Source organism: Glaciecola punicea, assembly GCF_001756615.1.
Classification (GTDB): domain Bacteria; phylum Pseudomonadota; class Gammaproteobacteria; order Enterobacterales; family Alteromonadaceae; genus Glaciecola; species Glaciecola punicea.
In genome coordinates this window covers 57,672-115,342 of record NZ_LZXY01000010.1, presented here as the reverse complement: position 1 = coordinate 115,342, position 57,671 = coordinate 57,672, and the positions used below count along the sequence as shown (strand labels likewise).

The 57,671-nt window shown below is 44.6% G+C and carries 43 protein-coding genes and 1 pseudogene (2 of these 44 cut by a window edge); 25 read left to right on the top strand and 19 right to left on the bottom strand.

Annotated features, from left to right (window positions below; all coding sequences use genetic code 11):
• Positions 1–3,400, bottom strand: part of the annotated coding region (locus BAE46_RS11905) for a beta strand repeat-containing protein (protein WP_070112952.1) (this coding region is incomplete at its 3' end). The annotated region extends 265 nt beyond the left edge of the window; 3,400 of its 3,665 annotated nt are in view.
• Positions 3,401–4,275: 875 nt separating this feature from the next.
• On the opposite strand from BAE46_RS11905, the pseudogene relB reads away from it, so the two are divergent.
• Together relB and BAE46_RS11900 are read left to right on the top strand one after the other, a co-directional pair.
• A pseudogene (gene relB / locus BAE46_RS15230) lies at positions 4,276–4,464 on the top strand (type II toxin-antitoxin system RelB family antitoxin); the annotation flags it as partial.
• A gap of 115 nt (positions 4,465–4,579) precedes the next feature.
• Entirely contained in the window at positions 4,580–4,912 is a 333-nt protein-coding gene (locus BAE46_RS11900) for an aldose epimerase family protein (protein WP_040521123.1), read from the top strand.
• A 141-nt stretch (positions 4,913–5,053) separates the two neighbouring features.
• On the opposite strand, the gene BAE46_RS11895 is transcribed toward BAE46_RS11900, so the two are convergent.
• Positions 5,054–6,250 (bottom strand): MFS transporter, encoded by a 1,197-nt coding sequence (locus BAE46_RS11895; RefSeq protein WP_342341490.1) that lies wholly within the window; start codon positions 6,248–6,250, stop codon positions 5,054–5,056.
• 470 nt (positions 6,251–6,720) lie between these two features.
• Here BAE46_RS11895 and BAE46_RS11890 point away from each other — a divergent pair, with 470 nt between their 5' ends.
• Both BAE46_RS11890 and BAE46_RS11885 read left to right on the top strand, forming a co-directional pair.
• A complete protein-coding gene (locus BAE46_RS11890) occupies positions 6,721–7,869 on the top strand; it encodes a mandelate racemase/muconate lactonizing enzyme family protein (RefSeq protein ID WP_070112948.1) in 1,149 nt (382 codons plus the stop codon).
• Positions 7,870–8,215: 346 nt separating this feature from the next.
• On the top strand, positions 8,216–8,440 hold the full coding sequence (locus BAE46_RS11885; RefSeq protein WP_006006070.1) for a type II toxin-antitoxin system CcdA family antitoxin: 225 nt from the start codon (positions 8,216–8,218) through the stop codon (positions 8,438–8,440).
• A 130-nt stretch (positions 8,441–8,570) separates the two neighbouring features.
• Here BAE46_RS11885 and BAE46_RS11880 read toward each other — a convergent pair whose 3' ends face one another.
• From BAE46_RS11880 to BAE46_RS11870, 3 genes are all read right to left on the bottom strand, one after another.
• Positions 8,571–9,968, bottom strand: coding sequence for an ATP-binding protein (locus tag BAE46_RS11880; RefSeq protein WP_244885016.1), 1,398 nt, complete (start codon positions 9,966–9,968; stop codon positions 8,571–8,573).
• Positions 9,969–10,093: 125 nt separating this feature from the next.
• Positions 10,094–10,432 carry a BrnT family toxin gene (locus BAE46_RS11875; protein ID WP_244885015.1) on the bottom strand — a complete coding sequence of 113 codons (339 nt, stop codon included), beginning with the start codon at positions 10,430–10,432 and terminating at the stop codon, positions 10,094–10,096.
• Positions 10,433–11,081: 649 nt separating this feature from the next.
• On the bottom strand, positions 11,082–11,930 hold the full coding sequence (locus tag BAE46_RS11870) for an SIS domain-containing protein (RefSeq protein ID WP_070112944.1): 849 nt from the start codon (positions 11,928–11,930) through the stop codon (positions 11,082–11,084).
• Positions 11,931–12,052: 122 nt separating this feature from the next.
• Here BAE46_RS11870 and BAE46_RS11865 point away from each other — a divergent pair, with 122 nt between their 5' ends.
• From BAE46_RS11865 to BAE46_RS11855, 3 genes are all read left to right on the top strand, one after another.
• Complete coding sequence (locus BAE46_RS11865) at positions 12,053–13,381, top strand: M14 family zinc carboxypeptidase (protein WP_070112942.1); 1,329 nt, start codon at positions 12,053–12,055, stop codon at positions 13,379–13,381.
• 359 nt (positions 13,382–13,740) lie between these two features.
• Positions 13,741–16,629: a TonB-dependent receptor plug domain-containing protein gene (locus BAE46_RS11860; RefSeq protein WP_070112940.1), complete on the top strand. Its 2,889-nt coding sequence runs from the start codon at positions 13,741–13,743 to the stop codon at positions 16,627–16,629.
• A 22-nt stretch (positions 16,630–16,651) separates the two neighbouring features.
• Positions 16,652–18,160, top strand: coding sequence for a tryptophan halogenase family protein (locus BAE46_RS11855; protein WP_006006064.1), 1,509 nt, complete (start codon positions 16,652–16,654; stop codon positions 18,158–18,160).
• Between the two features lie 96 nt (positions 18,161–18,256).
• Here the strand turns inward: BAE46_RS11855 and BAE46_RS11850 are convergent, their stop codons facing one another.
• The 3 genes from BAE46_RS11850 to BAE46_RS11840 all read right to left on the bottom strand — a co-directional run bounded on the left by BAE46_RS11850 (position 18,257) and on the right by BAE46_RS11840 (position 22,395).
• Positions 18,257–20,170: an alpha-amylase family glycosyl hydrolase gene (locus BAE46_RS11850; RefSeq protein WP_425307106.1), complete on the bottom strand. Its 1,914-nt coding sequence runs from the start codon at positions 20,168–20,170 to the stop codon at positions 18,257–18,259.
• Between the two features lie 101 nt (positions 20,171–20,271).
• Positions 20,272–21,450 (bottom strand): JmjC domain-containing protein, encoded by a 1,179-nt coding sequence (locus BAE46_RS11845; protein ID WP_006006062.1) that lies wholly within the window; start codon positions 21,448–21,450, stop codon positions 20,272–20,274.
• A 9-nt stretch (positions 21,451–21,459) separates the two neighbouring features.
• A complete protein-coding gene (locus BAE46_RS11840) occupies positions 21,460–22,395 on the bottom strand; it encodes a MipA/OmpV family protein (protein ID WP_006006061.1) in 936 nt (311 codons plus the stop codon).
• Between the two features lie 359 nt (positions 22,396–22,754).
• Here BAE46_RS11840 and BAE46_RS11835 point away from each other — a divergent pair, with 359 nt between their 5' ends.
• The 3 genes from BAE46_RS11835 to BAE46_RS11825 all read left to right on the top strand — a co-directional run bounded on the left by BAE46_RS11835 (position 22,755) and on the right by BAE46_RS11825 (position 25,224).
• Positions 22,755–23,255: a hypothetical protein gene (locus tag BAE46_RS11835; RefSeq protein WP_070112936.1), complete on the top strand. Its 501-nt coding sequence runs from the start codon at positions 22,755–22,757 to the stop codon at positions 23,253–23,255.
• Positions 23,256–23,377: 122 nt separating this feature from the next.
• Entirely contained in the window at positions 23,378–23,908 is a 531-nt protein-coding gene (locus BAE46_RS11830) for a hypothetical protein (protein ID WP_006006059.1), read from the top strand.
• Between the two features lie 317 nt (positions 23,909–24,225).
• Positions 24,226–25,224, top strand: coding sequence for a branched-chain amino acid aminotransferase (locus BAE46_RS11825; RefSeq protein WP_006006058.1), 999 nt, complete (start codon positions 24,226–24,228; stop codon positions 25,222–25,224).
• Between the two features lie 44 nt (positions 25,225–25,268).
• Here the strand turns inward: BAE46_RS11825 and BAE46_RS11820 are convergent, their stop codons facing one another.
• From BAE46_RS11820 to BAE46_RS11810, 3 genes are all read right to left on the bottom strand, one after another.
• Positions 25,269–28,409, bottom strand: a complete 3,141-nt coding sequence (locus BAE46_RS11820) for a PAS domain S-box protein (RefSeq protein WP_070112934.1) — start codon at positions 28,407–28,409, stop codon at positions 25,269–25,271.
• A 276-nt stretch (positions 28,410–28,685) separates the two neighbouring features.
• The gene (locus BAE46_RS11815; RefSeq protein ID WP_070112932.1) at positions 28,686–30,890 is read right to left on the bottom strand and encodes a prolyl oligopeptidase family serine peptidase; all 2,205 of its coding nucleotides are present in this window, start codon (positions 30,888–30,890) and stop codon (positions 28,686–28,688) included.
• A 72-nt stretch (positions 30,891–30,962) separates the two neighbouring features.
• Entirely contained in the window at positions 30,963–31,910 is a 948-nt protein-coding gene (locus BAE46_RS11810) for a hypothetical protein (RefSeq protein WP_070112930.1), read from the bottom strand.
• Between the two features lie 309 nt (positions 31,911–32,219).
• Between BAE46_RS11810 and iadA the strand changes: the two genes are divergently transcribed.
• The 4 genes from iadA to BAE46_RS11790 all read left to right on the top strand — a co-directional run bounded on the left by iadA (position 32,220) and on the right by BAE46_RS11790 (position 38,935).
• Entirely contained in the window at positions 32,220–33,368 is a 1,149-nt protein-coding gene (gene iadA, locus BAE46_RS11805; protein ID WP_070112928.1) for a beta-aspartyl-peptidase, read from the top strand.
• A gap of 5 nt (positions 33,369–33,373) precedes the next feature.
• Complete coding sequence (locus tag BAE46_RS11800; RefSeq protein ID WP_006006053.1) at positions 33,374–34,192, top strand: cyanophycinase; 819 nt, start codon at positions 33,374–33,376, stop codon at positions 34,190–34,192.
• A 167-nt stretch (positions 34,193–34,359) separates the two neighbouring features.
• Complete coding sequence (gene cphA / locus BAE46_RS11795; RefSeq protein ID WP_070112926.1) at positions 34,360–37,179, top strand: cyanophycin synthetase; 2,820 nt, start codon at positions 34,360–34,362, stop codon at positions 37,177–37,179.
• A 31-nt stretch (positions 37,180–37,210) separates the two neighbouring features.
• The gene (locus BAE46_RS11790; RefSeq protein WP_006006051.1) at positions 37,211–38,935 is read left to right on the top strand and encodes a Mur ligase family protein; all 1,725 of its coding nucleotides are present in this window, start codon (positions 37,211–37,213) and stop codon (positions 38,933–38,935) included.
• Here the strand turns inward: BAE46_RS11790 and BAE46_RS11785 are convergent.
• On the bottom strand, positions 38,928–39,776 hold the full coding sequence (locus tag BAE46_RS11785) for an alpha/beta hydrolase (RefSeq protein WP_006006050.1): 849 nt from the start codon (positions 39,774–39,776) through the stop codon (positions 38,928–38,930). The two genes, BAE46_RS11790 and BAE46_RS11785, sit on opposite strands and share 8 nt — an antisense overlap.
• A gap of 498 nt (positions 39,777–40,274) precedes the next feature.
• On the opposite strand from BAE46_RS11785, the gene BAE46_RS15040 reads away from it, so the two are divergent.
• Genes BAE46_RS15040 through BAE46_RS11775 form a run of 3 tightly spaced genes read left to right on the top strand, consistent with a single transcriptional unit; the run spans position 40,275 to position 41,887 of the window.
• Positions 40,275–40,442 (top strand): DJ-1/PfpI family protein, encoded by a 168-nt coding sequence (locus BAE46_RS15040; RefSeq protein ID WP_081483943.1) that lies wholly within the window; start codon positions 40,275–40,277, stop codon positions 40,440–40,442.
• A 20-nt stretch (positions 40,443–40,462) separates the two neighbouring features.
• A complete protein-coding gene (locus BAE46_RS11780; protein ID WP_006006049.1) occupies positions 40,463–41,143 on the top strand; it encodes an SDR family oxidoreductase in 681 nt (226 codons plus the stop codon).
• Positions 41,144–41,176: 33 nt separating this feature from the next.
• Entirely contained in the window at positions 41,177–41,887 is a 711-nt protein-coding gene (locus BAE46_RS11775) for a hypothetical protein (RefSeq protein WP_070112924.1), read from the top strand.
• A 142-nt stretch (positions 41,888–42,029) separates the two neighbouring features.
• On the opposite strand, the gene BAE46_RS11770 is transcribed toward BAE46_RS11775, so the two are convergent.
• Positions 42,030–44,081 (bottom strand): S9 family peptidase, encoded by a 2,052-nt coding sequence (locus BAE46_RS11770; protein ID WP_070112922.1) that lies wholly within the window; start codon positions 44,079–44,081, stop codon positions 42,030–42,032.
• A 212-nt stretch (positions 44,082–44,293) separates the two neighbouring features.
• Between BAE46_RS11770 and BAE46_RS11765 the strand changes: the two genes are divergently transcribed.
• Positions 44,294–45,124 (top strand): LysR family transcriptional regulator, encoded by an 831-nt coding sequence (locus BAE46_RS11765; protein ID WP_006006046.1) that lies wholly within the window; start codon positions 44,294–44,296, stop codon positions 45,122–45,124.
• A 95-nt stretch (positions 45,125–45,219) separates the two neighbouring features.
• On the opposite strand, the gene BAE46_RS11760 is transcribed toward BAE46_RS11765, so the two are convergent.
• From BAE46_RS11760 to BAE46_RS11750, 3 genes are all read right to left on the bottom strand, one after another.
• On the bottom strand, positions 45,220–45,462 hold the full coding sequence (locus BAE46_RS11760) for a hypothetical protein (protein WP_006006045.1): 243 nt from the start codon (positions 45,460–45,462) through the stop codon (positions 45,220–45,222).
• Between the two features lie 104 nt (positions 45,463–45,566).
• Positions 45,567–45,965, bottom strand: a complete 399-nt coding sequence (cdd, locus tag BAE46_RS11755) for a cytidine deaminase (protein WP_006006044.1) — start codon at positions 45,963–45,965, stop codon at positions 45,567–45,569.
• A 37-nt stretch (positions 45,966–46,002) separates the two neighbouring features.
• Complete coding sequence (locus BAE46_RS11750; RefSeq protein ID WP_070112920.1) at positions 46,003–46,929, bottom strand: M14 family metallopeptidase; 927 nt, start codon at positions 46,927–46,929, stop codon at positions 46,003–46,005.
• 312 nt (positions 46,930–47,241) lie between these two features.
• Here BAE46_RS11750 and arfB point away from each other — a divergent pair, with 312 nt between their 5' ends.
• The 6 genes from arfB to dld all read left to right on the top strand — a co-directional run bounded on the left by arfB (position 47,242) and on the right by dld (position 53,463).
• On the top strand, positions 47,242–47,655 hold the full coding sequence (arfB, locus tag BAE46_RS11745) for an alternative ribosome rescue aminoacyl-tRNA hydrolase ArfB (RefSeq protein ID WP_070112960.1): 414 nt from the start codon (positions 47,242–47,244) through the stop codon (positions 47,653–47,655).
• 96 nt (positions 47,656–47,751) lie between these two features.
• Positions 47,752–48,231: a CreA family protein gene (locus BAE46_RS11740; protein ID WP_006006041.1), complete on the top strand. Its 480-nt coding sequence runs from the start codon at positions 47,752–47,754 to the stop codon at positions 48,229–48,231.
• Between the two features lie 293 nt (positions 48,232–48,524).
• Positions 48,525–49,673, top strand: coding sequence for an NAD(P) transhydrogenase subunit alpha (locus BAE46_RS11735; protein ID WP_070112918.1), 1,149 nt, complete (start codon positions 48,525–48,527; stop codon positions 49,671–49,673).
• On the top strand, positions 49,673–49,966 hold the full coding sequence (locus BAE46_RS11730) for an NAD(P) transhydrogenase subunit alpha part 2 (RefSeq protein WP_070112916.1): 294 nt from the start codon (positions 49,673–49,675) through the stop codon (positions 49,964–49,966). Before BAE46_RS11735 ends, BAE46_RS11730 begins: the two co-directional genes overlap by 1 nt.
• Complete coding sequence (locus tag BAE46_RS11725; RefSeq protein WP_006006038.1) at positions 49,956–51,332, top strand: NAD(P)(+) transhydrogenase (Re/Si-specific) subunit beta; 1,377 nt, start codon at positions 49,956–49,958, stop codon at positions 51,330–51,332. The genes BAE46_RS11730 and BAE46_RS11725 overlap by 11 nt, the downstream gene beginning before the upstream one ends.
• A 310-nt stretch (positions 51,333–51,642) precedes the next feature.
• On the top strand, positions 51,643–53,463 hold the full coding sequence (gene dld, locus BAE46_RS11720; protein WP_141729344.1) for a D-lactate dehydrogenase: 1,821 nt from the start codon (positions 51,643–51,645) through the stop codon (positions 53,461–53,463).
• 90 nt (positions 53,464–53,553) lie between these two features.
• Here dld and msrA read toward each other — a convergent pair whose 3' ends face one another.
• From msrA to BAE46_RS11705, 3 genes are all read right to left on the bottom strand, one after another.
• Positions 53,554–54,051, bottom strand: a complete 498-nt coding sequence (gene msrA / locus BAE46_RS11715; RefSeq protein ID WP_006006036.1) for a peptide-methionine (S)-S-oxide reductase MsrA — start codon at positions 54,049–54,051, stop codon at positions 53,554–53,556.
• Positions 54,051–54,500, bottom strand: coding sequence for a peptide-methionine (R)-S-oxide reductase MsrB (gene msrB / locus BAE46_RS11710; RefSeq protein ID WP_006006035.1), 450 nt, complete (start codon positions 54,498–54,500; stop codon positions 54,051–54,053). Before msrB ends, msrA begins: the two co-directional genes overlap by 1 nt.
• Positions 54,501–54,635: 135 nt before the next feature.
• Positions 54,636–54,980, bottom strand: a complete 345-nt coding sequence (locus tag BAE46_RS11705) for a DUF1294 domain-containing protein (RefSeq protein ID WP_006006034.1) — start codon at positions 54,978–54,980, stop codon at positions 54,636–54,638.
• A gap of 334 nt (positions 54,981–55,314) precedes the next feature.
• Here BAE46_RS11705 and BAE46_RS11700 point away from each other — a divergent pair, with 334 nt between their 5' ends.
• Positions 55,315–57,671 carry the 5' portion of a TonB-dependent receptor gene (locus BAE46_RS11700; protein WP_070112956.1) on the top strand. The gene runs 103 nt beyond the window's last position, so the window shows 2,357 of its 2,460 coding nt (coding positions 1–2,357); it begins with the start codon at positions 55,315–55,317; the stop codon falls past the right edge of the window.

Sequence of the window (57,671 nt, the reverse complement as noted above, 5' to 3'; positions counted from 1 at the left end):
GGGTAATGTCTGCGGTGGTTGATGCTTGACCCGTAATAAGGTAGTTGCCGGCGTCAGTCCCGGCGCTTGTGCTGGTTAAGCTCACCGTTTTAGCATCGCCTGCATTTTTATCAGAGAACGCGCCGCTTGCCGATACGGTTACCGTATCGCCTGCAATTAAGCCGGTCAGTGTTTTTCCGCTCACATTTAGCGCGGCGCTCATAAGGCCGTCGTAGACTTTGCTATTGGCGGCGATGCCGCTGACAGTCAATTCTTTAGGCGTAATTGTCACTGCTGCATTAGCGGCATTAAGCGCCGGCAACATGTAATTGCTTACCAATCCAGTGCCATCAGTTAAAGTAATGTTACTGATAAATTTATTAGCGGTTGTTACGTTTTTATCGTTTACCCTTGAATCAGTGTAACTGAGGGTCTCAGTGCCTACTAATCCGCCTATAGTAACCTTATCTGTAAGATTAGTTGTGCCGTCATAAACCTTAGAGGCAAATAGTGTAAGAAGCGCTGGGTTGGTGGTAAGTGTGCCATCAACATAAGTGATCATATAGCCTTGTTGGCTACTAATTAGCCCTTTAGGTATGATGGTATAGCTGCCTGCGTTAACAGAGTTCTGAGCGCTGCCGGTATAGCTCAATGTTCCGCTTGGTGTCGCGCCGGCGACAGAATATGTCATGCCATTGCCACTGAATTCATTGCCATCATAGGTCTTAGTAAAACTGTTTGCCGTTACGGTCAATGCGGTCATGAAAGTACGCAATAAGGGGAAACTACTTCCTTCATCAATAAACCAAATGTTTGTAAAATCCCATCCATTAGGAAAGGTAGCTTGCTTCATCATTTGGTCGGAAGTTAATCCAGTGGTGCCTGCCGGCGTGCTATTGACGACGCCAACCGAATGAGTAGCATTAGCTTTGTTCCAGAAATTGTCAGTAAGCACCCCTGTTGTGGTCCCAAATAAGCCACCCGGTGCAGCACCGCTTACCGTTCCAGCGGCATAAGCATTTGTGACTGCAGCGGTACTGTTGCCAAGTAGGCCACCGACACCAGCGGCGCCAGCCACATTACCAGTAGCGTAGACGTCTTTAATAACAGCTGTAGTCACGCTGCCAATTAAACCTCCCGTACCGGCTGCTCCGTCAACATTGCCAGTAGCATAACTCTCGGTAACATCTCCACTGGTTTTCACGCCGATCAGACCGCCAGTGCCCGCATGACCTTTAACGTTTCCGACGGCATAACTTCGAGTAATTGCCCCGGTGGTGATGGTGCCTATTAAGCCGCCAGTGCCCGCATCGCCATCTACGCTTCCGGTTGCATAGCTATTGCTGACTGGCCCAGTGGTAATATTGCCTATCAATCCTCCGGTGCTAGCTGCTCCAATAACATTACCAGTGGCAAAGCCATTAGAAACTGACCCCGTTGTTAAACTCCCCACCAAGCCTCCGGTGCCGGCCGCTCCAATAACAGCGCCAGTGGCAAAGCTATTAACAATGTTCCCAGTTGTTAAACTCCCCACCAAGCCTCCGGTGCTGGCCACCCCGGTAACGGTGCCAGTGTTATAACTGTTGCTCACATTACCCGTTGTACCTGAACCAATTAAGCCACCGGTGCCTGCGCCACCATTGATAATTTTGCCGCCCACCAAGCCCACATTGCGAACATCAGAGCCGGCGCCGGCGATCCTAATCATTCCCGTGTTAGCCGCGGCGATGCCATCAATATTCATTCCGGTAATGGTATGCCCAAGACCATTAAAATTATTGGCAAAGCTGGCTATTGGCGTAAAATCAAAGGTAGATTCCGCAGTGCCTAAATTACCACCCAGCGCAAAATTTCCGGTAATGGTCATGTTTGCTAATTGATCCACAGTGTTGAGAATATTATACTCTGCACCATTAATGGTCAGTATACCGGTACCTGAACGTGCGTTGGTGCCGTCAGTTTCGGCAAAGTCAACTCTGCCAGTGAAACCGTTGGCATCCATGCCAACAAAGACCTGCCCACCGGCAACGGCTACATCACCGCCATTGGATGTTGCCGTGTTAAGAACCAAAGTCGACGTGCCACTGGCTGTCATCACGCTATTAATATTAATGTCTTTGGCGGCGGTTAACGTTAAGGTGTTCGCGCTCCACGAAACCTCTTCATTTACATTGATATTGCCAGACCCTCCGTTGGTGCCCTTGAAAGACATAATCTCTACATCTGTGTTGACTAAATTGTTCGACAGTGCAATCCCAGTTATATTGGCCGGTGCGTCAGTGCTAGCATCACCAATATTAAAGTCGGCGGGATCAATTAGCCAATTGCCACTATCGCCAGTCGCAGCAAAAGTGGTTACTTTTGCATCATCAGCAATGCGTACATGCGCCGCTGAAGTTTCAATGAAACCGCCATTACCGCCGTTAGGAGCGGAGGCATCCAAGATGCCAGCTACCATTATGCGGTTATTGTCCATGCCACCCATCAGCATTATTTGACCATTTTCGCCAGTGGCGAGCGTGTGCGCTTCTATTATGCCTGTATTGCTAATGACGGATGTTACTAATGCCTGAGTGGCTTGTGCGGTAAGGTATACTAGTCCGCCGTCAGCTTTAATTCCGCCTTTGTTTTCAATGGAGGCATCAATTGCCGCCTGTGTGACCTGTATTTCAACAGGCCCGCCTAGGTCAAGTGTGACGTTTGCGCCAGCACCTAACAATACACTCCCCATATGCGCAGTGAGAGTGCCAGTGTTGGTGATTTTAGCGGCGATTAAAGCAATGCTGCCCGCGTTGTTAACGGTGATATTGCCTCGGTTAATGATGGCATTACTGCTCTCGCCGACAAATGTAAAATTACCGTCCATGAAGTCATCGGTACTGAGGCGCAAGGTGCTTGCAACGAGTCCGCCTGCGTTTATTTGAGATGTTGGGGTAAATAACACACCGTTTGGATTAACTAAAAAAACTTGACCATTAGCCGATAAGTTACCTTGAATGACAGATACATCGCTGCCTAACACTTGATTAAGTGCAACAGATGAAGAGGATGGTTGGACAAACTTTACTGCGTTGTCTGCTCCGATATTGAATGTCTGCCAATTAGCCGCCATTTTAGCGGTGCTTTGCGTTATTGTCATATTGGTATTGGTTTGGCTAATGCTACCAGCACCCGCGACAATGTTGCCGCCCGTTGGCAGTGTGTCGGCTTTTGCGGTATGACATATTATCGATAGCGCTAAAGCTAGTGCGCTAAACTTGCACAAATTTAGAAATTTAATATGGCTGGGAAGATTGTTACTAGACTTGACTGCTGGAGTTGAGCCACTGATTGATTTACCGCGGCCATCACTTTTTTCAGACACCGGGACATAAGACGCTGCTGCATCGCTCCAAACTAAACAGTACACGTGATTGAGCATAATAACCTTGGTTGCTTTTAATTTTTATTCATTTTGACTGACTAAATAGTATTTTCATGTAAGGCCAGTTGTATTAAGTTTGGACGACCATTGGCAGGTAAAAATGGAAGACTCGTCCTTTTGTGCCTTGTGTTCATCTTAAATTCTTCCGCACATCGTACCACTTTATTGACGATAATGTTTAATTTATGAACAGTTTTGCCATTTAAAGACCCTTGATATGCCGCGCCTTTAAGTTAATTGTTATAATAATCAAACACTAAAAAATGTTTTTGACGCATAAAAATAAATAAAAATAAATAAAAATAAATAAATAAATAAATAAAATACATAAACTAAAGTTTAAAATTGATGCATTATTCGCTTTACAGCGAAATATTAAATATGAGTAATATTCAATATCACTTTTAAACACGGCTCCGATTCCTTTTAACGACCCTAAACCACATTTCAGACGACGTCATTATGACTTTTTGCGTTGAACACAAGTTAGCTGTGATGACACCTCAGTTGGAACCTAGGGTCATGCAATTTAATTCATCGGGTTTTAAATTTTATCATTGAGTACCCAAAACTAGCAGTCGCTCACACGGGGGTTTGTTTTTGATGATACAAAGCACAAAATTTATATAAATCATGAAGGCCCCTATAAAAAGCTTGGATTTTCATTTTCTATGAGCCAAGGTGATTTTACTACCGTGAAGCAGTTCGCCTGTGAAACCGACGCAAACAGTGCCATAACACACCATTTCGCTAGCGTTATAATGTTTAATAAACGTGTTTAAGGACTATGCACATTTTATAAAATAGCCTAAGCTGTGCATGTGTGACATGTTCAGCTTAAGCCAAAAACGTTATCTCTTAGATTATCAAATGAAATTGAAAGCCGGTTAAGTCTGTTAGCTGAGACAACAGACCGCACAAAGTCGTTCTATGCTAAAGAAGCCAACATAAAGTATCTTGATGAAATGGAAGATACATATATAGCAATAGATCGACTTGAAAAGCCTACTAATCGTGTCTCATTAGAAGATGTGGAAAAAGAATTAGGCTTTGACGAATAAATGGATCAGCGGTGGCAAGTTGAATGGGATGAGCGTGCACTGAAGGAACTTAAGCAAATCGATAGGCAAGCGTAAAAATGTGCATTAAAAATGACAAAAATGGTGGGCCGGGTCAATGTCGAAGTTAAAAAGATTCACGCTGCAAAACAGCAAAGGAATGCAAGTTGAATTGTGTAATTTTGGTGCTCGCATCCTGTCGATAAGAGTGCCCAATGAGCTTGGAGAACTAATAGAGACAACGCTTAACCATGCAACTGATGAAGCCATAGTAAACGACGGATTTTATATGGGCGCGACCATGGGAAGAACGAGTAATCGAATTTCAAACAGCATTATGCTTAGAAGCTCAAGGCTATCCCGACGCCATCAATCATTCGGTACTAGCGCCAGATATTCTGCGGCCAGGAAAAGAGTATCGCAGGTACGTCATTTATCGATATATGAATAAATGAAGTGATATTAAAGTGGTTTCTCTCAAACACCGCTTTGATATCGCGCTTTATTGAATTTTACTGATTATTCACTGACTTAGTTGTACGGGTCTATACTCTGGGTTAATTGCAAAATCGTGAATATTATGTTGCTCCGACTAGGGCGCAGCGTCTTTGCCACGTTCTGCCTCTGCTTTGTCGGCCGCCCATGCATTGGCGGCTTCTAACGCTACCAATGATGTGGTGGGTAACACAGCAATATAGCTTTCAGTTTCTTCCACTGGGGTAGCCGGACGCTGCGTCATACGATAGAGTGCATACAGCGCAATGGTACTGAAGGTTGCACCAAGCACCAACCAAAACGCGTAAGGGCCAAACATATGCATCGCCCAGCCAGTCAGCAGTGGGCCTACAATTGCGCCTAGTCCGAAGGTAAAAACAAGTCCCCCAGAGGCCGACGGCATATCATCGGTGTCAAGTGAATCGTTTGCGTGGGCCAAAAACAGCGCATAGAGCGGCGTTGTAACTCCACCTGCGAAGAAGGCCGATACCATCAAGGGCCACAAACCGCCGCTTGTGCTCCACCCAAATGCACATGATGTTAAGCCTAGAAAGGCCGCCCCGAAAATTAGTTTGCGCCGATCAATTTTATCCGACAGCCAGCCAATAGGATGTTGCAACACCAGTGCCCCGGCGAACAGCATCGCGATGAACAGTGATATTTGGGCAACTGTCAGCCCAATTTGCGTTCCAAAAACCGCGCCCATACCCGATTGCGTCGCAAAGGCGCCGCCCAATAAGAAGATCCCCACGGTACCAAGGGGCGAACCCGAGAAAAGGTCGCGCAAGGACATCGGGCGGGCTATTTCTACCAGCGGAACATGGGTGGCAGAAAGAAGGATTGGCGCAAAAGAGATTGATACCAAAATTGATGCTCCGATGAACAACACAGAGGTTTTGGCATCGGCTAAGGTCAGCAGTCCTTGAGCTCCTATGATACCTAGGGTTTGCGCGGTCATGTAGGCTGACAGCACTTTGCCGCGAGTCTCATTGGTGGCAGCATTGTTCAACCAACTTTCGGCGGCGACAAAAATGCCCGACATGCAAAAGCCCACGAGTAATCGCAGCAACGTCCAGGCCCAAGGCTCAGCGAGCAGCGGAAAGGCAATTAGCCCCGCCGACATGAAGCTGCCAAGCGCTGCGAAAACGCGAACATGCCCCACCCGTTTGATCATTACAGGAGAAAGGCGCGCACCCGCCAAAAAGCCCATGAAATAGGCGGAGGTGACAACGGCTAGCTCAGTTGAGGTAAATCCCTCAATCGTGCCGCGCAGGCCGATAAGGGTGAAATGCATGCCATTGCCCAGCATGATAAACATCATGCCAAGTAGAAGGGGCCAGACCTTAAGCAATATTTGAATCATAAGGCTCCTCTTGTGCCGTGGCCAATTTCACGCGTTGCCCACGGCTTTGCCGCATCCAGTTGCATGCGCTCGTTATATGGACCAATAACTGTCACTGTATTTTAAACGCTGCGCGTTTTGCTCGCATTGGCAAAAATAAAGATTGGTTAGGTACTGACAAATAGTCTATCAGCTATTTCTGTAAAATAGGTGATAGTCTTTTTATGGAGCCTAATGGTAACATCATAAATTCGTCCAACGAACACGCAGTCGGCCTGATATAGAGCAAGCACTACTTTGTAATATCAACTTAAGTAAGGGGTTTTTACGCCACCCCTAGTTCGAAAACACAGTGCAGGCACTTTTGCGAGCCAGCTTGTATAAATATTTTAACAAAACATCACCTAAGTAATGCAATACCAATGATTATTCAATCTGTTGAACTACTGTCACTAAAAGTACCTTTGCACACGCCATTTAAAACGGCGGTAAGAGAAGTCAGTCACATTCACGACTTGGTGGTGCGTGTACACTGCAGCAATGGCTGCGTTGGCTACGGATCGGCGCCCTCCACTGAAAAAATAACAGGCGACAGCCACGCAAGCATAAAAATGGCCCTAGAAACCGTACTCATTCCGCTAGTAATAGGTGAGTCTTTGCAAGACTTCCAACCCCTTATTGAAAAGCTCCATAAAGTCACAAATGCAGGCAGCAATGCCAAAGCGGCAATGGATATCGCACTGTTTGACGCCTACGCACAATACACCCAACAGCCACTTTATGAATTAATTGAAAGTTTAAGTGGGGGGATTCAAACTACACGTAAAACCGACACCACAATTGAAACCGATTATACGATAAGTGTTAATCCCGTTAAGCAAATGTGCAGTGACATTGACGTAGCCGTAGCGCGCGGTTATCGCTGTCTTAAAATAAAAATCGGCAATCAAGCCTGTGAAGATTTGGAGCGTCTGCGCGTAATTTATGCCCACGCGCAAAGCTTACAAAGCGATAAGGTCAATCTACGGATGCGCCTTGACGTAAACCAAGGTTGGGATACCCAAACCACAATCGATATTATGCAGAAACTTGAGCATGAGGGAGTCGCGTTTGAATTAATAGAACAACCCTTAGTGGCGAATGACATCGAAGGTTTAGCCCGCATTAAACGCGCGATTAAGACCCCCATTATGGCAGACGAGAGCGCGTTTAATCTTGCCCAAGTCGTACAACTGCATCAGCTAGACGCTATAGACATCATTAATATAAAATTAATGAAGGCGGGCGGTCTGTACCCCGCTATGCAGATTGCAGATTATTGCCGAGCGCATAAGCTAAGGTGTATGATGGGTTGTATGCTAGAAGGCAGCATAGGCGTTGCCGCAGCGGCTCATTTAGCGCTGGCATACGCTGATGTGATTACGCTAATCGACTTAGACGGACCTACCTTAGGACAATATGACCCTATTATGGGCGCCTCCCGGTTTAAAGATGCAAATATTTTTTTAAATACCACACCTGGACTTGGGATCAGCCCTTGGCAAGTGCTCTGTGTTTTTGGATGTCGCTAAGGTTACTCACTAAAAAAATGATAAATATCGTCCCACCGTATCCATTAATTGTGGGCTAAGCCAATTCAGTCCCGACAAGATGGGTGCGAAACTGTCTATATTAAGAATACTCTAACGTTTTTCTAGGCCTTTCGTTTAGTTGTCCCGCAACTTAACTTAATTTCAGCTAAAAATAATCATACGATCACTTAAACTTGACCGGCGGTCATTAATCGCTAAATTGCGCGATAGGTTAATTTAGAGTGAACAAGCCTGTAGCGAACGTATAAGACAAGTTTGGTTTATAGTTGATAAAATATTTGTGCGCATTATATTGTGCGTATAGTAATTTACGTAGAGATAAGTTATGGGTACTGCCAAAGAAAAAGTTAGAGTAAATGTATATTTAGATAAGACTGTGACAGAGGACGCAAAACGCCTCGGTATAAATCTCAGCAACAGCTTAGAAATTGCGCTGAAGTCAGAGCGAGAAACTAAATGGAAAGAGCGTAATAAACAGAAAATAGAGACATGTAATCAGTATATTGCTTGTGATGGTCTGCCATTTGATGACGGCGATTTATGCATTTAATTTGTCAAAGCGGTAAGTGAACCAGTTCGATATCTATGTAAATCCCGTAGTTAAAGGCAGAAAACGTTATCCTTACGTTTGTTCTGATAAATGAATTAGGAAAATGTATGGTTTGTCCCACGCTTCCAAATTAAGATATTGCCTTAGCGCTTATAGTGCTAAATTTAGACACGAATCGTTCGAGCATATAGTGAGGCATACTAACCAAAGGCACTTCTTTCAAATCTTGCTGCTCTGGTCTTGGTTTAATTAATCCATACTCAATATCGCCAGCATATAACCTTAAGGCCATGGGGTATGTCTTGGCACCAAGCATTAGCTTCAAAGATATCATCTTGTTCGAGTGACCAGACTTACATTCAATAGGAACAACTCTTGAATCCAATGCGGCGACAAAATCAACCTCAGAGATAGCATTTTTCTTCTTTCGCTCCCAATGATACAAGGACTTAGCCTTGTAATACGGAGGCACCGACTGTAAGGTCTGAGCTACAAATTGTTCTGCCATTGCACCTTCGGCAACACTGTTAACATCCCCACTGCCATAGACCTCTTGTGGTAATAAGTCCATATACGAGTAAGCCAAGCCGATATCTAATGCAAATAGCTTGTGAGTGTACTTATCGGCTCCACTGAGCAAAGGGGCTTTGTTTTCGTGAGTATGAATACTTCTTCTAATCAGCTTTGACTTAACCAGGATTTCTATATGATCGCGAATTTTATCTGCTCTAAACCCTGGCGCAAGCTTTGACAAAGTCATAGAGTTACATGGATGGCTATAAACCTGCCTGAAAATGAGCTCTAATAGTTTTGGGTCGTATTTTTGCCCCGACAACTTACCAAAGTCAGCGAAGTCATTGATATAGCCAGTGAGTAAGTTATTCTTAATCTCGTCTAGTCGCAGCACACCTTCATTATTAACGAATGTCTCCACCACTGCAGGCATACCGCCACAAACCATATATTGCTTATACAAGCTATAGAAAATTTCATGAAAACTACTTCCTATAGGCGCTAAGACATCCAAATTAATAAGCTTTTTATATGCAACTGGATTCGCCGCCAAGACAAATTCTTCAAACGTCATAGGGTCTAAAAAGGCAAACTCCACACGCCCAGAAGGCCCTTGCCCTGACTTCTCTTTTTGGATTTCAAGCTCTAGCAGTGAGCCTGCTGTAATTACCTTATATTCGGGCGCCAATTCTTTAAAGTAACGAAGATACTCATAGAACCCAGGAAGCTCTTGAATCTCATCGAAGAAAAACAAAACATTTTCGGGCTCGGCTACTACACCTTTCTCTAACAGCAACAGCTCTAGAATGTCTTTTGCATTAGAGCGCTTATTTAACATCCCTGCAAAGCTGGGGGTATCTTCTAAGTTAAGCTCGATTAATATTAAACCAAGCTCTTTTGCCAGCATACGGATCAATGTGGTTTTACCAACCTGTCGCGCACCTCGTAGCACCATAACACCCCGAGAAGTAGCGCTAGCCCACGATTTCAATTGCTCAATACATCTTCTATACAAAGAATCCTCCTATGGGATTTTTCAAAATAGTTCAATTCCAAACAATAAACTAGCACTTTTATGCTAATTTCCAAACAATAAATCAAGCATTTTTTGTTCATTTCCAAATAATAAACGAAACATATTTAGCCCATTTTAATCCTATTGAGAATATGATTTAGGTTGGCACGTTTTGTGTCTTGTTTTGTAGCCTTGCGACTAGGAATGACTGTCTTTAAGAAAATTGATTCATCGGTTTCAATATACGAAACTAGATAAGCATAATTTTCAATATTAATAACAAAAATCCTTTGGTTCGGATATTTTTCTTGATTTACATGCTTTAAGTCATCTAATAAACACTGATTTTGTAAATAATATATGACATCTTCAAATGAAATGCCACGCTCCTCCATTAAGCGCTTGTTTTTATCAGAATTCCAATCAAATGTTTTCATGGCTGAAAGTATAGGACCGTGTGCCATATGTCATCAACACATGATGATTATACTGCTACGCAAAGCTTAAACGTTCGCAAGTAAACCGAATGACTATAGATAGCTCATTGCCGTCTATCGGCTCGGTACCAAAAGAAGCCAGTCGATGAGACTTTGTCTAAAGATTATCATTAGGCTGTGCACAAAGCCGACTAAAGCCGTGTTGAAAAGTGTGTCATAAATAGGGCGAGGAGGAGTCGTTGAAGAATTCTAAAAGTGAAGTGATGATGTTTTTTATTTATTCTTTCTAAATGGGACGTATTCGGATTAACACTCGGCATAATGGACAAATTTATGATGAAAGTTTTTAAGTTGCAAAATGTGTCCATAAAGTTGACGAAGTGAATGAATTAATGCTTTTAGCTAGGCAACGTTTAACTTCAACGGTTGTATCCCATTCAAATCCAAGGTCTGTCGAGGCTGCTACGCTCAAGTGCAACGTAATGCGCAACACAAAGTCAACTAGGTTCCGAATACAAAATTGAGCGACGATTAAGATAGCCTACAGCGGCCCGCGGCTCCTAATTCGACTAAAGTTAAGAGCTTTATTTTTATAAAGCGGTCCGCATCTCCTTAAAATCAAAAAAACACGAGCATGTTTGTTAACTAATTTGTTAAACACCAAAAGCCCCATCGCTCAATAATTTCTAAATTCAGATACCACCTTGCGTGATTTCTCCAGCATTGCTCGTCGCTTACTCGACGTCTGCATCAGTGAAATAAACAGCATATCTATTACGAGTTCTTGTGCGGTGCGCGCCAATATCGACGATATTCGCGTAGCGGCTTCTTCAGCCACCGAGTAAAGTCTTACCTGAGCATGCATTGAAACCGCTGTATCACCAAATTTAGTAAGCGAAATAACAGGTGTTTTGTTTGCCACCGCTTCCGTTACGACATTGACCACTTCTCGCGTTGCGCCTGACTCACTCAGGGCAAACACCAGGTCGGTTTCACCCAGCGTTGATGCGATGGCCAGTTGTGCGTGCCCGTCAATTTCAGAGATAGCCGCAATACCAAGCTTTTGCAGTTTGAATGAAAAATCTTTACCCACTAAAGCAGAGCCACCAAGCCCTGTTATTAATACGCGTTTGGCTTCTTGAAGCAAAATAATCGCTTCGGCAAAAGAATGTTTGTCGTTCAGGTTTTTAGTTTGATTGAGCACTGCAATTTTACTTTGCAGCAACTTTGACGACATTGTTTCATAATCATCACCTACAGCAATGCGGCCATGCAGCTTTTGATGGTCGGTTTCAACATTATTTAAATCATCTAAAATGCCAAGCTTGAGCGCTGGGTAGCCTTTATACTTTAGCTTTTGAGCAAACTTAATGACTGAGCTTTGGCTAACCCCAACTATGCTTGCAAGTTTTTGCGACGACAGGTCACGAAGATCGCCCGGTGAATTTAAGATGTAGAGTGCTAGCTTCTCTTCACTGCTTGATAAAGAGGGCAGTAAGGCTTTTATTTTAGAAAACGCGGCCATTAAAAATCCTTTTAATGAATACATTATTCCTATTTACTGATTAATAATAGAATAATTTGCATAAAGATACATTTTTTCGGTAAAGTAACAATACTTTATCGATAACTATTGTTGATGTTTTCATGCCATCATCCATTGCACATTTGCTTAGCAAGCTTAATCTTGAGCACATTACGCATAGCGACATACAGCCATTTTTTGAGGTGCTGCACAAAGAAACGCGGGTGCAAATTACCCATGAGGGAAGCTCCTTTGAGGGACGCAGCATAAAGCGTATAAGCTATGGACACGGCCCTATCGTGATTTTAGCGTGGACCCAAATGCATGGCAATGAGGCAACGGCAACGGCCTCGGTATTTAACTTACTCGACACACTTTTACAAAGCAGTGATAAACGCCTAAATAACGCACAAACGCTGTTCACTGTGCATATTGTTCCCATGCTTAATCCCGACGGTGCCCAGCGCTGCATTCGCCATAATGCCCAAGGTATTGATATCAATCGCGACGCGATGGCCAAGCAAACGCCAGAAGGCAACATATTGATGCATTTAGTCGATACACTGCAGCCTAATGTTGCCTTTAATTTGCATGACCAAAGCCCTTATTATCAATGTGGTACAACGGGTAATCCATCGACCATTGCCTTCTTAGCACCCGCTTTTGACATTGAGAAAAGCGTGGATGATAGCCGGCAGTTAGCCATGGCGCTTATCGGCAGAATGACAGAGGCGATTTACCCGCATATTGAAGCCTGCGTAGCACGCTACGACGACACCTTTTCTCCCCGCTCCTTTGGCGATCGCATCGCAGGTAAAGGTGCTGCAACTATATTAATTGAATCTGGCGCAGCGCGCGGGGATCCTAACAGACAGATTGCACGCTCAATGAACGTTATAGCGATACTTGAAGCAATGAGCATGCTGCAAGATAGGCATCATCAAAAAATCAGCCAAGCAGCTTTTGATAAATACCAGCTGCAGTACTGGAAAATACCTGAAAACATCTGTGAAACGCTTTCATCATTACTTATTCGAGGATTGCATTTTTCAGGCGTGCACTCTTATCAAGCAAGTATAAGCATTAAACAAACGTCGCGCTATTCACGTCAGTTTTATATTGACACGGTTGGTGATTTACATGTTCAAGCAGGGCTAGTAGATTATGACGCAAGTGAATTAACATATGATACTGGCAAGGCGCATACGCTTAATGCGCCTACCATTATAACAAACGAAAGCTATAAACAGTGGCTAAAGCAAGGGGTGATTCAGTTTCAAGGAGAGACTCACCACCTAAGTAACCAATCTGATTATCAAGTAATGCTTAATCAGCCAGTTGGAGCCAACTCACAGGCGCTAGTATTACAACAGCCTGCATACTTTTTAATGCGCAAGGGAAAAGCAATAGTCGCGGCAGTGATCAATGGCGCACTAATTGAAATAGACTAAGACCCTATAATGGATCGATCAAAAACGAAAAGCACTAATACTTTAGCCGCTTAATCGGATGTATGCTGCGCATTATTCACCTTTATAACTAACCTGAGTCACTCTTTCATATTTTAAAATAATTTATTTACACTTTAGGCTGTATATTTGGAATAATTTATTATTTACATTATTTTTGATTATGCTAACGTAGAATGCGGCGTGAGTGCAAACAGCAAAACTCATGCTTGCCAACAAGCAAGTCAAAAGAGTGTCGCATAATCTGGGTTCAGTGAATATATGCAGTGGCGTGTTCAACCTCGGCTGATCACAAGTGATAAAAAACGATACCAACATTAATCACATAGGGAGAACGCACAGTGAAGCTAAATAAAATAGCATTAGTGCTAGCGATGTCAGGTTTTGGCGCTCACGCCGTTGCCCAGCAGCCAGCTGAAGATAATACTGAATCAGAGCAAACAATAGAACGTATTTCAGTCACCGGTTCGAATATTAAGCGAACTAGCTTGGAGGGAGACCTACCTATTACCGTGATTACACGGGCGCAAATAGACGCAGGCGGTATTACCTCTGCCGAACAACTATTGCTACAGCTTAACATTTCGTCTAATTCTAACGACAACCTCGCTAGTAATGCCGGGATAGTGGGCGGTGAAGAGCGCGGTAATAACGGAGCATCAAGCGCTAACCTTCGCCAACAGGGCGTTGGTTCAACGCTGGTGTTATTAAACGGACGTCGCGTTGCCACGCATGGTTTGAAGGGCCGCTCGGTTGACTTAAACTCTATTCCTTTTGCCGCCATCGAGCGTGTTGAAGTGCTGCGTGACGGAGCGTCAGCCATCTATGGTACTGACGCCATTGGCGGCGTCATAAACTTTATTTTGAAAAAGAACTTTGAAGGCGCACAACTTGGTGCCTTTGCTGATCATACCGAAGAGGGTGGCGGCAATATTTACCGCTTCAACGTACTTGCCGGAACCGGCGATGTTGAACGAGACGGCTTTAATATAATGGGGTCGCTGACGTATAAGTCGGCCGAAATACTGCGCGGCTCCGATCGTGACTTTACCAACACCTTCCAACCACTGCGAGGTTTGTCGCCCGACACTCGCGGCGCGCCATTTGCATCGGTCAACGACCGTTTTAGTCGTCCAAATGATCCCACATCAAGCCAGTACAATTTAGTTGGTTCTGGGCTTATTAATCCAAACACTGGTTTAGAAAACGACGTACTCAATGTTTTGGCACTGCCTGGGCAACCCGGCTGTGATGCCTTTGAAAACATGGGACCAGACGCCGCTGATTTGTGGAACCGATCGCGCAACTTAGGTGTAAGCTGTTCATGGGATTATCCAAGGGCGTCGGTGTTACAACAGCCTGTTGAAAATATCGACTTTGTTGGCCGCGCCACCATGAAAATTGGTGAGGATTCTGAAGCATTTGTTGAATTACTCGGATCGGAAGTGGTCTCTAAAAAAGTATTTGAGCCTAACCAAATCACCCCATGGGCGATTGGTGCAGGTGACTGGGATACCTTTGGCGGCGGCTTCTACCCAAGCACAGGTGCATCATATGACTATATTGTTGATGCCTTATCTGATTTTTATGGCGCTGACCAATTAAACATAGGCGCACCCATCGCCTATCGATGGCGCTGCATGGACTGTGGCCCGCGCGAAATCGAAACCACCACTTCCTCCTATAAAATCCAGCTTGGTTTAGAAGGCGTTATTGGCGATTGGGATTACATGGCCGGTTTGTCGCGTTCGGCAAACGAGTCTACATCCGAGCTAGGCAGTGGCTACCACTTTACTTCTGGACTTGCACAAGCCATCGGTACCGGCGTACTCAATCCGTTCTTACTGCCGGGTGAGTCGCAAACTACACAGGCTATTCAAGCCCTTGATGCCGCCTCAGCAAGAGGCATAGAACTGTTTGGGGGGGAAACCACCATGACTCAAATAGATGCGTCAATCTCCGGCAATACCGGCTATGAGTTAGGATTTGGCGGTGACAGCATTTATGTGGCGGCCGGTATAGACTTACGACGCGAAGAATACAAATTCAACGGCGACCGCCGCGCGGCCGACACCCGTCCTAGAATTTATGGTGCTCCGTTTGACGATGCAAATGCACTTGATAATGTGAGTCGCGACATAAAAGCAGTGTTTGTAGAGGCGTTAATACCCGTAAGTGAGAATTTTGAACTAAACCTTGCAGTACGCCATGACAAGTACGATGGTTTTGGTGGCACCACTAATCCGAAAGTCGGGTTTAAATTTACCCCTGTTGAGGAGCTTTTGTTTCGCGGCGCCTACAGCACAGGCTTTAGAGTACCCAGCTTCAACCAGTTGTTTAACGGGGTAACAGAAGAGCCCTATACTGGCACTGACTTAGCTAATCCGTTTTTATGTCAAGACGGCGTGGTAGATATCAGCGATCCGAACTGCCAGATTATCACGCCCGAAATTTTATTTGGCGGTCAGATTGATCTTGGACCTGAAGAATCTGAACAGCTTAGCTTCGGTTTTGTATTTGCCAAGGGAGACTGGATAGTAAACGTTGACTGGTGGGAAATTGAAATTGAAGGCACTATACAAACACCAGGCTTTAAAGAGCTCATTGAAAATCCAGAATTGTTTCGAGACAACTACGTTTTTGACGGAGGCGGCACCAGTGGAGAGATTGTTTCTATTGACCGACGCTTTATTAACGCGGGTGGGCGCTCCACCAGCGGTATTGAGCTTGGTATTGCTACCAACGGCGAGCTGTGGGATGGTACTTGGGGCTTAAACATTAACGCAAGCTATCTAATTGAGGACAAAAAACAAGAGCGCGATAACGCGCCTTTTGGGCCAAACTTAGTCGGCACACACTCCCGCGGTAACATCCCACTTCGTTGGAAGAATACTGCAGTATTTACTTACAACTACGACGATTTCATCCATACCTTCACGCAAATTTTTCGCTCTGGTTATGACGATGAGACACCTCCAGGGGTGGCTTCAGGCGAAGCAAATCCACCTTTATATGACGATTCGGTTGATAGTTATTTAGTATACAACTACAGCATGAACTATACCGGCTTTGAAAATATCGAGCTGATAATGGGCATAAAAAACCTGCTTGATAGAGATCCACCTTTTACGGCGCATCAAAATGATTTTTCACCCGGTGCTGCATTTGATCCACGTGTCGCTGATCCTCGCGGAAGGGCATACACGGTGCAGTTCAACTACAACTTCTAAGCATTAGCTAAATGATAGAAACATGGACACAGAAAAAAAATCAAAAGTAGTAATAGTCGGCGGCGGTTCAGCGGGATGGATGACCGCTGCTGCGCTATCGCATCTACTGCCGCGCGACCGCTTCGCCATTACACTGATTGAATCAAAAACCATTGGTACAGTATCTGTGGGTGAAGCAACTATCCCATCAATACTTGAATTTAATCAAATGCTGGGGATTGATGAGGCTGAATTTCTTAGTTTTACGCATGGCTCATTTAAACTGGGTATAGAGTTTCACGACTGGTATAAAAAGGGGCATCAGTATATGCACCCCTTTGGGCCTTATGGCGTGAACATGAATGGCATCCCTTTTCATCATTATTGGCTCAAAGATAAGCTACAGGGCAAAGAAGACCCGTTGTCTGACTATTGCCTAGAATACCAAGCGGCGTTGAATAATAAATTTTGCCATCCACAGGCACAGTCTCGCTCGGCGATGGCAAATATTAAATATGCTTATCATTTTGATGCAGTAAAATACGCCGAGTATCTATCTGCGTTTTCGGTGAAACGCGGCGTTAACAAAATCATCGCACAGATTACAAAAGTTCATCAGCATGCCCAAACACAAGACATTTCATCAGTGGCGCTTAGCAATGGCGAACTCATTGAAGGTGATTTGTTCATCGATTGCTCTGGCTTCAAAGGTCTGTTAATCGCGCAAACGCTTAAGGTGGGCTTTGAAGACTGGCGACAGTACCTGCCCTGCGACTCAGCGATAGCGCAGCCAAGTGAGTCTTTATCCACTATAAAACCTTACACAATATCCACCGCACACGAGTGCGGCTGGCAGTGGCAGATACCATTGCAGCATAGAATAGGCAACGGCTTTGTCTTCTCGTCACAGTTTCTGTCTAAAGACCTCGCTATTGACTGTTTGGCTAAACGCTTACCAAGCAAAGCCTTGTCTGAGCCACGCCAGCTAAACTGGATCAATGGAAAACGCCAACAAGCTTGGAAAAACAACTGCATTGCCATTGGGCTGTCCGCAGGATTTATTGAGCCCCTAGAATCCACAGGTTTACAGTTAATTCAATCAGCAATTATGCGACTGCTGTCGTTATTTCCCAGTGGCAGGTGCCAACAAGTTGATATCGACACCTACAATCGCTACACGGATGACGAACTATGGCGCATCCGTGATTTTATTATTCTGCACTATAAAGCTACCCAGCGAAATGACTCAGCGTTTTGGCGCTATTGTGCGTCAATGCCTATTCCTGATTCACTGCAAAATAAAATCGAACTCTATCAGTCTAGCGGGCGCATATTTAGGGAAAACAATGAGTTGTTCAGTGAAATAAGCTGGCTTTCAGTGATGAACGGGCAGGGGTTGGTACCCAAAGCTTATCATCCTTTAGTAAATAACTTATCCGAACAGCAGCGCCAACAAAACCTGTCTCATATAGCCGGTGCAATGCGCGAGGCTGAGCAACAAATGCCCGACCACAAAGCTTATTTACAGAAGTACTGCAGGGTTAGCACTTAAATGATCGCTTAATCAGGGCAACTGCCGCGGATCACTAAGCGCGTTTCAGGCGCTTTCTCTTACTTGCGCGTAAGCGCTCGCTCAACATATTCACTGTTAATCTTTTAAGCTCAGTTCATACACAAACGATCCCAACGGCGGTAAGTTAACATCTATACTGGCGACGCTGCGTTTCCTGCCCACGGTGAGTGTATTTTGCTGTTCGCTGATTAAGTCTGTTAGCGGTTGTCGCCCCTCATTAAGCTGCCACTTTACCACTAGGCTAATCGGAAGTTGTATTGTTGTGTCAACTGCTTCTTCACTAAAATTGCTCAGTACTAGCAGCGCCGTGTCCTCACTTTGCCTCACAAAAGCAAACTGCTGCTGCGAATAATCACTATCAAGCCCAATATTAAACGCATGAATACTGTAGTATGCGCCGCGCATTGCCGGGTGATTCGCCGATATATTAAGCACATCAATATAAAACTGCCTTAACGCTTTTTCAGATTCACTTAGCTGCCCGCCGTCAAACTTACCGTTATTCATCCAGCGTTGATGAGCAGGCACACCCACGTAATCAAAAATACTGGTGCGTGTAGGTAAGCCAAAACCCCCCTTTTCACTGCCGTCTTCACCTACTTCTTGACCAAAGTAAAGCATGGTAGGAGAGCGACTGATAAGCGCTGATACTACCAAAGCGGGTTTGCCCTTTTGCGCACTGCCGGCAAAATCGGGGCTGGCAATGCGTTGTTCGTCATGATTTTCTAAAAAGTGCAGCATATGCGCTTCAATATCGGCCATGCTGTGCTGTATGTCGTCAATGCTCTGCATATCCCCATTGCCCTGCATCACGCTTTTAAGGGCATCGTAAAAGTCTACTTTGTTGTACAGGTAGTCCATTTTACCTAAATGCAAATAGTCACGGTACAAGTGAGGCTGGTATACCTCGGCAAGCAGCAGTGCATCGGGGCGCTTAGTTTTAATAGATGAGTTTACAAAAGACCAAAACTCCACAGGCACCATTTCCGCCATGTCAAAGCGAAAACCATCCACACCTTTATCGAGCCAGAAGTGCACTATATCTTCAAACTTATACCATGAGTTGGGTAAATCTTGGTCTGCCCAAAACGCGTGATGCGCTTTATAATCGCGTGTTCTATATTCATCAGGCAGCCTAACAAAATCGTAGCTGCCGTCGGGTTTCACGCCGTAGTTTATCTTAACGGTTTCATACAAATCGCTGATATCGGGCTGCGCTTGCCTTGCGCCATTGCCGCTCCATTTAGCCGGTGTTTCGCTAAATGTCGCGTCGGCTAGTGGGTGTTTCTCACCGCCTAAGGGAGCATAGTCAGCAGATGTCGGTACTTGAAATGATTCTCCCACAATATAATAGAAGTTATTGTCGCGCGAGTACTCTAGATCGGTGTTGTCGTTAACACCAAAATCTTCAATACCCGCTGGCTTATTTAGCGAAACATAGTGCCGAGCCACATGGTTTGGCACTATATCTATGATCACCTTCATATCGTTGGCATGCGTGCGCGCAATTAGTGCTTCAAACTCTTGCATACGATTGCTAACATTATTGGCAAGGTCGGGGTTAACATTGTAGTAGTCTTTTACCGCAAAGGGCGAGCCGGCGTGTCCTTTCACTACATCGGGATCATCTGCACTAATGCCGTATTCGGTGTAATCTGCGATTAAGGCATGATGAGGAACGCCGGTGTACCAAATGTAAGATACACCTAGTTCGCGAATACCTTGCAGCGCTTCGTCGGTAAAATCGTCAAACTTGCCTACGCCGTTTTCTGCTAGCGTGCCCCATTCCTTATTGGTGGTATTGGTGTTACCGAACAGGCGGGTAAACACCTGATAAATGACAGGCTTGCCTTCTCCTTGGGAATGGTGTGGCAGTCCATTTTTCGGTAAATTGTCATTTTGCTTGGACATAGTAACTGGGTCCTGCTGAGAGTTCTGTTTAGCCGCCGCTGACTTGTCACTGCAGGCGCTTAATGAAAAACAAAGCATCAATATAGCGGGTATCGTAAGAAGAGGCACATTGCCTCGCGGTAAGCTTTGCACTATTAATTTTCCTTAACTGTAAATTGCATTGACGCGTGATGCGCCCTTTAATGTTGATCACTGTTTTCAGCAAAATCCCAATAACCGGCGTTGACCAGCTGCAGTAATAAATTCAGCCAGTGTGTGCTTTGCGCAGTTTGCAAGGTGAAGCCTTGGGGTAAGCCCTGCACCTGCCTGCTCTCAAGTAAGGTCACTGTTTGTGTAAAAATAGACTTATCTACCTCAAACCTATTACCATCAATGTAAAACGTAAACGTATGCAGCTGCCGCTCAGCGTAAATAGGTTTCACCCCAGGTAATTTTTCAAAGGTTTCGCCTTGTGCTACCGCCTCACTAATATCTGCTATTTCATAAAGCGACAGTTCTTGCTCAGTCGCCAAGCCTTGGCGCGACAGATACTGCAGCAGCGCTTGTTCTGCTTCAGGGCTATTTAAGAGCTCAACAATAGTGTCTTTGAGTTTATTAAGCTCATTCGTACTAACCTGCATTGGCGATGAACTTGCTACGCGTAGCTCAGCAATATCAGGGTCGCAGTAGCGGCTTTGAGCTTGCGTTATGCTATCGCTTTCATCTAATAAACCGGTGAGCGCTTCTAGGTTGGTCGGCGCCCTAAACCCAAGTGAATAGTTTAAGCATGGCGATAATGTCATACCTTTGTGTGGGTGCTGGGGTGGAATATAAATGGCATCGCCTGGCAGCAGCACTTCATCAATAAGCGCGTCGAAGTCTTCTATTTGTTTTAGTAGTGGATGCGGAATAATCAGCTTAGCGTTTGTGGTAGCATCGATGGGTAAACCTACCTGCCAGCGGCGGCTGCCCTTACCTTGTATTATAAACACATCGTACTGGTCGGTGTGTGCGCCAACGCCTGCATTTTTGGTGGAGTAACTCACCATTACATCGTCAAAGCGCCAATGGGGAATGAAGTCAACTATGCTGGCTAGTGCATTTACATCATCAATGTAATTATTTACCCCTTGCACCAGCAGTGCCCAATCACCTTTACAGTAGGGTTCAAAGTCATCAAATGGGCCTTGATGAACATCCCATGCGCCATCTGAATGCGAGACTATACGGCTGTCTACGCCCTCTTCTTGTGCTAAGCCAGCTAAGTCGTTTTCATCAATGGGATCAACAAAATTAGGCACAAACTGCCTAATTAAGCAGGGCTTTTTTTGCCAATATTCTTTTACAAAATGCTGTGGGTCAAAATTTTTAATAATCATGCGTAGGTTCTACCAGCTTGCTTTAGCGTCACTTTCATATAAACGCCATACAAAGCCTGCGCCAATACTGAAGGTAACGTCATCTTCGAATAAAGGACTGTCTTCGTTTGCTGAGCCTTGATGAAAGGAAGCGCTGCCACCCAAGAATCCGCGCGCGTTTTCAAAAACAGGGAACGAAAAACCGATGGATAATTCACTGCCTAAATAGCCGCCTTTGGCATCATACGCTTGCCTTTCGTCGCTTACAAATTCGTTGCCGACCTGATAGAAGTAATCATGCAGCTTCTCGCTTGCAAAGGTTGCGCTTAAAGATACGTTTAAACCTGTTTTTTCAAAAAGGCCGCCACGCTGTTGATAAGACAACTCTGGCTCTATTACATAGCCGCGCTGGTCAATTCTGCCAAAATCGGTGGAAAATACGGCTCTGGTTTGCAGTTTTGCGTTTAGTCGGCCATTACCGCCGCCATCAAAAGAAATGTCTTTTACTTTGTAAATGATTTCCGGGCCTACTTCAAACAAAAAATCGAGCTCAGGCATACCCTCTCGTGCGCTGTTATCTTCGCTGTCGGCGGCAAATGCCCCGCCAAAGGATAGGTCAAGCTCAACGTTTCCTTTTTCCACGACCACCGCGCGCGCGCCGCCGCCACCCACTCGAAATACATCGCCACGATATACTAAATAAGGTGCGGCTAAGGCGATAAAATTACGCTCGCTAGAGGCGGGATAGTTCGCTACGTCTATTACGCCGCCGCCCACGCCAAACTCCCATAGGGGTTGCTCTTCATCAAGCGCTTCAAAGCCAGTGAGGTTTCGGTCAGGAGATTCGCTAGTGACATCTGCGTTGGTCTTGTCGTTGTCGACATTAGCATGCGCTATTGTCGACAACGACAAGACCAGAATAGACACAGCAAAACGTAATCTTTTTGGTAGCAAGATACTGAACATTAATTTTCCTCACAAATAGCAGACTATTATAATATACTCATTTGGAGCAAAAAAGAGCAAAAACCCAACATTAATCTCCTGTTAGTTTGCCTTTATATACGGCGATATTTTATAAGAGCTATATAAGAATTACGTTTGACATCCTCCCCGCCCTAAAGGGCGAGGCTTTCCGCTCAATTCCGGTAAATTATGCCCACTGAGTGTAAAAATGACGCAAACAAGCCCACTAGCACATCGCGTTTTCAAGGGTGTCTGGTGATCTTACGCCATTTACATGATGCCTTAATCTGCAGGTGCCGTTGGCACACAACTTGAATACTCTAAACAATCGAACACAACGTTTTAGGGTGAGTGTTACAGTGATTAGGGTAATAAAAACGGTAATTGGAAGTAATGAAGACGTAGCATTCCCAATAGATGTGAACGCTTTAGAAAACGCTTATAATGCTCTCTACGACAGCTTGTCATTGCTGTCACTGGCGAGCGATTTAATCAACAGTAAAACCCTACTGCAGTGTATTAAAGACCTGCACAGTGAGCGTTTAAATAACAAAGACTATGTTCTGAATTTGTTAAAAGTGCGTGGGCAAGCGTGCCCTAACGAAACTTCTATTAATAATGAAATTGTGTCGTTATTAATAAAGCGCATTTCAAGCTTAGGTGGGTCTGACATAAAACTTTGCGAATATATTATTGAATCTGAGACAGCGCACACTGAACAAGTACTGAGCGCTTCTATGGCTGCAGGTTCTGCCAAGGTAAGCAGTATTTTGAGTGAGTTAGCAAAAGGCTTAGAAGCCGCCTGTGTGTCTTTAAGCGACTCGCTAGCCACCTATACGGTTAACAACGAGTCAAAATAGACATCAAGATAAACCCATTGTCCATTGAGGCTTGTTCTGACAATCATAAATAAACACTAACACCCTTTCATTCGGTGTTAAGCGCTTGTTTCAATTTTCTCTAGCTAAAAATAGGTAATTCTATGACTGCAGCAGTGACAAACTCACTAGATGAACGAATAATAGCAACCTACCCAACAAACGACAAAGCAAAACAGGCAAAAGTAGTCCTTATGCGCAAATTGGGCCTTCTAAGCGGCAGCATTAAAATTGTTGAGCCCAACGAAAAAACGCCGAGCGAAAAATTAGAAGGTAGTAGTAAACCCATTGGCAAAAAAATGTTGTTATTACACCTGAAATATCCAGCCATGGGCTTTTTAATTGGTATGTGTATCGCGTTCTTACTAGTGCTATTTGGTCCGGCCTTTGCCCAAATAAGCCCTATGTTTACCTTCATCGCTTTCATAAGCCATGGCGTTTTTATTGGCGCTTTTTTTGCTGGTTTTCGCTCTTTAAAGCCAGAGCACGACCATCTTAATCAGCACGCCTTGCAGGCAAAAGAACAAGACTATTGGTCACTGATCGTGAATACAAACGACACTGATATAAGTAAACAAGATATTTGCGACGAGATAGAACAAACTGAGTGTGTAGTCGTAAAAGTCAGCAAGTAGCGAACTACCAGACGATGTAATAAAATAAGCCAATACACGAAGGCCATCAACAAAGCCAACAAGGCTAGGCCAATCAAAGCATCGTGAACAAAAACACTGAACATAATAGCGTCGACTATTTTACTAAAGAGACATCCTCTATTTTCCCAAGCTAGAAAATAACTAAAAGCATTCTGGTTTATTTCTGTTGTTGACGTACACTATTCCCCAATCACCCTGTAGAATAAGGGTTACTATTGATGATCCTCGCAATAATCTATACCATCTCATATTCATTCTACAAATATGACCAACATATAACTTTAGGAAGCACGTAAATGGCTGTATTCGGTACTGTTTTTATGCCTCAAATGACAATGATAACCTTTGAAAACGAAAAATGGAGCGATGCGCAAGTCGTTAGTTCACAAAGCATAAACTTACACCCAGGTGCGCATGTTTTGCACTACTCAAGCACGTGCTTTGAAGGCTTAAAAGCTTTTCGCCACAGCGATGGCAGCATTTATACTTTCAGAATGGATCAGAACATTGCACGCTTTGCCCAAAGCAGTCAATTACTGTCGTTACCAAACGTTGATAAACAGCAAATAAGCGACATGATCCTCAATATTGTTGGTCAATACGCAAACGATGTCCCCGAGCCACCAGGATCTATGTATATTCGCCCCACACATATTGGCATCGAAGCGTCTATCGGCAAAGCCGCAGCGCCCTCGCTGTCATCTATGTTATATGTACTTTTATCTCCCGTGGGCGATTATTTTGCTGGCGGCGCTAAACCTTTACGACTGCTGCTAGATGAAGACGGTATGCGCTGTGCACCGCATATGGGCATGGTTAAAAGCGGTGGTAATTATGCCAGCGCTTTGCCGCCCATCATGAAGGCGCAAAAAGAAGTGCAGGCCGACCAAATACTGTTTTGCCCCAATGGCGATGTACAAGAAACAGGCGCTGCTAACTTTCTGCTTATCGACGGCAATGAAATTATCACCAAAGCGCTAGACTCAAGTTTTCTGCACGGCGTCACTCGAAACTCTATATTAACCTTAGCTAAAGACCTTGGTATGCAGGTTAGTGAGCGCAGCTTAACGGTAAAAGAACTATTAGAACGCGCTAGTAAACCAGGCACAGAGGCCGCGCTGTCGGGCACGGCAGCGGTGCTGACCCCAGTAGGTACATTTGTTCATAAAGATACAGAATACACAGTCGGCAGCGGCGCAGCCGGACCTACTACTATGAAGCTCAGGCAGGCACTTAATGACATCCAATGGGGTAAAGCGCCAGACACGCACGGTTGGTTAGTAAAGGTAAAATAAACCAAAATGGCTGTAACAAGCAGCACAGCAGTGTGATACGGCTTTTAAGTCGTCTTATTGACGTTCGTAAAAGCCCATTTTTTTAGTGATGCAGTTAAATTGCTTAACAAAATGGGTTTCTCCAAGTAATCATTCATGCCGGCCGCTAAACATTTTGCTCTGTCATCTGACATGGCGTTTGCCGTCACCGCGACGATGGGTATGCAATTGTCAAACAACGCATCTTCATTTGCTCTAATGATTTTACTGGCCTCGTAACCATCCATGACCGGCATTTGGCAGTCCATAAGAATTAAGCTATATGCGTGAGGCGTTTTGGCAAGAAGATGTAGTGCTTCTTTGCCATTAACGCCCAGCTCGAAGTCGTAATTTAGTTGCGTAAGCATACTGCCAATAACTTCTTGGTTGATGTAGTTGTCTTCGACTACAAGAATTTTTCGTTTAGTAAGCGAGCCTGTATGTTGCAAAAATCCATTGGAGTCTGGGTTTGAGCTGTCGCTTTTGCTGCCTAAGGTTTGCGTTAACAAAGACGAAATTAGCGAATCGGACTTTAAAGGCTTTGCTAAGTAGGCAGCAATAGCCGGCGCAGAGTTTTGTTGGCTTTTTAACGACCAAGCTTGAGAAGTCATGACAATAATCGCCGGCTTACCACACTGCTTATTATTATAAATAGCCTTGCTGAGTTCCATGGCGTTCATGTCGACAAAATTCAGGTCTATCAGCACAAAATCAAAGGCTGACTGCTCTTTATACGCTTGCTGTAGCTGCTGTATTGTATTGGCTGCAGTATTGGCAATGTGAATTTCAATGCCGCAGTGGTGCAAAAAGTTTGTAATAGCTTCTTGCACACTTTTGTTAGTATCAACGAGCAGTAGTTTCTTTTGAGCCAAAGAACTAAAATCGCTAAGAGGCGCCAAAACACTGTTTTCCTTGGCTGGTTTATTAGTAATTGTGAATGAAAAAATAGAGCCTTTTTTGAACGTGCTTTTTACCTCAATGCGTCCGCCCATCATCTCAACCAGCTCTTGACTAATGGCTAAACCCAAACCAGTGCCGCCCTGTTTGCGGGTTGACGAACTATCAATTTGCATGAATTTAGCAAAAAGCAAAGACCGCTTATTAGATGCAATACCTATGCCGGTATCAATAATTAAGAATTCTAGCTGCTGCTCTTTGGACAACTGGGCTTTTAATATTACCTCACCCTCATTCGTAAATTTAATAGCGTTACCGAGCAAGTTATTAAGCACCTGTTTTAGCCTGTCAGGGTCAATATTCACCCATTGCGGCAAGCTTGGTGCAATATTTAGCACAAGGTCGAGGTGACGATCTAATGCCAGCATTGACATAGTGTCTACTATGTTGCCAAGCAAGGCATATAAATTGGTGTGTTGGTAATTAATATCGAGCTTGCCTGCTTCAATCTTTGAAAAATCCAGAATATCATTGACTAACAGCAGCAGTGACTGACTGCTTACTTTTATTAATTTAGCAAAATGACGCTGCCGATCGTCTATGTCCGAATTAAGCAGTAAGTCATTCATACCCAAAATACCATTAATAGGCGTGCGTATTTCATGACTCATATTGGCTAAAAACTGACTTTTGGCGAGGTTCGCTTCATTTGCCTGCTGTTCAGCACGCTTTAGCTCTGTAATGTCTTGAAAGGCACCTCGTAAAGAGCTTGCAACGCCATTGGTAAACTCTGCGTAGCCCGTTGTGCGCACCCAAATAGAGTTGCCTTTAGCTGTTTTAAAAGGAGTTTGTATATCCCACGGAATATTTTCGTTAATTGCACGCTCAATGGCTTTTTCAATCAGGGGCCGTGTTTCTGGTGGATAAAAATTGATCGCATTATCTAAATCTACTGCATAATCCGGCGCCACCTCGTGGATTTTATACACCATGTCTGACCAAATTGGCGTGTTAGTCACTAAGTCGAGTTGCCAGCCACCAAGCTTCGCCATATCGCCAGTACGTTCTAATATCTCTCGCTGCGTAATTCGCTCTTTTTCTAAACGCTTGAGATCCGTAATGTCAGTTTGGATAGCCATATAACCAACGAGCACATCGTCTTCATAAAGCGCTTGGCAGTGAATTTTGATCCAATAAGGGCTTCCGTTTTTATGATAGTTAAGCAGTTCAGTATCAAAGCCTTTTTCAAAAATAAGTGAATCTCGAATTTGCTGAACAAACGCTTGATCAGTGCCTTTACCTTGTAATACGCGGCCGGGCTTAAGTCCTATAACCTCCTCTAACTCGAAGCCAGAGATACGGGTAAAACCTTTGTTTACCCAAGTAATTTTTCCATCGGGGTCGGTAATAATCACCGCATTGACGGTTTCTTCTGCGACTTTCGCTAATAAACGGTTACTTTTCAGACTATTTTTAAGGCTTTCTTGCGTATTGTAATTGTCAGTTAAATCGTAATTAACGCCTACGACTTTGCTGACTTTGTTTTGCTGATCAAGCACGGCATGCCCATAAGCTTTTAAATAACGAACCTCATTGCCTGGTGTAAGTATCCTAAAAGTGGTATCAAATGTCTTACCTGTTGCTATAGTATGTTGGACTGCATGAAGGGCTTTTTGCTGATCATCTGGATGTAAAGACTCATTCCACGCAGACACGGTGCCATTGAATGACTGGTCACTGCGCTGATACAAAGTAAACATTTGCGCGTCCCAGATCAGTTCCTGAGTATGTATGTTAAATTCCCAAACGCCTATTTGTGCCGCCGCTTTTGCCACTTTTAAACGTTCATTGCTGCGCATTAATTCATCTTGCACACTTTTTAAGCCAGACAGCTCACAAATAGTCGCGACCAGTCCTTCAGATGAAATTTTTAAATGCAGACTTACCTTGAATTTTCGCTTATTTTGATGGATGGCAAAGAAGACTTCATCAGTACCGCTCAACACTTTACTGTCTTGCGCGACAGTATGTTGAAAATAGCTATTTAAGGCTTGCACGTGTGAGGGCACAAATAAGTTTGAAATGTTCATCTGACTAAATTCTAGACTTGAATACCCATATAAATCAACTGCCGCTTTATTCACATATAAAATTTTGCCGTTTAAGGCACATTCTATTACAGTATTAGCAGTTGCATCTAAAATGGCTTGTAGCCGTCGTATTTCTTGGCTTGCGCGTAATGCTGCTCCAGAGGCGCTTTTTGATCTCATGCCTTATCCTTAAAAATTGTGATAATACATTGCCCCTATCGACCTGCAGGTGCGGTTTTAAGAAGTGAAAACAAGGAGCAAAATAGCATGCTTAAATGCAATGCGCCCGTTATGCAATAGTGTCAAGGCCTGAGATGGACTACTCAACATTCTGTAGACTCTTATCTAAAAACGACTCACTGATCAATCAACAAGCGACATAAATGTGTTTGCCCCGCTCAATGAGTTTTTTGACATGTTTACGAAAAAGACCTCCTTAAAAGAAGGCCTTTTTATTTACTCCACTTTAAGCTGGTCCAATGACATAATACCCATGTTATACAATGTGAAACCATAAATATCTGCAAATTGCTCAATGGTTTTACTAATTGGTGTGCCTGCGCCATGCCCGGCGTCTGTCTCTATGCGAATTATAGTGGGATTGTCACCTACTTGGTATTGCTGCAGCATGGCCGCAAATTTGAAAGAGTGAGCTGGCACAACGCGGTCGTCGCGATCCGCAGTAGTAATCATGGTGGCGGGGTACTCAATACCCGCTCGCACATTGTGCACCGGCGAATACGCTTTCAGATATTTGAACATTTCTGCACTTTGTGCAGACGTACCGTAGTCATATGCCCATCCTGCACCGGCGGTGAAAGTATGGTAGCGAAGCATGTCAAGTACGCCTACCGCTGGCAGCGCGACTTGAGCTAACTCAGGGCGCTGAGTCATTACTGCGCCTACTAATAAGCCGCCGTTAGAACCACCGCGTATGGCTAAATACTCGCTGCTGGTATAGTTTTCGTCAATTAAGTATTCGGCGGCGGCAATGAAATCGTCAAACACATTTTGCTTGTTCATTTGTATCCCTGCCGAATGCCACGCTTTACCATATTCTCCACCACCGCGAATATTCGGCACTGCGTATATTCCGCCAAGTTTAAGCCAAGCTGACACAGTTGCACTAAAGCGCGGCGTAAGGCTTATGTTAAAGCCGCCGTAGCCAAATAAAATGGTCGGGGTTTTACCGTTCAATACAGTGTCTTTACTGTGAGTGATTATCATCGGCACCTTGGTACCGTCTTTTGACGTGTAAAAAATTTGTGTAGACACATATTTATCGCCGTCAAACTTTGCCTTAGGCTTATTGAATAAAGACGATTCACCGGTGTTCATATCATAAGCATATATCGACGTTGGGGTGATGTAGTTGCTAAAGGTGTAAAACGTTGAAGTGTCTTTGGCCTTGCCGTTAAAGGTACCCGCGGTGCCAATGTTAGGCAATGTCACTTCTCTTATTTGTTTACCAGATAAATCGTATTGGTAAACTTTAGAGATAGCGTCAACCATATATTTGGCAAATATAAAGCCACCGGCAGTACTTGGCACTAGCACGTTGTCGGTTTCGCTAATGACGTCTTTCCAATTGCTAATGTTAGGCTCGCTCGCATCTACCATAACTATTTTGGTGTTAGGTGCGTCGTGGTTGGTTACAAAATAAAGTTTACTGCCCACATTAGTGAGCATATAAACGTCTGATGCTACGCTATCTTTTACCGTCATCCACTCACTATTGGGTTTACTTAAATCTTTGAGGAAAGCGAGGTTGCCCGAGGTGGAATCCGCCGCGCTTACCATTAAGTAACGATTGTCATCACTCACCTGCGCGCCTATATAGCGGTGTTTTTCAGCGTCGCTGTGGCCAAATACTTTCACGTCCTGTGCCTGTGGCGTATTTAATTCGTGGAAATATAGCTTATGCTGGTCGGTTTTTTCACTTAATTCAGAGCCTTCGGGTTTATCATAGCTAGAATAGTAAATACCCGCATTTTTATACCATTGCATACCGCTAAACTTAATCTCTTTGAGCGTGTCGCCTATTTGCTCCATGGTAGTGGTATTAATAATCGTTATTTCGCGCCAGTCGCTGCCACCGGTCGAGGTTTGATAAGCGGCCAGTGTGCCATCGTTAGTGAACGATAAGCCCGCTAAAGACACCGTACCGTCTTCACTAAACCCGTTAGGATCTAAAAATATCTCGGCTTGCCCATCGTCTTTTTGGCGATACACAACGCTTTGATTTTGCAAACCATCATTCTTGTAAAAGTAGGTGTAGTCACCTTCTTTGAACGGCGCTGATACGCGCTCGTAATCGAGCATATCGCGCACCACGTCAGCAATTTCATTGCGATACGGAATATTCTGTAAATACTCTTGCGTGGTTATATTTTGCGCGGCTACCCACGCTTGAGTTTCAGGGCTACGATCGTCTTCTAGCCAGCGAAAAGGGTCGGGTACGTCTTGACCAAAGTAGGTGTCTACAACATCACCTTTTGTCGTTACTGGGTAAACTAGCCTGTCTGCATTCACATTTTGCGCACTGCTTACTTGCGCACTGGCGGTGTCAGCTTCATCTATTTTAGGTTGGCAGGCCATTAATAAACCTCCCATTGTTAACGCAATAGCGCCTTTTAACAATACAGGTCTTGTAATTTTCATATGCTTTCCCATTTATTTTTATTTAATAGTAAATCTAATACTCGTTCTTAATAAGTAGCGCTACGGTGATTGTTACAGTGACCATTTCAACCCTGCCAGCAATCGGGTTCTGTCTTTTACTGCGTCGTAGCGAACAAACCAATCGAACTGAGTACTGGCAAGCGCGCCGCTTAGCTCACCTGAAAACCCATGGCCAGTGCCTAAAAAGTCCTCTGTCAACTCAGCGCGCAAACCAAAGTTCTCACTGACGTAACTATAGTGTGCGAAGTATTCAACCGAATATTCACTAATTGAGAACTCGCCTTCACCGCCTAATACTGCTTTTGTCTTAGCCGAGTCTAAGCGGCCGACTACTTCACCAAACAAGGTAATATTGTTGTTGTACTGGTAGCGCAATTCGGTACGTAAAAAATTCTCATTCTTCATTCTTTCGGCACTAAGCTCATAGCTCCAAATATCATTAATTTGAACAGAGTACTCTACTTCTACATAGTCAAACTCATCCGGTGCGTTAAGGGCTCTTGCGGGGTCAAGCGAAGTAAGCTGGCCCACGACTATTTCGAGGTTGTTGTCGCCTATAGCACGAACATGACGCACACCTTTAATCCAACCGTATTTCGACAAACCAGATGACGAGACACGGCCCTTGTAAGTCGGAATAATACCGAATTCAGTTTTGCCATAGTCACCTTGGTGCCTTCCAAAGACCCGGCGTACATATAAGTGATCTGCACTGGAATCGTTAAGCGTGTTGTGACTTGAACCAAATTCGTCGCCAGTTACCGCAAATGCGTTTACGCTCCAAGTGTCGTTGAAACTAATTTGTGGACGATATCGCACACGGTATTGGTATCTTATTTCTCTTGAAGAACGATCGTCTGCACGCAGCTGTACGTCTAGTTTTTGTGAAAACGACTGCGCGCTTACTGACCCTACATTCACTAGAATGAGCACTGTACTAAGAATTAAGAAGCATGCAAGGGTGGTGAGTGCGCTGTTGCGCGGCACTAAACTGTCCATAGATAATTTTTTGATAACCTTTTTTTAACACTATAATTACTGTTAACTATACCCTAACTTTGCGCATTATTTTAGACTTTTGTAGGCATTTAGCGTGGAATTTCAGGGAGGTATTAAACAAGCCTAAAATCTGCCCTAAACGTGAACACTCGCAAGCGCATAAGCGGCTTTATTGACGCTTTATTGACGCTTTATTGACGCTTTATTGACGCTTTAGTCGATCTTATAAGTGCTTGTTTTGTTGTAATTAACGAATAAACCTTTAGAATTGCGCGCACGTTATAAGCAACAACTCCTGCGAGCCTTTTTTTGATTACCCTAATAAAGAATGCCAATGTTTATGCGCCAACTCACCTTGGCTTAAAGCACGTGGTGGTTGCTCACAGCAGCATTATTTCAATTACCGATAGCTGTCCAGACATTGGGCTAGAGCATCAAGTAGTCGACGCCCAAGGCTGCGCGCTCATACCCGGCTTTGTTGACGGGCACACGCATTTAACCGGTGGCGGTGGCGAAGCTGGGTTTTCTACCCGTGTGCCGCCAGTACCATTGAGTAAATTTACCAGCGCCGGGGTAACCACGGCGGTGGGTTTGTTAGGTACCGACGACATTACGCGCTCTACCGAGTCGCTAGTTGCGCAAGTTTACGCGCTGCGCGAAGAAGGATTTTCAGCCTACTGCTACACCGGCGGCTATCACTTACCACCCACTACCCTAACCGGCTCGGTGCAACGCGATATTGTATTTATTGAGCCTGTAATAGGGGTGGGTGAGCTTGCCATTAGCGACCATCGTTCAAGCCAACCCACGCTAAATGAGCTGCTAAAAATTGCTTCCCAAGCCCATGTAGCTCGCTTAATGACAGGTAAAGCAGGGATGTTGCATTTACATTTAGGCGACGGCGCAAGTGGCTTAAGCATGGTAAGAGATGCGCTTGAACATGCTGAGATCCCGCCTCGCACTTACAATCCAACGCATATTAACAGGCAAAAATTTCTGTTTGAAGAGGCCTGTGACTTGGCCAAAAAAGGCTGTTGGGTTGACGTAACTGCATTTGAGACAGACGGTGTTGGCTATGAGCCGGCTGAGGCTTTGCTGCGATATATGGGACAAGACTTACCCCAGGACAAACTGACCATTAGCTCAGATGGCGGCGGCTGTTTACCCGACTTTCACGCCGACGGTAGCTTGAAAAAAATGGCTTTTGCGGCGTCCCAATCTATGACAAATGTTTTTTACGAACTGCTCGACCACGGAGAGAATATGACGGCTATACTGCCCTTTTTTACCCTAAACGTTGCCCAGTTAATGAATTTTCATAAAAAAGGACGTATTGAAGTAGGCGCAAACGCCGATATTTTAATATTAGATAAACGCAATAAAATAGATCATGTAATGGCCATGGGCCAGTGGCATGTTAAACATAAACAACAATTGCTAAAAGGCACTTTCGAGTAAATATTATGCCCTCTCCTACAATAGACGGCACTCTTAGAGGATATGTAATCCCTATTGGTGGCGGTGAAGAAAAAATGAACAACCCCGAAATACTGAGCAAGTTTGTTAAGCTTTCAGGCGGTAACGACGCGGTTATTACGGTAGTGCCCACCGCTTCTCAACTAGACGATACTGGCAAACGCTATCAAAAAATATTTGAAGAAATAGGCGTTAAAAAAACCTATTCGTTGCCTATTACCGATCGCAACGACGCTAAAAACCCTGCTTACGTAAAGATATTGGAAAAAAGCACCGGTATTTTCGTCACCGGCGGAAATCAACTTAGGCTATCGACAATTTTAGGCGGCACCCCTATTGCGCAAGCAATACGCCAGTTAAATGCTAAGGGTGTTAATTATGCAGGCACCTCTGCAGGGGCTGCGATAGTATCGCAGCATATGATCACGGGCGGCAGTTCTGGCACCGTACCCACCGAAGGCGGTGTAAACTTAGCCCCCGGCATGGGCCTCATTAATACTATTGTGGTAGACCAGCACTTCAACGAACGTAATCGCTTAGCACGCTTATTGTCGGCCGTATCCTTCAACCCATTTCTTGTCGGCATAGGACTAGACGAAGACACCGCTGCATTTATTGACCATAACAACGTATTTACAGTAGTGGGCAGCGGCGCAATTACGGTAGTAGACCCCAGTGACATTGAATATTCATCAATGGCTAAGGCGCGCGCAGGCGATGCCCTGACCTTGCTAAACCTCAAAGTGCATATTTTATCGTCTGGCGCCCGCTACGACATCGGCGAACGAAAAGCATACGTGAGTTAAGTCTGTCGAAATTATTTTACTGTAATTGAAAACATTCAATAATCAAAGGTAGCGAAAGCTACTTTTTTTATGTAGCTTATAGGCATGAGAGTGTCGTTTTCCTTTTAAACTGAGATACTTCGCATAAAAATAATAAATTGTAAAATTAGCAAAGGGATTCCGTCTCAATGAAAATTCTAAGTCGCAATGTATATGTCGGGCCAAATGTATATGCCAACTTCCCCGTCATTTGTTATCAAATAGATTTAGGCGAGTTAGAAAACTGGCCTTCAGTCAAGCTTGGTCATGACTTTATTGAGGGCTTAGTGAAAACTATCCCTTCTTTGCAAAGCCATGGCTGCTCGTACGGCGAAACAGGCGGGTTCTTGCGCCGCCTGCGCGAAGATGAAGGCACTTGGGTTGGACATATATGGGAGCATGTTGCCATTGAGTTACAAAACCTCGCAGGTGTAGCAGTTACCTTTGGACGCACGCGTAGCCTAGCCGAAAAAGGCACTTACTATGTTGTGTATCAGTATCAGCAGCAAGACGTTGGACTTGAAGCAGGCGCATTAGGGCTTAAACTACTCAATCATTTAATGCCTGAACATATCCAAAAAACCATAAACGCCAAAATAGAAGACGACTTCGACTTTAGCCAAGAGCTTACCGACTTCATCAAAATGGCACAGCGTAAAGAGTTTGGTCCTAGTACGGCGTCACTCGTTAACGCAGCCCAAGCGCGAGACATACCTTGGTTGCGGTTAAACAACTACAGTTTAGTGCAGTTTGGCCACGGTAAATATCAGCAGCGAATTCAAGCAACCATTACCAGCGAAACTAAGCATATTGCGGTAGAAATTTCCTGCGACAAAGAAGATACGCACAATTTATTGAATGATCTAGGCTTACCCGTGCCCAAGCAGATGATGGTCTATGATGAACGTCAAGCCGTTCGAGCGGCCAAAAGAATCGGCTACCCCGTAGTGGTAAAGCCATTAAACGCGAATCACGGGCGCGGAGTGAGTATTAACTTAACTACCGATGAAGAGATTGTTACTGCCTTTCAGGAAGCTTTAAAATACGGCACTGGCCGCGCCGTTTTGCTTGAAAGCTTCATAACCGGATATGACCACAGAATGCTGGTGGTCAATAACGAATTAGTAGCAGTGGCTAAACGCGTTCCCGGACACGTAAAGGGTGACGGCGTAAGTACGATTGAGCAGCTTATTAATATTGTAAACCAAGATCCAAGGCGCGGTGTTGGGCATGAAAAGGTATTAACACGCCTAGAGCTAGACAGTCAGGCAAGCCGTTTAATGGAAGAAGCCGGCCATACTAAAGAAAGCGTATTACCCAATGGTGAAGCATTTTACTTACGTTCAACGGCAAATCTTTCTACCGGAGGCACTGCCATAGACGTCACCGACGTGGTCCACCCTGACAATCGCGACATGGCCATTCGCGCTATTCGCGCCATTGGACTTGATATAGGTGGAGTAGACTTTCTGACCGACGATATTAGTAAATCTTATAAAGAAATTGGCGGCGGCATTTGTGAGTGTAATGCCGCGCCAGGTTTTAGAATGCACGTAGCACCGAGTGAAGGTAAGCCTCGTGATGTCGCGGGTAAAGTTATTGATATGTTATTTCCCCCAGGCACAAACTCACGCATTCCAGTAGCCGCAATCACAGGCACAAACGGTAAAACAACCACCTCTCGTATGCTAGCCAGTATTATGAAGAGTGCAGGCTATACCACCGGCATGACCTCCACCGACGGTGTTTATATAGACGGCCATTTGACCGTGAAAGGCGACATGACCGGCCCCACTTCAGCCCAAATAGTACTGCGCGACCCAAGCGTAGACTTTGCCATTTTAGAAACCGCACGCGGGGGCATTATAAAACGTGGTTTAGGCTACACTACGTGTAATGTAGGCGCTTGTTTAAACATTTCTGCCGATCATTTAGGCCAACGCGGCATAGACACTTTAGAACAGCTTGCACAAATAAAACGAGTAGTGGTGGAAGTCGCTCAAGACTGTGTAGTCCTCAACGCCGACGACATCAACTGCTTACAGATGGCAGAATTTTGCAGCGCTAAACAAATTTGTTATATCACCATGGACTCAGGTCACGGGTTGGTGCGCCAGCATATACGCCAAGGCGGTATGGCGGTTGTATTGGAAAAAGGCATAAACGGCGACATGATCACCATTTATGATAAAGGCGCTCATATCCCGCTATTGTGGACGCATCTAATCCCAGCCACTATTGAAGGCAAAGCCTTGCATAATGTGCAAAACGCTATGTTTGCCACGGCCATGGCATACAGTTTTGACACATCGCTAGAAGACATTCGCCAAGGTCTTCGCATATTCAACACCTCATTCTACCAAGCGCCTGGCCGATTGAACATATTTGATGAGTATCCTTTCAAAGTGATCTTGGACTACGCCCACAACCCTGCAGCAATTAGGGGCATTACTGGTTTAGCCGGACGCTTAGACGTAAAAGGCAAGCGCCGTTTAGTCATCGCGATGCCTGGGGATAGACGTGACGAAGATATTATTGATGCTGCAAGTGCGGTTGCCGATACCTTTGATACCTTCGTGTGTAAAGCAGACGACGATCGCCGCGGTCGTGGCGTTGACGAAGTCCCCCAACTTCTCAAAGCATCGCTGATGGCAGCGGGCGTTGATGAAGCCAACATACAGGTAATTCCAAGTGAGGTGGACGCGATTGATGCGGGCTTAACTAGCTGTCAATCAGGAGACCTGCTAGTCGTATTAGGCGACAACATCACGCGCTGCTGGAAACAAATTGTGCATTTCAATGAAGACGGCGACAAAACGATATTGGAGGGCGAGAAGCCATCGCAAGATTTCCCCGAAAAACTGTTTGAGTATGTTGAGCATAAATTTGAACTTCAAGAGGGCTCTCGATTAGTGCAAGACGAGCGCGGCGTGCACATAGTGGTTGACCGCGATGAAGATTCTGACTGAGTAAAAGTGAAGTAGAAGGATAATGCCGAACATGCAGTTAAGTTTAGACGAAGTGCGCCGCCTTACGGGTCCCAACTTGTTATCGGATTACCCTGGCACCATTGCCGACGTATTTATTGAAGGTATAAGCCAGCAAGAAGTAATTATTTGTTGGCAAAAACAACTTGATTACTGTCTTAGCTCTCTTGGCTGGCAAGAGCAGTACTTTCACCGACTATATGAAGGCGGCGCGAGTATGTCATTAAGTGCTCCCATGGACTTGCTATATAGCGCCTGCGACGTATTAGAGTTAGCCTGGGACTGCTGCGTTGATGAACTTAAGGGCGAACAAAACGCCTTAAAAGATGAACGGCTCTTAATTTTGCAAGAAGCGATTAAAGAAGAGGCAAATCCCAAACTAATTATTTTACTTAACGCTGCCCGTCAACACGGCGTTTTGTGTTTAAGCGACGATGACGAAGTAAGTTTAGGCTCAGGTACGGGTTCTCAAACGTGGTCAATAGACGACTTCCCGGATGCTAGCGAGGTAGACTGGGAGCAATACGCTCAAGTGCCACTGGCTTTAATTACAGGCACTAATGGCAAATCAACCAGTGTAAGATTAGCCGCTCAAATTGCAAAAGCCGCTGGTATGCAGGCAGGGGTAACCTCAACGGACTTCATTAAAGTGGGTGACACTATTATTGATGATGGCGATTATTCAGGCCCAGGCGGAGCGCGAATGTTGTTACGTGATACCCGCACAGAAATTGCTTTTTTAGAAGTTGCTCGCGGCGGTTTATTGCGCCGCGGTTTACCGGTTAATCTCGCCACCGCATCTTTAGTGACCAATGTAGCCGGCGATCATTTGGGTCAGTACGGCATAAATACGATAGATGAAATTGCACACGTTAAACTAATGGTTGCCAAAGCTATTAAAGGCGCTGGCGACTTCATTGTACTAAACGCCGACGACAAAAGGCTGGTCAAATTCGCGCCTGAGTTTTTTTTAAAAGATGCTGTAGCCCCTATTTGTTGGTTTAGTATGCACGCTGACAACCCCATAATATTGGCGCAAATTCAGCAGCAGCGGCCCTGTGTATATGTCGACAATAATCAAATTATCTATAGCTATAGCAGCACTGAGGTCATCGCGCAAATAGACGAAATTCCAATGACTGTCTCTGGCACCGCCAAGCACAACATAGAAAATGCGCTTGGCGTAGTAGGCTTATGTAAAATAATGGGGATTAGCACTAGTGCGATCCATACGGGCCTTATGCGCTTTGGACAAAACCCAAGTGACAACCCCGGACGCGGTAATATATACCACGTCAAAGGTGCCACCGTAGTTGTTGATTTTGCCCATAACGCGCACAGCATGCAGGCCGTTATGGATATGGCGCAAAACATGGCCAATGACTTGCCTAAAGAAGGTCGCATTACGGTGTTGTTTAGCAACGCCGGAGATCGCTCAAACACAGAAATTTACGACGTGGCCAACGCCGTGTTCGGTTTACAGCCCGACACTTACATACTTGCAGAAATTGAAGAATACCTGCGCGGGCGAGAAATGGGCGAGGTATCAGCCTTAGTTAAGTCTCACTTACTAAACAAAGGCGTAGCGAGTGCCTCTATATTCGAAACCATCGATCCTATAGCGGGCGTTAAATTAGCGGTGCAAAACGCCAAGCCAGGCGACCTCCTGCTGCTGTTTGTGCTAGCTAAGCGAGAGCAAGTGCATACTTACTTAACGGGCTCAACTTTCTCTACCTAAGATGTCTCATGAAGAAATCATCTATGTCTTTAGGAACAGGCAAATCTGAAAGATTTGCCCAGCTAAACGCCGCTACAGAAGCCGCGTGTCCGCCATCTTCGTAAATAATCGTTTCAACAATGCCGCCTGCCTCCTCTATTCCAGCTTTAAGTTTTTCTAAATTTCTAATATGCACTGTTTCGTCTTCACCAGTGTAAAGTAATAGCATCGGTGGTTCGTCACCATCAATAAAATTGGTCACAACTAAATTGGGGAAGTTTTCAGGTGGTCCGAAGATATCTCTTACATCGGGCGCTTGTGGGACAAAATCATAAGGCCCAGAAATACCAGCAAACGCATTAACAATGCCAGGCGAAAGCTGATAAGCACCTAAGAATGACTCATCCGCAACGATTAGCGCCCCTAGATGAGCGCCCGATGAATGACCAGAAACAAACAAATTTTGGTTGCCCTTATACTGACTAATATTGTCATAGACCCATGCAAGCGATTTGGCTGCGTCTTGCGCAAAGACAGGAAATTTTACCTCGGGGTAAAGGCGCGTATTGGGCAGCACAACGACATACCCCATGTTAGACAATGTCATTCCCACGAACTTGTACTGTTCTTTAGAACCTTCAGTCCAGCGACCACCGTGAAAAAACACCACTACAGGAAAGTTCTCTTTCTCAACTTTAGGGATATAAATATCTAAGGCTTGGCGCTGATGCTCGCCATAAGAAACGTCTTTTACTATTTCCCCCTCATAACTTATCAAGGGCGCATTCACTAATGCAAACTGCAAAGGAGTACAGGAAAACAGGAACGCTGTAAGGGTTATTGAGGTAAAAGCTTTAATCATGGTGTTATTTCTCTTTGTAGTGTTATTGCTGTGGTGTGCTGTACTGTGCTGTTACTATTGCTATTTATACAATATTGCAAGATTAGTGCAATAAATTGACCGACATAATGGCTCAACTATTAATAGTCAACTTTTACAAAACCATCCACAGTTGAGACATAAACACATAAAACGTTCAAAAAATGTATAGCACTGTAAATTGGAAGGATAGAAAATCGCCAGACTCTGCAGTAGATAGTCAATTTCAACGTGTAAATTATTCACACCACTGTAAAAGATGGCCTAAATTTAAGTTCTCCACACAAGATTACCTAGACTGTCTATAAACTTACCCAGACTGTCTATCAGTTCAACAGGGCCTGCTAGCACGCGCCATATCATCTGCGTGGGATCTGCGATAAACCAATATAATAAACGGCACGCATTTTGTAGGTTAGTTGTATTAGCCGGCTAATGCCAATAGGCCCTTAATAATAGGGAGTTATTGAATGATACTTTATATACGTTAGCAAGCGCTCTTACCCTAGTATTAGCACCGGCAGTAAAAACGCGAGTGCAAGCTACAAAGATGGATCGGTGGTGATTGACGGTAAAATAGTCACCAGCCGCAATCCTGACGACATCCCTAATTTTATAGACGCGATAGCGCAAAAACTTATTAGCTAAACGTTATAAGGAAAAAAACAATGGAAAATGAAAAGGTAATAATCATCACCGGTGCCTCAAGCGGCATTGGCGCAGCAACGGTAGATAAGGTGGTAAGTGCAGGCCACAAGGCTGTAATAACCGCTCGTAGCCTCGATAAACTGGAAAAAATTGTAAAGCGCTGGGGTGAAGACAAAGTCTTAGCGGTACAAGCCGATGCGTCAAAATTCGCCGAGATAGAACGCGTGGTAGAAAAAGCCAAGCAAAAATTCGGCCGCATTGATGTTGTCTTTGCTAACGCTGGCACGGGCATTAACACACCAGGGATTGAAAATGGCGATATAGATGAATGGAAGACAATGACAGACGTGAACATTAACGCCTTGTTATACACCGCTAAAGCAAGCCTTGCGTTACTTAAAGAAACCAAAGGTCATTTCATCATTACAAGCTCTATTGCCGGAAAAATAAGTTTAAAAGGTTCAGTATATGGTGCAACGAAATGGTTTGCCTACGGCTTTGGGCAAAATTTAGCGGCAGAAATGGCGCAGTGGGAGGGACGCTGCACAACAATATGCCCAGGCGTGGTCAACACACCATTTTTTGATGAAGCCAAGCCCGAAAAGCTAGACCCGTCGGATGTGGCCGACGCTGTATTATATGCAATTTCAGCAGACCCAAGGTGCAGTATACGCGAAGTATGTTTAATGCCTACGCAGTGACACTTTGGCATCTTTGACACAAAGGAGAAGGATATGTTAATTAGCTCAGACCAACTCAATTCAAGCCGAATAAAAGCCAGCGACGGCGAACTCGGGCATATAAAAGATGTTTATTTTGACGATCAAAACTGGACGGTGCGCTTTTTAGTAGTGGACACATCGCGCTGGATGCCACTTAGTCAAAAAGTACTGCTTAGCCCTATTTCCCTGCGCGACTTTAATAAAGAAGATGAAGAGCTAGCGGTGTCGATGACTATGGAGAAAGTAAAAGATAGTCCAAAAGTGGAAGACCAAGACACCGTTTCTCGTGGCTTTGAGAAACAGTACTATGAATACTTTGGCTACGGTTACTATTGGACTGGTATGGACCTTTGGGGAGATTATTTATACCCGGGCGCCCTAACAGCACCCGGCACCATTGTGCACACTGAAATTGAACAAGATGACCGTGAAAAAAACAATCATCTAAGGTCTGCCCAAGAAGTCCTGGAGTACGACATCCATATTGACAGCGCCGACAGCGGCCAACTTGAAGACTTCATCTGGGACAGCTACAACTGGTCACTAAAATATCTAGTGGTTGATACGGGCGACTGGCTACCAGAAACAAAAAAGGTACTGGTAGCGTGCAAGCATATAGACAGTATCCGCTGGGACACCAAATCAGTGAAGCTGAATATTAGCGTGGCGCAAATAGCGCAGTGCGCAGAATATGATCCGGACAATATGCCAGATCACACGTAAATACTAGGCGGGGTAGAAGTTATTAGCACACTGTTATTTTTCTTAACGCCGGGTGTGTTTTAGTCCTGAACAGAAACTAACGCAAGCTGTTAGTTTCTGTTCAGGACGAATTCGAATATAAGAAAAGGGTCAGTATTAATGTTTACTCAGCGTCATCCTTCTCAGGCTCAAGCTTATCAGCGAGATCTAAGTCGGTTGGCGGCATTGGGTCACTGCGTGTTGCATCTTGCGCTAAGTACGTATCCATCCAGCGCATAAACCGCAGTGAATAGTCGTATTGCGCGGCTGCATTGCGATTGCCATGCCCTTCATTTGGGTAGAAGACTAAGCGCACGGGTGTTTGTGTACGCACTTTCATGGCCCTGTAGAGTTCCATTGACTGACTTGGATGCACGCGCGTGTCTTTTTCGCCATGCATTATTAAGGTAGGCGTGGTGCTTTTACCTGCATGATAAATGGGTGAGCGCTCAAGCAAGTTCATCCAGTTGTCTTCCCATGGCCACTTTAACGAGTGCACTAGATGCATTTCATTTGGAATGTCGCTGGTACCAAACTTTGATATCTGATTCGAAATACCCACAAACGCTACCGCTGCCGCAAAATGCTCGCTTTGCGAAGTGGCTCCCCACATTGCCGCATAGCCGCCGTAAGAACCGCCAGTAATGCCAACTCTATCTTTGTTGACAATGCCGTGCGCAACAAGTGCATCAACGCCGTCAACTAAGTCGTTAAACTCTTTGCCGGCGTAGTCGTCTTGATGCTCTTTAGCAAACGCCACGCCGCGCCCAGTTGAACCACGATAGTTGGGGTAAAATACCGCGTAGCCGTCGGCTGCTGCAAACTGGCCGCCGTCTGAATAGCGTGTTATCCAACCGTCGCTATAGTGTGCTTCAGGGCCGCCGTGTACGGTTAGAATCAGTGGCCAACCACCTTCTGGCGCGGTGCCGTTTGGCGTAATTAACAAGCCTTCAATTGGCCGGCCATCGCGGGCTGTGTAGGTATGAGTAGTCTGAGGAGCCAGTTCTAATTCGTCAATCCAGGCATTATGGTGGCTAAGTTTCACCACTTTATTGCGCTTTATACTGAAAACTTCGCGAGGATGCTCGGCGCTGTCAGCAATAAAGCGTATCTGGCCATCGCCAATGTCAACGCTTCTTACTACGATGTTGTTAGGGGTTTTAAGAGTGCGTTTTTCATCGCCGTTTGTCTCGTATACTACTAATGCACTTTCAACACCTCTGTGCGCGACCGCTAAAATATCTTTACCTAGCCAGTCAATGTCCATTATATGCTGAGGTGCGTCTTTGGTTAATTGCATGAAGCTGTCGCTATTTGATTCTGCCACCATCAGCACCCCGTTTGACGAGTCGTGTATGTCAGTACCCGCTAAGAAGGCAAGATGTTCGCCATTGTCAGATAGCTCAAATGCGCCAAGTTTACCGGGGATATCGATGCGTGATTTAACTTCACCCGTGGCAATATCTAGGAAAAATAGATCTGTGAGCATCAGTGAATCATCGACCAAATTAGTCGGTGCGACTGCTGCCACGAGGGTCTTTTCGTTTGCTGACACTTCAAAGTCAGACACATGCCCACCGTCAAATACTTTGACCGACTTAGCGTCTTTGTCGTTAAGACTAACTGACCAAAGCGAAGCGAGGCGCTGGTCTTCTTCATATACGACTGCGTCGAAACCTTTGTCTTTAAAATCTTTTCTCGTGTCTTTTTCGGTCGCCACAAAATGCAGGGTGCTACCGTCGTTGCTTACGCGGTAATCGCCAATGCTAGTCTCATATTCGAAGCGTTTTTGTGCTTCACCACCGGCTAAAGATATTGAATATAGCGAGGTATTTTCGTCACCATCGCGTTTGCTTTTAAAATAAATCGTGCTTTTATCAGGGCTGAACTGCAGGCCTGAAATGCTGCCTTGGGTGCCAATAAATTGAATCGGTTCACCATTTTCACGCATGATATATAAGTGAGTATCGGCTCTACCGTCTTTGTCACCGGCAAGTATATCGCGTGGAGCCCCAAGGGTATAAGCGGTGAGTTCTCCGTCACTCGAAACGGTAATGTTAGCAGCGTGCTGTACTTTAGGTAAATGCTCAATTTCAAAGGTGTCCGCTTTTACGCCTGCACTTACAGTAGCCATGGCCACCGCGAGTAAAGTCGCCTTAAAAGGGTTGTTTCGCATAAAGTTGATCTCCGTCGTTTTATTATCGTTATTAATTTTTAAACTAGTTTATTCAATGCAGGGTCTAGCTTAACAATTAACAAAGAATAAACAATGTCCTGACACTATTCAACAGCCTAGATGTTAATCCGTGTAAACAATGCGCGTGCACTATTTTTCATACCTTGTACAATCCATGCAGTAAATATTGGGCATTAATATGGATAACATTGGTGGACATACGATTTTTAGTTACGTTTATAGAAGTTTCGCACACACGACATTTTGGTAAGGCCGCCGAGAATCTGCATTTAACCCCAGCGGCGGTGAGTGCTCGCATCAAGCAAGTTGAAGAATATTTTAATGTTAGCTTATTTATTCGCCACCGTAACAATATACACCTTACGCCTGCTGGCGAAAAACTGCTCCCGTTTGCTATTCAATTAGCTGAAACAATTAAACAGGCTCGCATTGCGCTGGCACAAGAAAACCTTGCACACTTGGCCTGTGCAGCCACGCCAAATGCTGCAAAACTTATATTTTCGTCAGCATTGGCCCAAATAAAGTCAAAGTATAATCAGTTGATATTGCGTGCTGACATCTTCAACTTAGAACTCATTTCTAGGCAATTACACGAACAAAGTATTGATTTAGCCTTTTCTACCGAAACTGTAAAGTCTAGCTATATCGAAAGCGTCCTGCTCTTTAGACAGCCTATGTACTTATATAGTGCCTGCGCCGCCGCCGTATTTGATGCTGATACCTATATACATATAGACTGGGGGAATGATATTTCAAGCCGCTTTTTCAGCGCCTATCCGTCTGCTAAAAATAGTGTTTGGAAAACCAACGCCTTAGATCTTGCTGTGTGTCATTTGGCGCAAAATAACGGTTCAATATTGTTACCTGAAGCTTATGCAAAGGCATTGATGAAAGAGAAGGATTTGATTCAAATAGTGCCAGAGGCATTTGATACACTGCCTTGCTATTTGCTTGTATTGAAAAGTAATCACCATCCGCTGGTGACGTCACTGGTGGCTCACTTTGAAGCGGCTTTTAAGTAAAAAAGATAAAGAGGTCAGGTTCAGTTAGCCACTATTCTTCAAAAAATTCGCTCACTAAACCTGACCCCTTTGCCTTGTGACCCCTTGAATTTCTACTATTCAGGTAAGTTTGTAATTGCTTGGTAACCTTCAGCCGCTAGTTCTTCATTGACGCATACTAGCAAGAACGCTTGTAAGGATAAATCGCCGGTGCCATCATCGTCAGCGACTTCTTGGCAATAATCTTTAAAATTAAGTAAAAGTTCAAGGTCTGCTTCTGGAAGGTCTTGATTAGCAAATGCTAGTGCGCTTGACAGTAAAAGTGTTGCGCAAGAAAGTCCTGTCAATAATTTGTTCATTTAGTGCTCGTTGTGGATTGTTGAGGCCGCAACATATCGCTAAAGTATAATATTGAACAGCAAAATAAAATTGACCTGACGAACAAAATAATTGTTCAGCCTAATCACAACTCAAAACGGTTTGGTAGCAATTCACCCAAGGTGCTTCGCCATGTTTTATCAAGGCTTTCGTTCACACATTCGACCGGCCCATCAGGACTGTCCATGAATTCGCTAAGCACTTGTCGACACGCGCCACAGGGTGAAATGGGGGATGCTTGATTAGACATAACGTAAACCGCGGTAACCTTGGCCATACCGTTTAAAATGGCATTTGATATAGCCGAGCGCTCGGCACAAACCGTTAAACCGTAAGACACATTTTCAACGTTAACACCATAGGCAATCCGGCTTTCTCCGTCAACTTCATACTTAACTGCGGCGGCTACTTTCACCGCTGAATAAGGACTGTAGGCTTTTTTCAGAAGCTCTTTTAACTGCGTTTTGATATCTGATGTTTCCATGGTGCTAAGGTTTGCCTTGCGGTTGATGAATGATGACTTACTTTGCATGCGATAAAAGAAAATCTAAGCCGCCGGTAATGGCCGCAACCTGTGCTTCAATACAGCTTTGTGGCGTCGCATTTGGGCTGTCAGGATACACTTCAGTAGTGGTTACATATTCAGCATCGGTGAAGCCACCACACAGTAATAGTGACGATTTATCGTAACAAATTACGCCAGTAGAGATTATCTTTGCGCCAATTATTCTGCCTTCGTCATCGCTAGGTGCAATGTGAGTGACTTTTTCGACCGACGCTATTATTGCTTGTTGAAATGACAACTGCGGCTTTTTGGTGTCTGCAACAGTATAAAAACCGTCTGGTATTTGCCATTTATCTATATGTAAACCGTCGCGGGCGGCTAAGGCTGGTCTAAATTCAGAGTTGTCAGTGTCGGTAGTTTCATGTAAATCGAAGTGTGCCAGCAGCGCCTTCGGTTCTGAGCTTATAAAACCCTTAACAAAGTCCATAAGCAGTTGCGCTTCGGCTGAAAAACTAATTGGCGCAAAAGAACGATTTGGATCGTAGGCGTTAGTAGTCCATCTATTCACGGTTTCGTAGCCCCAAGGCGATACACACGGTGCAACAATGAAATTGAAATGCCTCGAGTAACGAGGCGCATGATGTATTAAAAACTCGATAGCCCCTTGCACACCACTCGTTTCATAACCGTGCACGCCACCGGTTATCAGCACATTGGGCTTGTTAACATCCCACTTTGAGGTGGTAAATGCATATAGTGGATAGCGGCTGGCGTCTATGGGGAGAACACCGTAGTGGTTCTTTTTGAAATCTTTGCTAATACGGATAAATTTACTGAGTACTTCATCAGCATAGCTTCGCTGTATAGTTTGCGACTTTAGCCATTCGTCTTTTTCATCTTCATTCCAAGGAATGTCGGTTCTGCCTATTGGGTAGTCTTGCATAAAAAATCTCGCATTTTGGGTTATCGTTTTAAGCTATTATGTGGTTAAGCAAGGTCAGCGTGCAGCTGCATTTAATGTTTTTATAGCATTATAGGATCAGTTTGGCATGCAAAGTATGCAAATTCAGTTCGTGCTAACTATTAGTCTGCACTATTATTGGCATCGTTATTGGCATCGTTATTGGCATCGCTCGTTTTAACAGCTTATTTCACTTAATAAGTAATTAAGTGACGGCCAAATGCCTTGAAAATTAGTATAAATTGGAGATTTTTATATGCTAGCCTAAATGAAAATACCACACTCATGCAAACGATGTTGAAAATAACTGAAAATATAGTCATAGAAGACAGTGAAGTCGAACTGTCTGCAATAAGGGCTATGGGCAGTGGCGGACAGAATGTGAACAAAGTGTCGAGCGCTATACATTTACGCTTCGATATTAAAGCGTCGCAATTACCTGACCATTATAAACAAAAACTGTTAGCCTTGAACGATAACCGTATTAGCAAAGAAGGCGTGCTGATAATAAAGGCGCAGTCGTTTAGAACGCAGGAGAAAAATCGAGAAGATGCACTTAAGCGTTTGCGGATGCTGGTAATATCAGCCACGAAAGAAGTTAAGTCGAGAAAAGCCACTAGACCTTCGCTAAACGCAAAAAGAAAACGCATTGAAAGCAAAAAGAAAAGTGGTGCTACCAAAAGCTTGCGCGGTAAAGTAGACTTTTAACAAAGCCTCCTAGCGCCCAAAATATCTAATTCCATCCCAAGTTTATATGAGGCTTTCCTACCACAGTAAGCAAGCTTTAAACAAGGAGTAAACCCAATGAACAAATTAGTCACGACCTTAGCATTTAGCGTAACTGTGCTTTTGTTGAGCGCCTGTAGCGATAGCGAAGTAGGCGACGTCTCGCTTGGTGTATTCACTACCAAAGACATAAAAATTGACTCACTTACAGATCCTATTGTGAGCGGCGTCACCTGCCATATTGCCAGTATAGAAGCGAACTTAGACTTAGCCGATCCTTCCGACAGCTCAATTTCGTGTAGACAAACCGGTAACATCAGCGCAGAAATGATAGCCAAGATAGATAAAAGCGCATCAGGAGAAGTCGTGTTCAAAAAATCAAAGAGTATATTTTTCAAAAACATGAAAGTTAGACGCATCTTTGACCCAAGGTCTCAAACACTAATGTACGTCTCGTATTCGACTAAAGAAACAACCGGCAGTTATAAGCATAGCTTGTCAACTGTGCCTTTATGGGGCACAGGCGCTTACACTAAATTTGACACGCCTGCCCATTAGCGCGCAAAATATAATATAACGAGTTAGTCTTTCGAAATATTTAGATTTGCAAGTAAGCTGATGTTCACTAAGCAATACACTTTAAGGTAATCAATTCACAAAACCACACTATAAAAATGTTATCAACTGCTATTTACGTTATATTCAGAAATGATAAATCACGCTATCTTATTTAGTGGAGTGAAGTATAAAAAAGAGACCTTTTTAAAAAGGCATATACCTAACGACCGAGAATAACTGCACTAGTCAAACAGGCTGGCGTGATAAACACTGCTTAAATTTAAGGAATTGCTATGAGCGTACTCGTGTTCGTGAAAGAACCTTATCACTTGGAAAAGCGCTGCGCTTTACTTCCCGATAACGTTAAGATTTATAAGCGCCTTGGGGCGACTATTCAGGTAGAAAGCCAAATAGGCGACACCTTAGGCTTTACAGACCAGCACTACATTGACGCTGGTGCTGAAATTTTCACCGACCGCAGCGCTGCCCTATCAACAGCCCATGCAGTGCTATCGGTCAGGCCGCTTGCCCTTGAAGAGTTAGCACAAACGCCACAGACTTGCTGCAGCATTAGTTTTTTTGACCCTTTCAACAGCCCTGACAAAATAGCCTCTCTTTTAGATAACAAGCGCTCTTGCATTAGTATGGAACTAATTCCCCGTAGTACGCGCTGCCAAAAAATGGATGCCTTAAGCTCGCAAGCTAGTTTAGCGGGTTACGTCATGGTCCTAAAAGCCATGTCTAATTTGCACAAAACCTTACCCATGATGATGACGCCGGCAGGTACCCTCAAGCCAGCCAAAGTGTTTATTATTGGGGTTGGCGTTGCCGGACTACAGGCCATTGCGACCGCTAAACGCATGGGTGCCAATGTCATTGCCTATGACACCCGCCCAGAGTGCGCTCAGCAAGTTCAATCGTTGGGCGCTAAGTTTTTGAATATTGATTTAGGCGTGACTGAGTCGACCGACCAAGGCTACGCTAAAGCCTTAAGCGAAGAACAGTTAACTTTACAGCAGCAGGCGCAGGCCGACTGCATTGCCGATTCTGACATTGTGATAACCACCGCTCAGTTGTTTGGCCGCAAGCCCCCATTGTTAATTTCAAACGATGTTATATTGCGTATGAAACCTGGCTCCGTCATTGTCGATATGGCCGCGCTAGACGGCGGCAATGTTGAGGCCTCTGTCGCTGGTGAAACCATAATATACAAAGCGGTAAAAATAGTGGGAGACGGCGATTGGGCAGGCGAAGTGGCATTAGATGCCAGTCAAATGTATGCCAATAACTTAATGGCCTTGGTACAAGATATGTATAACACCGAAACGTCGTTATTTACTGTTGATGCGCAAAACGATGTTTTAAAGTCTGCTTTAGTCACCTATAACGGTGAAGTTATTAACCCTATTTTGAAATCACAATATACAAAGGAGACCGCGTAATGTCTTTTATTTCGTTAGCCATGGTGTTATTACTCGCTATATTTTTAGGCTTTGAGCTTATACGCAAGGTGCCTGCTACCTTGCACACGCCTTTAATGTCGGGCGCAAATGCGGTTTCAGGCATTACGGTAATTGGGGCATTTGTATTTGCCGGCAATGACATGGGCGGTCTAGTCAAGTTTTTTGGCGTATTGGCGGTATTTTTGGCCACTATAAACGTGGTTGGCGGCTACATGGTGACTGATCGTATGCTGTCTATGTTCAAAGGAAAAGGAGACCGCAATGCAAAATGAATTCATAATTAATGTGGTTTATCTAATAAGCGCCGCACTGTTTATCATTGGCCTAAAATTACTCAGCCATCCTAGCACCGCACGCCGAGGGAACTTGTTGTCTGCTGTGGGCATGCTGGTGGCCATTTGCATCACCTTAATTGACCAGCAGATAGTTAGCTACCAATGGATTCTTATTGCCCTAGCCGCGGGCAGTATTGTGGGCGCGGTAGTGGCAAGAAAAATCGCCTTAACGTCTATGCCTGAACTGGTCTCATTGCTCAACGGTATTGGCGGCTTGGCTAGTTTAGCGGTGGCCTTTGCCATGGTGGTAGGTGGCTCATTAGCAACGTATATAGTGGTAATATTATTAATAGCCATTGCAATTGGTGGGGTAACGTTTACCGGCAGTTTAGTGGCTTGGGCAAAGTTAAGCGGCAAGCTTGGTAATATTATTCAGACCAAAGCAATGGTGTTTAAAGGCCAAGCGATAGCTAACTCGCTGCTCGTGTTAGCTATCGTTTTATTTGCGGTGGGAATATCTTTTGTACCGCAGATGACGTTTTTGGTGTTCGTATTTGTAATATTGTGTTTAGCGCTAGGTGTGATGCTTGTACTGCCTATTGGCGGCGCCGACATGCCCGTGGTCATCTCACTGCTCAATAGCTATTCAGGTTTAGCGGCGTGTGCTGCCGGTATAGCACTAAATAACAACTTGCTTATTGTGGCAGGTGCTTTAGTGGGTGCAAGCGGTATCATTTTGACCAGTATAATGTGTAAAGCAATGAATCGTTCGTTAACAAACGTGCTTTTTTCTGGCTTTAAAGAAGTGTCTAGCGTTAGCACTAAAATTGAAGGCGAAGTGAAAGCTATTTCCTGTGAAGATGCTTATTATGTATTGGAAGCTGCGCAGTCGGTCATTGTGATCCCCGGTTATGGAATGGCGGTGGCACAAGCTCAGCATGCCATGAAAGAGCTGCAATCTCTATTGGAAGGAAACGGCGCAGAAGTTGTTTATGGCATTCACCCTGTAGCAGGGCGCATGCCAGGTCACATGAACGTACTGCTGGCCGAAGCTGATGTCCCATACGAACTATTGCTTGAAATGGACGAAGTGAATCCGCGTATGGAAAACTACGATGTAGCCATTGTTATTGGCGCAAACGACGTGGTGAATCCAGCCGCTAGAGAAATTAAAGAAAGCCCGATTTACGGCATGCCTGTTATAAATGCCGATCTCGCCAAAAACGTGTTTATTATGAAGCGCGGTATGGCCTCAGGTTTTGCGGGTATAGACAACCCGCTTTTCTTTAAAGACAACGCCAGCATGATATTTGGCGATGCAAAAGACTCTATTAACGCCATCATTCGGCAGTTTGCTGACTAATAATATTGATGTGTAATATGGCGACAGAAATAGTCGCCGCTACCACTGTGCTATTGATGGCTTACAGCATAATGTTTTCTATTTAGCCTATGATCAGCGTACGATTATAGGCTTTTTGGCAAAAGTGATGGCTGTTTTATCTCTTTTTCTTATCCTTAAAACCTACTAAGCTGTAACAAATAATTTAAAAAATAGCTTAAAAGGTAAGAGCATGGACACGTTAAATATTGCGGGCCGGGTCTTTCAATAAAGGCTCTGCTTAAACTGCACTACTATGAACAAATACATGTACATACAAGGGCAAAAGATAATGAATGAAACAATCGAAAGTAACACTTCTTCGAGCGCAAACAAGACAGCTGCGCTATGTGAGCTAGATGTTGTATTTGAAACGGGTATACGCCAGCCAAAATTTGGCGTTGACGCTAAGTCTCATTTAGACATTCTTAGCGCTTTTGAAAGGGTCTTAAGCGCTAAAAATATCAGTGCTGACCCAAGCAAAAATGCACATTATCGCACGGGCTGGCGATCTGGCGAAGGAAGCGCACTTGCCGTGCTGTTCCCGCAAACATTGATTCAGCTTTGGGGATCCTTAAAAATTGCGGTCAGTCATAATCTAATTATTGTCATGCAGGCCGCTAATACCGGTTTAACCGAAGGCTCAACACCTAGTGGCAACAACTACGACCGACCCGTTGTAATTATTAATACACGCTTTCTTAATGCCTTACACATCATTAATGAGGGTGCTCAAGCTATCGGCATGCCGGGGGCCACACTGTATCAGCTGCAAAGCGAACTTATAAAAATTAACAGGGCGCCACATTCTGTTATTGGGTCTTCTTCCTTAGGTGCGTCAATTGTAGGCGGTATCGCCAATAATTCTGGTGGCGCTTTGGTTAAAAGAGGACCCGCCTACACCGAATTATCGGTATATGCGCAAATTGATAAACACGGGGAACTGATCTTAGTGAACCACTTGGGTATAGATCTTGGTAACAACCCAGACGCTATAATTCAAACCTTAAGTGACGGCAGCTTCGCCACACAAGGGCTTGGCCAAGGTCAGCGCAAAGCCAGTGACACACTGTATCAGGCACGCGTAAAAGATATTGATGCAGACACACCCAGTCGCTTTAACGCTGATCCTCGAAGATTGTATGAATCAAGCGGCTGCGCCGGAAAAGTTGCCGTATTCGCGGTGCGGGTCGATACTTATCCGGTAGCAGAAAAACAGGCCAGTTTTTATATCGGCACCAACGATCCGGGCGACTTATATCAACTTAGGCGCTTACTGTTATCTAAGCTAGATGACCTGCCTGAAATGGGTGAATATATGCATCGAGATATGTTCGATGTTGCGCAAAAATATGGAAAAGACACCTTTCTAAGCGTACTGTATTTAGGCACAAAGCGTTTACCTAAAATGTTATCGATGAAGGGCGCTGTAGATGCCTACCTGAATAAAAAAACATGGCTACCTGAATATTTGAGCGATCGTTTACTACAGGGATTTAGTCGATTATTCCCTCAACATTTACCTAAACGAATGCTCCAATATAGGCAGCAATACGAGCACCATTTGATTATGAAGCTTAGTGGGTCGTCAGTTGCAAAAGGCAAAACAATATTACAAAACTACTTTGACAACAAACAGTCAGGCGGTTTTTTCGAATGCACGACTACAGAAGCTAACCGCGCTTATTTACACCGTTTTGCCGCCGCTGGCGCCGCCATCAGATATCACACCATGCACAGCAAAGACGTGGGTGACATTTTGGCTTTAGACATTGCGCTTAAACGCAACGAGAGCGACTGGGTGGAAATATTTTCGCCAGACATCGAACAGCACATTGAAAAGAAGCTCTATTACGGCCATTTTTTTTGCCATGTTTTCCATCAGGACTATATTTTAAAGAAAGGTGCTAATGCCCACCATGTTAAGAAGCTGATGCTAGCCCAGCTAGACCAGCGCGGCGCTAAGTATCCAGCAGAGCATAATGTTGGCCACTTATATAAAGCTGATGACCCCTTGAGAGACTTTTATAAAGAGCTCGATCCCAGCAACACTTTCAATCCAGGTATAGGCAAAATGGACAAAAATCAGCGTAACTGTAATTGCTGCTTATAACGCGAACATGTCTGCTAATGGCATGTTTTGCTTACTTAAGCGAGTAATTAGAAGCTGCAAAGCACAGGCCAATGCGCTCTACACTTGTCTTTATCGTTTAGGTAGGCTCCAGTTTGGTCTTGGAAAGTGGCAGGTATATCCGTTAGGACGCGTTTCCAAATAATCCTGATGCTCTGGCTCAGCTTCCCAAAAATCGCCAACAGGCTCTACTTCTGTAACTACTTTACCCGGCCATATACCTGAGGCGTCAACGTCGGCAATCGTGTTAAGTGCCTCATCTTTTTGCGTTTGCGACACAAAGTAAATAGCGGAGCGATAAGACACTCCAAGGTCGTTGCCCTGCCTGTTTTTAGTGCTCGGATCGTGTATTTGAAAGAAAAATTCTAAAATTTCACGGTAGCTCGTGACGTCATTGTCAAATTCAATTTCAATGCCTTCGGCGTGCGTTCCATGATTGCGGTAAGTCGCATTTACGACCTCACCGCCCGTATAACCCACGCGGGTTGCTAGAACCCCAGTTCGCTTGCGAATTAGGTCCTGCATGCCCCAAAAACAGCCGCCGGCTAATACTGCGCGTTCACTTGCCATTATGATAACTCCTGCACTTGATCTAAATAGGCTTCGTAGCCTTGCTTAGCCATTTCATCCTTTGGCACAAAGCGCAGTGAGGCTGAATTAATGCAATAGCGCAAACCGCCTTGGTCAGCAGGTCCATCAGGAAATACGTGCCCAAGGTGACTATCACCATGAGAAGAGCGAACTTCAGTGCGCATCATGCCTAAAGACGTATCGGTAATTTCATTCACATTGACTGGGTCTATGGCTTTGGTGAAACTAGGCCAACCGCACCCTGACTCATATTTAGAAGACGAAGCAAATAAAGGCTCCCCTGAAACGACATCAACATATATTCCCACTTCGGTATTGTGAAGTAGCTCGCCGGTGCCGGGATGCTCGGTACCATTTTCTTGCGTCACTCGATATTGCTCTGGTGATAAAGCTGAGATTGCTTGCGTCGACTTTTGATAGTTACCCATAGTTTCCTCTTTGTTAATAAATGTCTGCAATGTTGGACTAGCTTGTGCTAAAAAGTAGACCTAGACTGTATGGTTTACGCTTTGAGATAGCGAACAGACCAAAATGTGCGGAATCACTTTAATAAAACCAGCATGTTATTTGACTTTAATATAATAGATAAGTCCCACAAATAAGGCGAGATTAGCAATAACAGTGCCCCAGTATGTAATTTGAAACGACTTTTTCGAGCACTTGTGCCGTAAATATTGCTGCGCGAAAGCTGCCCCTGGCCAACCACCAAGTAAAGAGAGCAAGTGCAATGTACTTTCTTGTATTCGCCATGTACCCCTTTTAGATCTTGATTTGTCGAGCGCATACGCATAGTAAGTAATAACACTAAGGCCCAAGTATCCAAGCACAAACCTTTCATGAAGATTGCCTAAAAAGAAGGCGAGTAATAAAGCTAGCAACAGTGCAAGCGATAAATAAATGAATTGCATACTGCAGTCGCTCCCTCTTTGTAAATACGATTAGTTATGCCATGCCATACGCGTAACTTTACAATTGCACCCTGCATAAAGCAAATAGCGATCGGCACACTTATCGCGATTATTGCCGAAGCGCTAAAGTTTATTTACACTCGCTTAACAAATAATTTACTTTTAATAATAAATTTTGCTATTCTCATAGGTATAGCACTTATGTAAAAATGCTTAAACACTGCAGGCTACTATTGCCAACACAGAAGTTAGCCAGATAGTGCAAAAAGGGCGCCCAAAATAGGGCAAAGAATTCACCACACTTACGATGCTACACACGGCACACGAGAAAAATATGCTTAAACAAACTTCATCTATATTTAGTCGCACTCCCCTAGCAGCAATTATTGCGCTTTCGTTAGGGCTATCATCTACCGCTGCAATTTCACAAGAAACACCCGCTGCAGATCAAGAAGACGACTTAGAAGTTATAATGGTAACCGCTTCTAAACGCCCCACCAGCCTGCAGCAAACACCTATTGCCGTTAGCGTTACTAGCGCTGAAGAAATAGAACAAGCGCGCATATTGGATTTACAAGATCTACAAAGCTTGGTACCTACTTTGCGCGTTGCGCCTTTGCAGCGTTCTTACAATACCAACTTTTCAATTCGCGGATTTGGTAACGGTGCTAATAACACCGGCATAGAGCCTTCTGTGGGCGTATTCATAGACGGTGTTTATCGCTCACGCGCAGCAGCGCAAATTGGCGATTTACCCCGCCTAGAACAAGTGGAAATATTAAGCGGTCCTCAAAGCACCTTATTTGGAAAAAATGCCTCTGCGGGCGTTATTAATGTGCGCACAGCCGCGCCATCATTCGACAACCAAGCAAAAATTGAGTTTGGTGTTGGTAATTATGGTCAATCACTGCTGCGCGGGCACTTTACCGGTGGTTTGTCAGATACCCTAGCGTTTAGTGTGTCTGGCGGCATCAATAAAAGCGATGGCTATACCGAGTCGGTGGTAGGCCTAGGCAATATAAATGATCGTGATCGCTGGAATTTACGCGCTCAATTGCTATTCCAAGCGACTGACGATGTCACTATTCGCTTCATAGCCGACACCAGTGAGCTTGATGAAGCTTGCTGTACCGTTGCCGATATAGTTAACGGACCCACAACCGCAGCAGTTCGTGCATTAGGCGGTGTGGTTCTTGACACAGCCGATCCATTCGCTTTTGAGTCAGCGCTTAATATAGACCCAAACAACACGGTAGAAGATAGCGGTATCTCAATGCAAATAGACGTTGATTTTGATACCTTTGCGTTAACGTCAATTACCGCTTTGCGCAACAACGATGCTAATTATTTGGTAGATGTTGACTATACCTCCTTAGATATTTTGACCGAAGAGGGCCATACCGAAATTGAGACCTTCACCCAAGAATTGCGCTTAACCTCAACGGGTGATAACGATTTTAGCTGGATGGCAGGTGCATTTTTCTTCAGTGAAGAAGTAGACACCGGTGACTCTTTAATTTACGGCAATGGCGCCAGGCCATTTTTTAATGTCTTAGGGTTGCAACCTTTATTTGAGACAGCCGAAAGCTTATTTAATCAAGCCCCCGGCACATTCTTTCAGGAAGGTTTAGCAGTTAATTCTGAATTTTTACAGCAAAACGACGCCTTTTCACTGTTCGTCAATTTAGACTATAAGCTTACCCAAGATGTAACCGCAACATTTGGCGCAAGCTACACCGACGATCAAAAAGAAGTGTCGTTGATAACTAACAATGTTGAAGTGTTGTCAAGCATTGACTTAGTAAATGACTTAACGGTATTTGGCATACCCTTAGGCTCCGTTCCAGGTATACCGGGGATTTTTATACCGACCTTGCAAACAGTGCAGTTTTTGCCACAGCAACTCGATTTCCCCAATGCGATCGAAGACGGTAAAAGCGATGACAGTCAAACTACTTACAGCATACGTTTAGCCTATGAGTTAAACCGAAACTTCAACTTCTTTGCTACCGCCGCGACGGGCTTTAAAGCCACCTCGTGGAACCTATCGCGCGATACTCGCCCCTTCCCGGCAGACCAAGGTGACTTGAGCACAGCCGGCCTGTTGCAGAAAAATCAGAGCTATGGCACGCGTTTTGCGGGTCCAGAAGAGTCAGAAGTGTTCGAAATTGGCATGAAATCACGCTTTAAACTAGGCGCGTTTAACATTACCTTGTTCGACCAAACAATAGAAGGCTTTCAGTCTAGCACCTTTGTGGGCACCGGCTTTGTATTAGCCAATGCGGGTCAGCAGTCTACAACAGGTCTCGAATTTGACTCGGTGTACAGACCCTTTGACGGCATAAGCTTGCTCTTTGGCGGTATTATACTTGATCCTATCTATGACTCGTTTGTGGGCGCTTCTGGTGTAGACGAAAACGACCGCGCCATCGTTGTAGATTTAACAGGTAAAATGCCCGCGGGGATTCATGAGCGAAGCTTCACACTTGGTATCAAATACGAATTTGATTTCGCCAACGGTGCCTTTGGCTATGTTCGTACCGACTATATATATGAAAGTGAAGCCCGATTAGTGGATAACGTTCCCGAAAGGATTACGCGCGAAGTCAGTACCTTTAACGCAAGCGCGGGCCTAACCTTTGAAAATGGTATTTCGCTGCAGGCTTGGGTGCGTAATTTGAATAACGATGA

Bases quoted from the DNA above. Each gene is read 5' to 3' on its own strand.
- BAE46_RS11830 (WP_006006059.1), top strand. From the start codon at position 23,378: ATGACTGCAGCAGTGACAAACTCACTAGATGAACGAATAATAGCAACC.
- BAE46_RS11725 (WP_006006038.1), top strand. From the start codon at position 49,956: ATGCAAAATGAATTCATAATTAATGTGGTTTATCTAATAAGCGCCGCA.
- BAE46_RS11780 (WP_006006049.1), top strand. From the start codon at position 40,463: ATGGAAAATGAAAAGGTAATAATCATCACCGGTGCCTCAAGCGGCATT.
- BAE46_RS11855 (WP_006006064.1), top strand. From the start codon at position 16,652: ATGGACACAGAAAAAAAATCAAAAGTAGTAATAGTCGGCGGCGGTTCA.
- BAE46_RS11740 (WP_006006041.1), top strand. From the start codon at position 47,752: ATGAACAAATTAGTCACGACCTTAGCATTTAGCGTAACTGTGCTTTTG.
- BAE46_RS11875 (WP_244885015.1), bottom strand. From the start codon at position 10,432: ATGGCACACGGTCCTATACTTTCAGCCATGAAAACATTTGATTGGAAT.
- BAE46_RS11735 (WP_070112918.1), top strand. From the start codon at position 48,525: ATGAGCGTACTCGTGTTCGTGAAAGAACCTTATCACTTGGAAAAGCGC.
- BAE46_RS11730 (WP_070112916.1), top strand. From the start codon at position 49,673: ATGTCTTTTATTTCGTTAGCCATGGTGTTATTACTCGCTATATTTTTA.
- msrB (WP_006006035.1), bottom strand. From the start codon at position 54,500: ATGGGTAACTATCAAAAGTCGACGCAAGCAATCTCAGCTTTATCACCA.
- BAE46_RS11815 (WP_070112932.1), bottom strand. From the start codon at position 30,890: ATGAAAATTACAAGACCTGTATTGTTAAAAGGCGCTATTGCGTTAACA.
- BAE46_RS11895 (WP_342341490.1), bottom strand. From the start codon at position 6,250: ATGCATTTCACCCTTATCGGCCTGCGCGGCACGATTGAGGGATTTACC.
- cdd (WP_006006044.1), bottom strand. From the start codon at position 45,965: ATGGAAACATCAGATATCAAAACGCAGTTAAAAGAGCTTCTGAAAAAA.
- BAE46_RS11705 (WP_006006034.1), bottom strand. From the start codon at position 54,980: ATGCAATTCATTTATTTATCGCTTGCACTGTTGCTAGCTTTATTACTC.
- BAE46_RS11810 (WP_070112930.1), bottom strand. From the start codon at position 31,910: ATGGACAGTTTAGTGCCGCGCAACAGCGCACTCACCACCCTTGCATGC.
- BAE46_RS11820 (WP_070112934.1), bottom strand. From the start codon at position 28,409: ATGAGATCAAAAAGCGCCTCTGGAGCAGCATTACGCGCAAGCCAAGAA.
- dld (WP_141729344.1), top strand. From the start codon at position 51,643: ATGAATGAAACAATCGAAAGTAACACTTCTTCGAGCGCAAACAAGACA.
- BAE46_RS11840 (WP_006006061.1), bottom strand. From the start codon at position 22,395: ATGTTCAGTATCTTGCTACCAAAAAGATTACGTTTTGCTGTGTCTATT.
- msrA (WP_006006036.1), bottom strand. From the start codon at position 54,051: ATGGCAAGTGAACGCGCAGTATTAGCCGGCGGCTGTTTTTGGGGCATG.
- BAE46_RS11790 (WP_006006051.1), top strand. From the start codon at position 37,211: ATGCAGTTAAGTTTAGACGAAGTGCGCCGCCTTACGGGTCCCAACTTG.
- BAE46_RS11870 (WP_070112944.1), bottom strand. From the start codon at position 11,930: ATGGCCGCGTTTTCTAAAATAAAAGCCTTACTGCCCTCTTTATCAAGC.
- BAE46_RS11825 (WP_006006058.1), top strand. From the start codon at position 24,226: ATGGCTGTATTCGGTACTGTTTTTATGCCTCAAATGACAATGATAACC.
- BAE46_RS11845 (WP_006006062.1), bottom strand. From the start codon at position 21,450: ATGATTATTAAAAATTTTGACCCACAGCATTTTGTAAAAGAATATTGG.
- BAE46_RS11900 (WP_040521123.1), top strand. From the start codon at position 4,580: ATGTCGAAGTTAAAAAGATTCACGCTGCAAAACAGCAAAGGAATGCAA.
- BAE46_RS11850 (WP_425307106.1), bottom strand. From the start codon at position 20,170: ATGCTTTGTTTTTCATTAAGCGCCTGCAGTGACAAGTCAGCGGCGGCT.
- BAE46_RS11885 (WP_006006070.1), top strand. From the start codon at position 8,216: ATGGGTACTGCCAAAGAAAAAGTTAGAGTAAATGTATATTTAGATAAG.
- BAE46_RS11775 (WP_070112924.1), top strand. From the start codon at position 41,177: ATGTTAATTAGCTCAGACCAACTCAATTCAAGCCGAATAAAAGCCAGC.
- BAE46_RS11890 (WP_070112948.1), top strand. From the start codon at position 6,721: ATGATTATTCAATCTGTTGAACTACTGTCACTAAAAGTACCTTTGCAC.
- cphA (WP_070112926.1), top strand. From the start codon at position 34,360: ATGAAAATTCTAAGTCGCAATGTATATGTCGGGCCAAATGTATATGCC.
- BAE46_RS11750 (WP_070112920.1), bottom strand. From the start codon at position 46,929: ATGCAAGACTACCCAATAGGCAGAACCGACATTCCTTGGAATGAAGAT.
- arfB (WP_070112960.1), top strand. From the start codon at position 47,242: ATGTTGAAAATAACTGAAAATATAGTCATAGAAGACAGTGAAGTCGAA.
- BAE46_RS11865 (WP_070112942.1), top strand. From the start codon at position 12,053: ATGCCATCATCCATTGCACATTTGCTTAGCAAGCTTAATCTTGAGCAC.
- BAE46_RS11800 (WP_006006053.1), top strand. From the start codon at position 33,374: ATGCCCTCTCCTACAATAGACGGCACTCTTAGAGGATATGTAATCCCT.
- BAE46_RS11770 (WP_070112922.1), bottom strand. From the start codon at position 44,081: ATGCGAAACAACCCTTTTAAGGCGACTTTACTCGCGGTGGCCATGGCT.
- BAE46_RS11785 (WP_006006050.1), bottom strand. From the start codon at position 39,776: ATGATTAAAGCTTTTACCTCAATAACCCTTACAGCGTTCCTGTTTTCC.
- BAE46_RS11760 (WP_006006045.1), bottom strand. From the start codon at position 45,462: ATGAACAAATTATTGACAGGACTTTCTTGCGCAACACTTTTACTGTCA.